The organism is Rheinheimera sp., from assembly GCF_037442525.1.
In the GTDB taxonomy this organism is placed as follows: domain Bacteria; phylum Pseudomonadota; class Gammaproteobacteria; order Enterobacterales; family Alteromonadaceae; genus Pararheinheimera.
On sequence record NZ_JBBIQD010000005.1, the window covers coordinates 1 to 56,800 of the forward strand.

The 56,800-nt window shown below is 53.1% G+C and carries 54 protein-coding genes and 1 tRNA gene (1 of these 55 cut by a window edge); 18 read left to right on the forward strand and 37 right to left on the reverse strand.

The genetic code is table 11. From position 1 onward, the window contains the following. Both infC and thrS read right to left on the reverse strand, forming a co-directional pair. Nucleotides 1-313: translation initiation factor IF-3 (infC, locus tag WKJ03_RS09430; RefSeq protein WP_337842138.1), on the reverse strand; the 313-nt coding region annotated here is incomplete at its 3' end. A gap of 72 nt (nucleotides 314-385) precedes the next feature. Then, the gene (gene thrS, locus WKJ03_RS09435) at nucleotides 386-2,296 is read right to left on the reverse strand and encodes a threonine--tRNA ligase (protein WP_337841945.1); all 1,911 of its coding nucleotides are present in this window, start codon (nucleotides 2,294-2,296) and stop codon (nucleotides 386-388) included. Between the two features lie 250 nt (nucleotides 2,297-2,546). On the opposite strand from thrS, the gene WKJ03_RS09440 reads away from it, so the two are divergent. Next, nucleotides 2,547-2,747: a CPXCG motif-containing cysteine-rich protein gene (locus WKJ03_RS09440; RefSeq protein ID WP_337841946.1), complete on the forward strand. Its 201-nt coding sequence runs from the start codon at nucleotides 2,547-2,549 to the stop codon at nucleotides 2,745-2,747. A gap of 5 nt (nucleotides 2,748-2,752) precedes the next feature. Here the strand turns inward: WKJ03_RS09440 and WKJ03_RS09445 are convergent, their stop codons facing one another. Next, nucleotides 2,753-3,427: a riboflavin synthase subunit alpha gene (locus tag WKJ03_RS09445; RefSeq protein WP_337841947.1), complete on the reverse strand. Its 675-nt coding sequence runs from the start codon at nucleotides 3,425-3,427 to the stop codon at nucleotides 2,753-2,755. On the opposite strand from WKJ03_RS09445, the gene WKJ03_RS09450 reads away from it, so the two are divergent. Next, the gene (locus WKJ03_RS09450; RefSeq protein WP_337841948.1) at nucleotides 3,426-4,829 is read left to right on the forward strand and encodes an MATE family efflux transporter; all 1,404 of its coding nucleotides are present in this window, start codon (nucleotides 3,426-3,428) and stop codon (nucleotides 4,827-4,829) included. The two genes, WKJ03_RS09445 and WKJ03_RS09450, sit on opposite strands and share 2 nt — an antisense overlap. Further along, nucleotides 4,771-5,793 (forward strand): DUF3080 family protein, encoded by a 1,023-nt coding sequence (locus WKJ03_RS09455; protein WP_337841949.1) that lies wholly within the window; start codon nucleotides 4,771-4,773, stop codon nucleotides 5,791-5,793. The genes WKJ03_RS09450 and WKJ03_RS09455 overlap by 59 nt, the downstream gene beginning before the upstream one ends. Here WKJ03_RS09455 and WKJ03_RS09460 read toward each other — a convergent pair. The 6 genes from WKJ03_RS09460 to WKJ03_RS09485 all read right to left on the reverse strand — a co-directional run bounded on the left by WKJ03_RS09460 (nucleotide 5,790) and on the right by WKJ03_RS09485 (nucleotide 10,767). Beyond that, entirely contained in the window at nucleotides 5,790-6,683 is an 894-nt protein-coding gene (locus WKJ03_RS09460) for a hypothetical protein (protein WP_337841950.1), read from the reverse strand. The two genes, WKJ03_RS09455 and WKJ03_RS09460, sit on opposite strands and share 4 nt — an antisense overlap. 14 nt (nucleotides 6,684-6,697) lie before the next feature. Beyond that, a complete protein-coding gene (locus tag WKJ03_RS09465; protein WP_337841951.1) occupies nucleotides 6,698-7,459 on the reverse strand; it encodes a hypothetical protein in 762 nt (253 codons plus the stop codon). After that, nucleotides 7,459-8,013: a hypothetical protein gene (locus WKJ03_RS09470; protein WP_337841952.1), complete on the reverse strand. Its 555-nt coding sequence runs from the start codon at nucleotides 8,011-8,013 to the stop codon at nucleotides 7,459-7,461. The genes WKJ03_RS09465 and WKJ03_RS09470 overlap by 1 nt, the downstream gene beginning before the upstream one ends. Before the next feature lie 7 nt (nucleotides 8,014-8,020). Beyond that, a complete protein-coding gene (locus WKJ03_RS09475; protein WP_337841953.1) occupies nucleotides 8,021-8,311 on the reverse strand; it encodes a DnaJ domain-containing protein in 291 nt (96 codons plus the stop codon). Between the two features lie 91 nt (nucleotides 8,312-8,402). Continuing rightward, complete coding sequence (locus tag WKJ03_RS09480) at nucleotides 8,403-9,329, reverse strand: chemotaxis protein CheV (RefSeq protein WP_337841954.1); 927 nt, start codon at nucleotides 9,327-9,329, stop codon at nucleotides 8,403-8,405. A gap of 166 nt (nucleotides 9,330-9,495) precedes the next feature. Then, complete coding sequence (locus WKJ03_RS09485; RefSeq protein ID WP_337841955.1) at nucleotides 9,496-10,767, reverse strand: protein kinase; 1,272 nt, start codon at nucleotides 10,765-10,767, stop codon at nucleotides 9,496-9,498. 116 nt (nucleotides 10,768-10,883) lie between these two features. Between WKJ03_RS09485 and yghU the strand changes: the two genes are divergently transcribed. From yghU to WKJ03_RS09505, 4 genes are all read left to right on the forward strand, one after another. Next, nucleotides 10,884-11,711 (forward strand): glutathione-dependent disulfide-bond oxidoreductase, encoded by an 828-nt coding sequence (gene yghU / locus WKJ03_RS09490; protein ID WP_337841956.1) that lies wholly within the window; start codon nucleotides 10,884-10,886, stop codon nucleotides 11,709-11,711. A 489-nt stretch (nucleotides 11,712-12,200) separates the two neighbouring features. After that, nucleotides 12,201-12,974 carry a GntR family transcriptional regulator gene (locus WKJ03_RS09495; RefSeq protein ID WP_337841957.1) on the forward strand — a complete coding sequence of 258 codons (774 nt, stop codon included), beginning with the start codon at nucleotides 12,201-12,203 and terminating at the stop codon, nucleotides 12,972-12,974. A gap of 313 nt (nucleotides 12,975-13,287) precedes the next feature. Next, a complete protein-coding gene (locus WKJ03_RS09500; protein WP_337841958.1) occupies nucleotides 13,288-13,572 on the forward strand; it encodes a helix-turn-helix domain-containing protein in 285 nt (94 codons plus the stop codon). A gap of 2 nt (nucleotides 13,573-13,574) precedes the next feature. After that, nucleotides 13,575-14,936, forward strand: coding sequence for a HipA domain-containing protein (locus WKJ03_RS09505; protein WP_337841959.1), 1,362 nt, complete (start codon nucleotides 13,575-13,577; stop codon nucleotides 14,934-14,936). Between the two features lie 128 nt (nucleotides 14,937-15,064). Here the strand turns inward: WKJ03_RS09505 and WKJ03_RS09510 are convergent, their stop codons facing one another. The 3 genes from WKJ03_RS09510 to WKJ03_RS09520 all read right to left on the reverse strand — a co-directional run bounded on the left by WKJ03_RS09510 (nucleotide 15,065) and on the right by WKJ03_RS09520 (nucleotide 18,415). Further along, on the reverse strand, nucleotides 15,065-16,219 hold the full coding sequence (locus WKJ03_RS09510; RefSeq protein WP_337841960.1) for a TIR domain-containing protein: 1,155 nt from the start codon (nucleotides 16,217-16,219) through the stop codon (nucleotides 15,065-15,067). Between the two features lie 74 nt (nucleotides 16,220-16,293). Next, nucleotides 16,294-16,656: a hypothetical protein gene (locus tag WKJ03_RS09515; protein WP_337841961.1), complete on the reverse strand. Its 363-nt coding sequence runs from the start codon at nucleotides 16,654-16,656 to the stop codon at nucleotides 16,294-16,296. A gap of 805 nt (nucleotides 16,657-17,461) precedes the next feature. After that, entirely contained in the window at nucleotides 17,462-18,415 is a 954-nt protein-coding gene (locus tag WKJ03_RS09520) for a D-2-hydroxyacid dehydrogenase (protein WP_337841962.1), read from the reverse strand. A gap of 92 nt (nucleotides 18,416-18,507) precedes the next feature. Here WKJ03_RS09520 and WKJ03_RS09525 point away from each other — a divergent pair, with 92 nt between their 5' ends. Further along, entirely contained in the window at nucleotides 18,508-18,915 is a 408-nt protein-coding gene (locus WKJ03_RS09525; RefSeq protein WP_337842139.1) for a CoA transferase, read from the forward strand. 51 nt (nucleotides 18,916-18,966) lie between these two features. Here the strand turns inward: WKJ03_RS09525 and WKJ03_RS09530 are convergent. Next, nucleotides 18,967-19,043, reverse strand: a tRNA-Val gene (locus tag WKJ03_RS09530). Between the two features lie 278 nt (nucleotides 19,044-19,321). Between WKJ03_RS09530 and WKJ03_RS09535 the strand changes: the two genes are divergently transcribed. Next, nucleotides 19,322-19,726 (forward strand): GNAT family N-acetyltransferase, encoded by a 405-nt coding sequence (locus WKJ03_RS09535; RefSeq protein ID WP_337841963.1) that lies wholly within the window; start codon nucleotides 19,322-19,324, stop codon nucleotides 19,724-19,726. A gap of 5 nt (nucleotides 19,727-19,731) precedes the next feature. On the opposite strand, the gene WKJ03_RS09540 is transcribed toward WKJ03_RS09535, so the two are convergent. Further along, complete coding sequence (locus tag WKJ03_RS09540; protein ID WP_337841964.1) at nucleotides 19,732-20,619, reverse strand: HTH domain-containing protein; 888 nt, start codon at nucleotides 20,617-20,619, stop codon at nucleotides 19,732-19,734. A 129-nt stretch (nucleotides 20,620-20,748) separates the two neighbouring features. Here WKJ03_RS09540 and WKJ03_RS09545 point away from each other — a divergent pair, with 129 nt between their 5' ends. Then, nucleotides 20,749-23,727 carry an EAL domain-containing protein gene (locus WKJ03_RS09545; protein WP_337841965.1) on the forward strand — a complete coding sequence of 993 codons (2,979 nt, stop codon included), beginning with the start codon at nucleotides 20,749-20,751 and terminating at the stop codon, nucleotides 23,725-23,727. A 14-nt stretch (nucleotides 23,728-23,741) separates the two neighbouring features. On the opposite strand, the gene WKJ03_RS09550 is transcribed toward WKJ03_RS09545, so the two are convergent. After that, a complete protein-coding gene (locus tag WKJ03_RS09550) occupies nucleotides 23,742-25,049 on the reverse strand; it encodes a 3-oxoacyl-ACP reductase (protein WP_337841966.1) in 1,308 nt (435 codons plus the stop codon). Between the two features lie 150 nt (nucleotides 25,050-25,199). Here WKJ03_RS09550 and mltA point away from each other — a divergent pair, with 150 nt between their 5' ends. Next, nucleotides 25,200-26,297 (forward strand): murein transglycosylase A, encoded by a 1,098-nt coding sequence (gene mltA / locus WKJ03_RS09555; protein WP_337841967.1) that lies wholly within the window; start codon nucleotides 25,200-25,202, stop codon nucleotides 26,295-26,297. 26 nt (nucleotides 26,298-26,323) lie between these two features. On the opposite strand, the gene WKJ03_RS09560 is transcribed toward mltA, so the two are convergent. The 5 genes from WKJ03_RS09560 to WKJ03_RS09580 form a co-directional block, all read right to left on the reverse strand. Beyond that, nucleotides 26,324-27,949 carry a methyl-accepting chemotaxis protein gene (locus WKJ03_RS09560; RefSeq protein WP_337841968.1) on the reverse strand — a complete coding sequence of 542 codons (1,626 nt, stop codon included), beginning with the start codon at nucleotides 27,947-27,949 and terminating at the stop codon, nucleotides 26,324-26,326. A gap of 74 nt (nucleotides 27,950-28,023) precedes the next feature. Beyond that, on the reverse strand, nucleotides 28,024-28,953 hold the full coding sequence (locus WKJ03_RS09565; protein ID WP_337841969.1) for a biotin-dependent carboxyltransferase family protein: 930 nt from the start codon (nucleotides 28,951-28,953) through the stop codon (nucleotides 28,024-28,026). 8 nt (nucleotides 28,954-28,961) lie between these two features. Continuing rightward, nucleotides 28,962-29,675 (reverse strand): 5-oxoprolinase subunit PxpB, encoded by a 714-nt coding sequence (gene pxpB, locus WKJ03_RS09570; protein WP_337841970.1) that lies wholly within the window; start codon nucleotides 29,673-29,675, stop codon nucleotides 28,962-28,964. Further along, nucleotides 29,668-30,402, reverse strand: coding sequence for a 5-oxoprolinase subunit PxpA (locus WKJ03_RS09575; RefSeq protein WP_337841971.1), 735 nt, complete (start codon nucleotides 30,400-30,402; stop codon nucleotides 29,668-29,670). The genes pxpB and WKJ03_RS09575 overlap by 8 nt, the downstream gene beginning before the upstream one ends. Nucleotides 30,403-30,419: 17 nt before the next feature. Further along, nucleotides 30,420-30,695: a hypothetical protein gene (locus tag WKJ03_RS09580; RefSeq protein ID WP_337841972.1), complete on the reverse strand. Its 276-nt coding sequence runs from the start codon at nucleotides 30,693-30,695 to the stop codon at nucleotides 30,420-30,422. 260 nt (nucleotides 30,696-30,955) lie between these two features. Between WKJ03_RS09580 and WKJ03_RS09585 the strand changes: the two genes are divergently transcribed. Both WKJ03_RS09585 and WKJ03_RS09590 read left to right on the forward strand, forming a co-directional pair. Next, nucleotides 30,956-31,087, forward strand: a complete 132-nt coding sequence (locus WKJ03_RS09585) for a hypothetical protein (protein WP_337841973.1) — start codon at nucleotides 30,956-30,958, stop codon at nucleotides 31,085-31,087. Between the two features lie 3 nt (nucleotides 31,088-31,090). Next, the gene (locus WKJ03_RS09590) at nucleotides 31,091-32,893 is read left to right on the forward strand and encodes an ABC transporter transmembrane domain-containing protein (RefSeq protein WP_337841974.1); all 1,803 of its coding nucleotides are present in this window, start codon (nucleotides 31,091-31,093) and stop codon (nucleotides 32,891-32,893) included. A 50-nt stretch (nucleotides 32,894-32,943) separates the two neighbouring features. Here the strand turns inward: WKJ03_RS09590 and WKJ03_RS09595 are convergent, their stop codons facing one another. Continuing rightward, complete coding sequence (locus WKJ03_RS09595) at nucleotides 32,944-36,066, reverse strand: efflux RND transporter permease subunit (protein ID WP_337841975.1); 3,123 nt, start codon at nucleotides 36,064-36,066, stop codon at nucleotides 32,944-32,946. A gap of 3 nt (nucleotides 36,067-36,069) precedes the next feature. Continuing rightward, complete coding sequence (locus WKJ03_RS09600; RefSeq protein WP_337841976.1) at nucleotides 36,070-37,209, reverse strand: efflux RND transporter periplasmic adaptor subunit; 1,140 nt, start codon at nucleotides 37,207-37,209, stop codon at nucleotides 36,070-36,072. A gap of 220 nt (nucleotides 37,210-37,429) precedes the next feature. Here WKJ03_RS09600 and WKJ03_RS09605 point away from each other — a divergent pair, with 220 nt between their 5' ends. From WKJ03_RS09605 to WKJ03_RS09615, 3 genes are all read left to right on the forward strand, one after another. After that, on the forward strand, nucleotides 37,430-38,827 hold the full coding sequence (locus WKJ03_RS09605; protein WP_337841977.1) for a Na+/H+ antiporter NhaC family protein: 1,398 nt from the start codon (nucleotides 37,430-37,432) through the stop codon (nucleotides 38,825-38,827). Between the two features lie 12 nt (nucleotides 38,828-38,839). Further along, nucleotides 38,840-40,303, forward strand: coding sequence for a D-alanyl-D-alanine carboxypeptidase/D-alanyl-D-alanine-endopeptidase (dacB, locus tag WKJ03_RS09610; RefSeq protein ID WP_337841978.1), 1,464 nt, complete (start codon nucleotides 38,840-38,842; stop codon nucleotides 40,301-40,303). Between the two features lie 136 nt (nucleotides 40,304-40,439). Continuing rightward, a complete protein-coding gene (locus WKJ03_RS09615) occupies nucleotides 40,440-41,546 on the forward strand; it encodes a DUF1343 domain-containing protein (RefSeq protein ID WP_337841979.1) in 1,107 nt (368 codons plus the stop codon). Here WKJ03_RS09615 and WKJ03_RS09620 read toward each other — a convergent pair. The 13 genes from WKJ03_RS09620 to WKJ03_RS09680 form a co-directional block, all read right to left on the reverse strand. Continuing rightward, on the reverse strand, nucleotides 41,543-42,058 hold the full coding sequence (locus WKJ03_RS09620; protein ID WP_337841980.1) for a GNAT family N-acetyltransferase: 516 nt from the start codon (nucleotides 42,056-42,058) through the stop codon (nucleotides 41,543-41,545). The two genes, WKJ03_RS09615 and WKJ03_RS09620, sit on opposite strands and share 4 nt — an antisense overlap. 87 nt (nucleotides 42,059-42,145) lie before the next feature. Further along, entirely contained in the window at nucleotides 42,146-42,703 is a 558-nt protein-coding gene (efp, locus tag WKJ03_RS09625) for an elongation factor P (RefSeq protein WP_337842140.1), read from the reverse strand. A gap of 21 nt (nucleotides 42,704-42,724) precedes the next feature. Continuing rightward, the gene (earP, locus tag WKJ03_RS09630; protein ID WP_337841981.1) at nucleotides 42,725-43,879 is read right to left on the reverse strand and encodes an elongation factor P maturation arginine rhamnosyltransferase EarP; all 1,155 of its coding nucleotides are present in this window, start codon (nucleotides 43,877-43,879) and stop codon (nucleotides 42,725-42,727) included. Nucleotides 43,880-43,900: 21 nt separating this feature from the next. After that, nucleotides 43,901-44,284: a hypothetical protein gene (locus WKJ03_RS09635; protein ID WP_337841982.1), complete on the reverse strand. Its 384-nt coding sequence runs from the start codon at nucleotides 44,282-44,284 to the stop codon at nucleotides 43,901-43,903. Then, entirely contained in the window at nucleotides 44,272-44,802 is a 531-nt protein-coding gene (locus WKJ03_RS09640) for a hypothetical protein (RefSeq protein WP_337841983.1), read from the reverse strand. Before WKJ03_RS09640 ends, WKJ03_RS09635 begins: the two co-directional genes overlap by 13 nt. Continuing rightward, nucleotides 44,792-45,124, reverse strand: coding sequence for a rhodanese-like domain-containing protein (locus tag WKJ03_RS09645; protein WP_337841984.1), 333 nt, complete (start codon nucleotides 45,122-45,124; stop codon nucleotides 44,792-44,794). The genes WKJ03_RS09640 and WKJ03_RS09645 overlap by 11 nt, the downstream gene beginning before the upstream one ends. Further along, nucleotides 45,121-45,738, reverse strand: coding sequence for a LysE family translocator (locus tag WKJ03_RS09650; RefSeq protein ID WP_337841985.1), 618 nt, complete (start codon nucleotides 45,736-45,738; stop codon nucleotides 45,121-45,123). Before WKJ03_RS09650 ends, WKJ03_RS09645 begins: the two co-directional genes overlap by 4 nt. A 5-nt stretch (nucleotides 45,739-45,743) precedes the next feature. After that, entirely contained in the window at nucleotides 45,744-46,637 is an 894-nt protein-coding gene (locus WKJ03_RS09655; protein ID WP_337841986.1) for a transporter substrate-binding domain-containing protein, read from the reverse strand. A 119-nt stretch (nucleotides 46,638-46,756) separates the two neighbouring features. Further along, nucleotides 46,757-48,418 (reverse strand): glutamine--tRNA ligase, encoded by a 1,662-nt coding sequence (gene glnS / locus WKJ03_RS09660; protein ID WP_337841987.1) that lies wholly within the window; start codon nucleotides 48,416-48,418, stop codon nucleotides 46,757-46,759. A 134-nt stretch (nucleotides 48,419-48,552) separates the two neighbouring features. Continuing rightward, on the reverse strand, nucleotides 48,553-50,136 hold the full coding sequence (locus tag WKJ03_RS09665; protein WP_337841988.1) for a hypothetical protein: 1,584 nt from the start codon (nucleotides 50,134-50,136) through the stop codon (nucleotides 48,553-48,555). A 110-nt stretch (nucleotides 50,137-50,246) separates the two neighbouring features. Continuing rightward, nucleotides 50,247-51,920: a phosphoethanolamine--lipid A transferase gene (locus WKJ03_RS09670; protein ID WP_337841989.1), complete on the reverse strand. Its 1,674-nt coding sequence runs from the start codon at nucleotides 51,918-51,920 to the stop codon at nucleotides 50,247-50,249. Next, nucleotides 51,913-52,629: a phosphatase PAP2 family protein gene (locus WKJ03_RS09675; RefSeq protein ID WP_337842141.1), complete on the reverse strand. Its 717-nt coding sequence runs from the start codon at nucleotides 52,627-52,629 to the stop codon at nucleotides 51,913-51,915. Before WKJ03_RS09675 ends, WKJ03_RS09670 begins: the two co-directional genes overlap by 8 nt. Before the next feature lie 84 nt (nucleotides 52,630-52,713). Next, nucleotides 52,714-54,714: an LTA synthase family protein gene (locus WKJ03_RS09680; RefSeq protein ID WP_337841990.1), complete on the reverse strand. Its 2,001-nt coding sequence runs from the start codon at nucleotides 54,712-54,714 to the stop codon at nucleotides 52,714-52,716. 102 nt (nucleotides 54,715-54,816) lie between these two features. Between WKJ03_RS09680 and WKJ03_RS09685 the strand changes: the two genes are divergently transcribed. Further along, complete coding sequence (locus WKJ03_RS09685; RefSeq protein ID WP_337841991.1) at nucleotides 54,817-55,185, forward strand: diacylglycerol kinase; 369 nt, start codon at nucleotides 54,817-54,819, stop codon at nucleotides 55,183-55,185. 156 nt (nucleotides 55,186-55,341) lie between these two features. Then, nucleotides 55,342-55,704 carry a nuclear transport factor 2 family protein gene (locus WKJ03_RS09690; protein ID WP_337841992.1) on the forward strand — a complete coding sequence of 121 codons (363 nt, stop codon included), beginning with the start codon at nucleotides 55,342-55,344 and terminating at the stop codon, nucleotides 55,702-55,704. A gap of 45 nt (nucleotides 55,705-55,749) precedes the next feature. Here WKJ03_RS09690 and WKJ03_RS09695 read toward each other — a convergent pair whose 3' ends face one another. Beyond that, nucleotides 55,750-56,460, reverse strand: coding sequence for a hypothetical protein (locus tag WKJ03_RS09695; protein ID WP_337841993.1), 711 nt, complete (start codon nucleotides 56,458-56,460; stop codon nucleotides 55,750-55,752). Then, nucleotides 56,450-56,800, reverse strand: the final stretch of a protein-coding gene (locus tag WKJ03_RS09700; RefSeq protein ID WP_337841994.1) for a hypothetical protein. The gene runs 378 nt beyond the window's last position; only the last 351 of its 729 coding nucleotides appear in the window; the start codon falls outside the window, past its right edge; its stop codon occupies nucleotides 56,450-56,452. The genes WKJ03_RS09695 and WKJ03_RS09700 overlap by 11 nt, the downstream gene beginning before the upstream one ends.

Below are 56,800 nucleotides of genomic sequence, written 5' to 3' on the forward strand. Positions count from 1 at the left end.
CAATGAAGCGACGCAGGTTGCGTAGTTTTACCTGGTAATCGCCTTCATCAGTTCCTGGACGGAACTTAATTTCTTTAATCTGGATCTGCTTTTGTTTCTTCTTCTGTTCTTTCAGGGCTTTGCCCTTTTCGAACAGGAACTTACCATAGTCCATCAACTTACAAACAGGTGGTTCGGCAGTTGGGCTGATTTCAACCAGATCACACCCTGCTTCTTCTGCCAGTCGAATCGCTTCGTTGGTACTGACAACACCTAATTGCTCACCTTCAAACCCGATCAGACGTACTTCTCGTACACTGATTTCTTCGTTAATCCGGTTAGGACGGTTTGTTGGTACGGGTTTCTTTCCTACTTTAATGGTATGTTCCTCCAAGAATTAAACAAATCAGACCCGGTTTTTAATTTCTTCTGTCAGCTTGGCTACAAAGGCCTCAACAGACATTTTTCCAAGGTCTTCGCCCTTACGTGTTCTTAAGGCTAAATCGCCGGATTCGACTTCTTTGTCGCCGACTACCACCAAATAAGGAACACGCTGGAGCGTGTGCTCGCGGATTTTAAAGCCAATCTTCTCATTTCTCAAGTCAGAAGTTGCTCTAATGCCATGAGATTTGAATGTTTTTACCAATTGTTGGGCGTATTCGGCCTGATTATCGGTAATATTCATCACCACAACCTGAGTTGGCGCCAACCAGGCCGGGAAGAAACCGGCGTACTCTTCAATCAGAATACCGATGAAACGCTCTAGTGAACCCAGGATAGCGCGGTGGATCATCACAGGCACCTGACGGTCATTACCTTCAGCCACAAAGCTCGCGCCTAAACGGCCAGGTAATGCAAAATCAAGCTGCACTGTGCCACACTGCCAGGCCCGGCCTAAACAGTCATGCAAGGTAAACTCGATTTTCGGGCCGTAAAAGGCGCCTTCGCCAGGCTGCAGATCATAGGCTATGCCGTTACTTTCCAATGCTTGCGCCAGGGCCTGTTCTGCTTTATGCCAGATTTCATCCGAGCCAATGCGTTTTTCCGGACGGGTCGACAGTTTCACTTTGACGTCTTTAAAGCCAAAGGTACCGTACACGTCAAAAACCATCTTGATACAGTTGGCCACTTCGGCTTGCACCTGTTCTTCGGTACAGAAGATATGCGCGTCATCCTGGGTGAAACCACGTACCCGCATCAGACCATGTAAGCCACCTGACGGCTCGTTGCGGTGACAGCACCCAAACTCCGCCATCCGCAGCGGTAAATCGCGGTAAGACTTCAGCCCCTGGTTAAAGATTTGCACGTGCCCCGGACAGTTCATTGGCTTGATGGCGTAATCGCGGTTTTCTGAACTGGTGACAAACATGTTTTCGGCATATTTTTCCCAGTGACCGGATTTCTCCCACAGCACTTTGTCCATCATAAATGGACCTTTCACTTCCTGGTACTCGTACTCCACCAGCTTTTCACGGACAAAACTTTCCAGCTCCCGGAAAATAGTCCAGCCGTCGTTGTGCCAGAACACCATACCTGGTGCTTCTTCCTGCCAGTGGAACAAACCTAACTGTTTACCGATTTTGCGGTGGTCGCGTTTTTCAGCTTCTTCCAGCTGCAGTAAATAGGCTGCCAGCTGCTTTTTGTCCGCCCAGGCGGTGCCATAAACACGCTGCAGCATTTTGTTTTTGGCATCGCCACGCCAGTAAGCACCGGCCACTTTCATAATTTTAAAGTGTTGGCAGAACCGCATATTTGGCACGTGTGGGCCACGGCACATATCGATGTATTCTTCGTGATGGTATAAACCTGGCTTGTCGTCTTTGGCGACATTCTCCGTCAGAATTTCCATCTTATAGCTTTCGCCACGGGCCGCGAAGGTGTCATAGGCCTCTTGCCAGCTGACTTTTTTCTTCACCACATCGTATTCAGTTTTCGCCAATTGCAACATACGGGCTTCCAGTGCGGCCAAGTCTTCTGCACTGATTGGACGGTCTAAATCCACGTCGTAGTAAAAGCCATTGTCAATCACAGGACCGATCGCCATTTTGACCTGTGGCCAGAGTTGTTTAATGGCATGACCCAACAAGTGCGCGCAGGAGTGGCGGATAATTTCCAGGCCTTCCTGGTCTTTGCTGGTAATAATATTCAATCTGACGTCACGGTCGATGGTTTCACAGGCATCCACCAGCACACCGTCCAGCTTGCCGGCAATAGTGGCTTTGGCTAAACCCGGGCCTATGTCTTTAGCGACATCCATCACGGATAACGGGGCATCGTACGAGCGTTGGCTGCCATCAGGCAGAGTAATAACAGGCATGTTGTTTTTCCTTACAGTGCTGGCCCATACCAAGGGTCAGTTGGAGTTGAAGGTGGTGCAGGATTGATGCGGCCGCGCGTGCCAGTTGATGACTTCTACGAAAAATCATATGGTGCACAACTTAGCCGTCAATAAAGCCCTGCGGGCCGCATAGTAGCACTGCGGCCGCCTTTCCACCAAGCAGAAAGTCTGAACTTTCGTCAGAAGCCTCTAAACTGAAAAGGTGAGTACAGTTGTGTCGGAGGCCTTTATGCACCTTATTAACAAGACCATTCTTTGCCCCTTTTGCGGTCAGCCAACCAGTGTGACTATTGACGCCAGTGGTGGCGACCAGGACGATGTGGAAGATTGCAGCAATTGCTGCAATCCAATCCATGTGCAAACCCATATCGATGAGTTAAGGCACAAAGTGCAGGTATTTGTTGACGCCGATGACGAGCAGTACTACTAAATTGTCTAACTACGGTGGTGCTGGCGCTGCGCCAGTACCCGTTCGACCGTGTCGACTATCGTGATGGTTTGCTGGTCCAGTTCAATATTCACCAAGTCTCCCGACTGGCGTTGGCCTAGTGTGGTCACGGACAAGGTCTCCGGGATCAGATGTAAGTAGAAACTCTGCTCTGTCAGGGCGCCTACTGTCAGGCTAATACCATCCACCGCAATAAAGCCCTTGCTCAACACATAAGGGCGGAATGCGTCTGGCAGCGCCAGCTCGATACGGCAGTTTAGCCCTTGTTTTTCAACCGCCAGTATGGCCACAGTGCCATGCACATGGCCTGATACCAGGTGCCCGCCTATTTCACGGCCAAAACTCAATGAACGCTCAAAGTTCACCCAACTGCCTTCCGTCAAGGTACCAAGATTAGTCTTTTGCAGCGTTTCATCTATGACATCAAATTGTACCCAGCCGGCCGAGGCATCGAAGTCCGTCACCGTCAGGCAAGTTCCGTTGACTGCGATACTGGCCCCCCGCTCTAACTGCAACAATAATTCTGTCGGCACAATTAACTTCAGCTGGCGGAATTGCCCCTGGTCGTGAACTTGTTGCACCTGAACCTGGCGCTGCACTATTCCGGTAAACATAAAGCCTCTGTTGTGGTAAGGTGGCGGCGATTTTTCTGGAGTCATCATGCTACCTTTTTCCCGCTTTGAAGCCAAAACCATTCTGAAATTATCCGGCCCTATTGTTCTGGCACAACTGACCCAAACCATGATGTATGTGATTGATACACTGATGGCAGGCCGGGTTGGCGCTCTGGATATGGCCGCTATTGCAGTCGCTTCTGCCATCTGGCTGCCCATTATTCTGACCTTTCAGGGCTTATTACTGGCGTTAACCCCGATTATTGCCCAGCACTTTGGCGCCCGTCAGCATCAGGCCATTCCGGGCACCACCCTGCAAGGGGCCTATCTGGCAGGTTTTCTTGCGACCTTGCTAATCATTGCGATGCAATTTATCGGGGCACCACTGTCATATCTGCAAATGGAAGACGAAGTGCGGCAAAAAGCGGTGGATTACCTGCACTACGTCAGTTTTGGCATTTACCCGCTGGCCGGTTACATGGTGCTGCGCAATTTATTCGAAGGCATAGGCAATACCAAAGCGACTATGTGGATTGCCTTTGTCGGCTTGCTGGTGAATATACCAGCCAACTATGTATTCATTTACGGTCATTTGGGCATGCCGGCTTTAGGTGGCGCCGGTTGTGGTCTGGCAACAGCCCTGGTTCACTGCGCCATGTTTTGCGCCATGCTGACTTATGCACTGCGCAGTCGAAGCAGCAAACGCTATATGGTTCGTCCTCCGAGTTTGCAGCCTTGCAAAAAGGAGCTCTGGCAGATTATCGCCATAGGCACCCCTATTGCCTTTTCGTTGTTTTTTGAAGTCACGCTGTTTTCCTGTATTCCGTTGTTAATCGTGCATTTGGGCGCCATAGTGGTGTCCGGGCATCAAATTGCCAATAACTACAGCGCCTTGGTATTTATGCTCCCAATGTCGATGGGGCTGGCGACCACAATTCGGGTTGGCCATTTGGTCGGTTCACGTGATGTCAAAGAACTGAAAAAGGCCGTCAGTACCGCTGTGCAACTGGCGATGCTGATGGCGGTGGGCATCGCTACCCTCACCTTCCTGGCCCGCTTTTTTGTGGCCTCGTTATACAGTACTGATCCGGCGGTGATTCATATTGCAGCCTCTATTCTGGTGCTGGCCTGTTTTTATCAGCTTTCCGATGCGGTGCAGGTGGTCTGCGCCTGTGCACTGCGCGGCCTGAAGTACACCAAGCCGGTTTTTTACATCACCTTTGTCGCCTACTGGCCTATAGGCTTTGGTTTAGGTACGCTGCTGGGCCTGACCGACATTCTGGTGCCAAAAATGGGTGCTCATGGTTTCTGGATCGGTATTATTATCGGGCTGACCGTCGCAGCAGTACTGCTGGCACTGATCCTTAAAAAACGGCTGAAGGTTCTGGAAAATGACACTATGGCGCTTGCCGCTACTGATACTGCTGGCCAGCCAATACAGCTGCACTGAGCCCACCCAGAAAATCTGGCAGGACTATCAGGCACGGCTAAGCCGGATCACTGGCGCACAGTTTCCAGAGCTGGCGACCACAGCACGGCCTGCTTTACCTGCCATCAGCACCTTACGCCACCCTGTCACTGAACAGCAACTCAGTTTACTTGATCTGCTGGCGCTGCGTTCCTGTGGCCTGGACCAGTTGGTCAGCGAGCGCAACAGCAGTTTGGGCAAAGTGCAGACGATCAGTCAGCGTTTTGCTTACGAAGTGGCGTTTATGCAGCAGGTGAAGCCCTGTCTTCTTTCTGGCTCACTGAGTGCGGAACTCACTGACAAACTCAGGCAGATCAGCCTGATCAAACAACAGGAATTACCCGCCTTGTGGCACAACCTGCTGCTGACAGACCCGACTTTACGTCAGCAATGGCAACCCGCAGCAGAAGGCCTGCCACTGAGTGGCCAGCCGGGCCTCACTGAAAGCCTGCAAGCGCTGCAGCAATTACTGGCCATTCAGCAACTGCTGCTTTCACAGGACTGGGGTCAGCTGAACCAGCGTCATGTCGAAGCCCCCCTGGCCTTGTTGTACCAATCCGGCTATTTCAGCCGCTGGTTACGCAGCCTGTACTGGCATCTGTCCGCGCTGCACACCACTCAGGCCGGTCTGAACGCGGTGCCTGTGCAGCAATTTTGCCCGGCCGGGAAAAGCCATGGCAACACAGAAAAGCTTACGAATGTGCTGAGTCAGGTTTTTATTCTGCGTATTCAACAGCCGCTGGCGGAACTGGATGGCGCTTATCAGCAATTCTGGCCTTTGCTGACGGCGTTGTATCAACAGACTGCGTTGTGGCCTGCATTGCAGCAGCGGGTTGAACAACCAATTCAGGAACTAAAACACCAGTTACGGCTGCATGTCAGCTGGTGGCAGCAGGTACAACAGCACTGTGCCGCACCTGCCGCCAGTCGAAAAGAAATCAGTTAAAGCTCAATGTACTGTGGCCAGCCAAGCAGTGGTTGTGCCAGCCCATGTTTATGTTCAAAGGCGTCCAGCTTTTCCGGTGACGCCTGCTCCAGCGCCAGTTTCTGGTACTTGCGGGCAAATTCGACAGTGCGTTTGAGGGCATCAATAAAATTTGCTCCCAGCTCAGCCCGCACCGCCTCGTCGTAACCGGTAGGTAACATCAACAGCACCTGCTCGGTCTGCAGTTGCAGCACTGTCGGCTCAGACCAGCTGTCTTTTAACTCCAGTTGACGCAGGCGTTTTTTTAAGTCCTGCCGCACTTTATCCCCCCCCGTAAACAAGCGGTACAGCACCACTTCGGCAATCATGTCTTCGACACTGAAGTGTTCAAAAGGATCGAGTTGACTCTGGGCATAGAACTGCTGTTTCACCACCGAAATGGCATTGCGGCGTAACGACTCCAGCCGGGCCTGCTGATACTGCGCTAATCCTTCCCATTCTTCAGCATCCGGCGGGCTGGATAAGTCCTGCAGCAGCTGTTCGTCCACGTCACCGTAAAGCGAGCGCCGGTTTGGCTGGGCAATAGTGGCTTGAGCCAATAAGGTCCAGCCCTTTTGGAAGGATTTCACCACACCGTCCGGACTCTGCAGTACGGCCAGCGCTTTGTCATGCTGCTGTTGAGCCAGTTCCGCCAGACCGAGGCTGGCAACCCCAATCACATCAAAGGCCGCCTGTTCCAGCAAATGCATTTTGTATTTATTGTAAAACTTGTCAGCAAATTTCAGGCTCATCAGCACCGCTTTGCTTTTGATTTGCTCCAGTTCTTCTGTTGACAACTGCCCCTGTGCCAGTCCTAGCCGGATCACCTGGGTTAAAAAAGGTCCTTGCTGATTGCGAAGTACTAACTGCATCTGAAACCCAATCCTTAGTCGAGGAAGCTGAACATATCGTCTACTTCGTCGTATTGTTCTGTCGCCTGGTTTTTCTCTTTCGCCTGCATCACCAGCTCAGCGGCAAACTTATTGATAATGTTCTCCCAGCCGGAGTTTTCATTGCGAATGAGGTTCTTAATGGCATCCCCTGTGCTGGGTGATAACTGGAAAATCAGTGCCAATAAACTGCGTGGATCATCAAAACCCAGGCCGTGCACCTGCTCGGCCGTGGTACGTTCGCTGTAGCTCAGGGCTTCTTCCAGATCCTGCTCTTCTTCGTGCAGCAGGTCCTGTACTTCATCATCCTCTTCATCCTGTTCACCGCGATACAACTCGATAAAGGGAATACAGAGATAAAACAGCCCTGCCGGATCTTCGGCAATGGCTTCAAGAATTTCGGTTTGTTTTTCTTCACTGTCCTGGGTGCGGATTAAATAGGTCAGAAAATCAAAGGTGTGTTGTTTCAGCTCATCGGCATTATTTTTAATTTTCTCTTCCCAATACAGCGGCTGCTGACTGACGATGTCACGGATTTTTTCCGGCGTCATCAGTTCAGAAATAATCGAAGGAAAAGACAAATCATGTTGGGAGTTGATCTGGGTGAGCGTCACAATATCGATCTGCTCAATAACCTCCACCAGTTGCTCATCTGACATGGTGTTGGCAATCAGATCAAATTTTTTGCTGGCCTGTTTAGGTTCCACCACAGCCAGTTCTTTAATCTCCGCGACGGTAATTTCAATTAAGTTGTTCATCAGCGCCCTTCCCGGTCAAAGCGAATTTCATCATAGGCATCGTCGTAGCCCGGTTCATCGGCGTCTTCATCGTCATCCGCATCCGGCCCATAACCACGATCATCCAGCTCATCGCCGTGCTCCTCATCCGCCATATCACGGGCGGCTTCATAGCCAGAGCCCACTTTGGCCTGAAAAGTCAGCATATAGAGTACAGCCACAGCTTCAATCAGCAGTTGCTCATTCAGCGCCCGCACTGCTTTGACCAGCGGCAGATCGGCGTTGCCAAAAGCCACTGTGGTTTTGAACTGCTCCCAGTCCGGCACTGTGCCGGCTTTCAGCCAGGCGGCCCATTGCAGTTTGGCCTGTGGGCTGAATTTCACTTTGCCATACAAAGCCACCGGCAGGTATTCAGGCACAGAGTGCAGCATCTCAGGGTCTGCCAGCAGCACCTTTTTCATCTGAGCAGTAAATTGTTCCAGCGCTTTCGGGGTTTCAGGGTCGCTGTAGGATTCAATATTTTCAAAGGCATCGGCTTTGAGCTGAGCCAAACGTTCGCTGTTAAATTTTTTCATACAAACCTCAAGGCGCCGGGTAATAACTGTCCCACAGCTCTTTCATCGCTGCGGCCGGGTCGGTCACTATCACATTGTTTAAATCTTTGATAAAAGCGGCGCGCTTTTTTGCATCCGACAGCACATCATAGGCTTCTTTTACCCGCTGTAACTGCGCAGCTGCCTGCTCAAGTTCGACTTCAGAGGCATCGCGCAGTTTATCCGGGTGGTACTTGTTTGACAGCCGTTTATAGGCTTTTTTGATTTCGTCTTCCGTGGCGTTTGCTTTCACGCCTAATACACGAAAATAGTTAATCATGCCGTCCACTTATCTGTTTCAGAGGACCCAGTCCCCTTTGGAACCTGGCATGATAGCAGAGAACAGGCGGCTGCCAATCGGCTTTTTTCTGTTATCCGGCACGCATCCATTTTTGCACCGCAGACACCAGTTCATCGGGGTGGAATTTGGCAATAAACTGGTCAGCGCCAACTTTGCGTACCATAGCCTCGTTAAAGACGCCGCTTAACGAGGAGTGCAGAATGATATGGATATGTTTGAGCTGGTCGTCCTTTTTGACTTCGGCGGTCAGCGTGTAACCGTCCATTTCCGGCATTTCAATATCCGAAATCATTAAAGGCACAGTCTGCGTAATATCGCCACCCAGTTCATTGGCTTTGGCTTTTAGCCAGTCAAGCGCCATACGGCCGTCATTCACGGTTTCAACATGAATGCCGACAGTGGACAAGGCGCGTTTTACCTGGTTACGGGCCACAGCAGAGTCATCGGCCACCAGCACGGTCAGGTTTTGCACCGCTAAATCCTTCGACTTTTCTTTCACCGACTCACTGACAGTTTCATCCACAGGCGAAATCTCGGAAAAGACTTTTTCCACATCGATGATTTGCACCAGCTTTTTGTCCACCTCAGTGACCGCAGTCAGGTAATGTGATTTACCGGCGCCATGAGGTGGCGGCAGAATTTGTTCCCAATTGACATTCACTATGCGGTCCACGCCCCCCACCAAAAAGCCCTGAGTGTTACGGTTGTATTCGGTGACCAGAATAAAAGCGTGGGATAAATCCTCAATACGTTTACCGCCAGTGGCCTGGCTTAAATCAATAACAGTCACGGGTACACCGCGTAAATGGGCGATTCCCCGCACATTGGGGTTGGCGCCGGGTAACTCGGACAGTTCAGGGCATTGAATGACTTCGCGCACCTTAAACACATTGATGCCGTAAGGTTGGCTGCCCTGTAATCTGAACATCAGCAGCTCCAGTCGGTTTTGGCCAACAATATTGGTACGTTGATCAACAGAACTCATGAAACCGGACATAGTCACCTCAAATAGAAATTAAACACCGCTCGCAGCAAACTCAGTATGGCAGCTTTCATCGCATATGCTGTTGATCCGGCGTTATAAAACGACGCAACGAGTGGGCGGACAAACTAATTTGAAAAATACGATAAAATCTGCAATTTGAAAAGCCCTGCTTGCCGAATTATTTCTGATGGACGGATAAGTGTCGTTCAATCCAGGCGAAATCAGGCCGCTGCTGAACAGCATGCTGCAGGCATGCAACTTCTAGTTGCCACAGCGGGTCACTGCCCTGCACAGGATCAGTGCAGGGCAGCCGTAAGTCCTGCAACAGATAACCAAAGGCCCGGATATCCAGCGCCTTAAACGCCTGCTGCTGCGACCTGGACAGGTTATCCAAAGCGGTCGCAGCGCCAAAATCACCCAGATACAGCTGATAGTCTGCATTAACCAGCATATTGTGGGCGTACAAATCGCCATGACAGACAGAGTGACGATGCAAATGTGCCATAGCCGACGCGACCTGCAGCACCACTTTCAGCATCTGGCTGCGGCTGAGCGTAAAACCTGCGGCATAACAATCCCGGCTGATACTGCTGAAACTTGGCACCAAACCAAGGGGTTTGAACCCTGGCGGGATCAACTGCATCACCAAAGCTTTGGTATCCTCTAACCTCACTTCAGCACGCAGCGGAATTAAGCTGGCATGGCCGGAGCAGCGCACTGAGTTCCACAATTCCTCTTCCGGACAGCCGTCCGTGGTGATATGGCCCTTAAATTGTTTCAGGGCCCACTCAGATCCATCGTGTTGGTCCCGCACCCGGTAAATCAGGCCTGAAGCACCTTGCCCCAATAAATCGAGCTGTGTATAGCGCTCCGCCAGATGGTCTGGCAGCAGGTTCTGCACAGGAGGCCTGGCAAAACAAGCCGGATTGGCTCCCACAGATAACCAGGCAAGCTTCGGCAACTGAAACAACCAGTCCGGTACTGTGGTCAGACGGTTTAATGAAAGCCGCAGCAATGCCATAGAAGTACAATCTTGCATCGATTCTGGTAAAGCCCGCAGCCGGTTAGCGGCCAGAGCCACCTTTTGCAGCTGTCGATAACGCCCCATATCGGCCGGTAACCTGGTCAGCTGGTTGTCGGTCAGGATCAGCCAGCGTATAGAATCCGGCAGCACACCTTCGGCAAAGTCAGTCAGGCCATTGCCTTTAAAGCTGATCATTTCCAGCTGCGGGCATTGGGCAAGCACAGCCGGGATCTGGCGAAATTGATTATTGGTCAGAAATAGACGTTTTAGTCTGACAAAACGGGATAGTTCATCTGGCAAGTCTGACAGCAGGTTGTCCGAGAGGTCGATATGCTCCAGCTGGTCTGCATAGCGGAATAACTGCTGAGGAAACTGCGTCAGGGCCGCACTCCATTTCACCGAACTTTTATCCGCCGACAATTGCATCTGGTTGCCTCAAAAAAACCGTCAGTCTAATAACTGCGCCTTGCCACAGCAAGGCACTTGTATCGGTCCACGCCAATACCCATAGTAAATCCATCCCCATAAACCAAGGAAAAACCATGAGCAGTTATCAACCGCCCAGAGTCTGGCTCTGGGATCAGGCCAATGGCGGCGCCTTTGCCGCCATCAACCGTCCTGTATCCGGAGCTACCCATCAAAAAGACCGCCCTAAAGGCAAACATGCTTTGCAGCTGTATTCTCTGGCGACCCCCAATGGGGTTAAAGTGACCATTATGCTGGAAGAGCTGCTGGAGCTTGGCGTCAGTGCGGCGGAGTATGATGCCTGGCTGGTGAATATCCGCAAAGGAGACCAGTTCAGCAGCGGTTTTGTTGAGGTGAACCCCAACAGCAAAATTCCAGCCCTGTTTGATGAAGACACAGGGATCCGTTTGTTTGAATCCGGCTCCATCCTGTTGTATCTGGCGCAAAAGTTTAACGCTTTTTTACCGACAGGACTGGCTGAGCGGACTGAAGTGATGAACTGGCTGTTCTGGCAAATGGGCAGCGCGCCTTTTGTCGGGGGTGGATTTGGTCATTTTTATGCCTATGCACCAGAAAAATACGAGTACCCGATCAACCGCTATGCCATGGAAACCAAACGCCAGTTGGACGTACTGGATAAGCTGCTGGCACAGCGCACTTACATAGCCGGTGAGCACTACAGTATTGCCGATATGGCCATTTGGCCCTGGTACGGAGCTCTGGTGCTGGGCCGGTTGTATAACGCAGCAGAGTTTCTTGATGTGCAGAGCTACCCCAACCTGCAACGTTGGGCCCGTCTGATTGACGAGCGCCCTGCGGTAAAGCGTGGCGTGAAAGTCAACCGCAATTGGGGCGAGCCGCATGAGCAAGTGCCAGAGCGGCACAGTGCCGCGGATTTCACCTGACAATGCCTGTTGTCATAGTAAAGACAAATGAACTGAATTTGAGAAGCTCTCTTGCCTGCGTATTGGACATTGGAGCCAACTCAACCCTGGATAAAACCGGCTTCGCGATTACTCGCAAAGCCGTTCAGCCGACTACAGACCCAGTTTATGACCAGAGTTCACCAACATCCAACCCTGCTCTTGTCTGCTTGTTGCGCCAGTATGCCAATATGAAGATAGGCACAAGCAACTTACATGGTGGTGAGCTGACTAAAGACATGAATGTCCAACTGATGGATTCCTTAAACACCCAGTTACATACCTGAAATTCGAGCTTTTTGAATCGCCACCAATGAAACCGTCCCCCTCGCATTTCCAGTTTAAATTTTTGTTATGCTTGCTCTAACCCTATAACATAGTTAATTGCATTTTTTAATTGTTTTCTCAAGACAAAGTGACTCAGACTATGCTGAGTGCAACTGAGTACCCCCCCTTAAAAGACAAGAGCTTATGACATTTGAACAACTGTTAGCAGATCCCCGTTTAAAGCACGCTTTAGTCAGCGATGTTCCAACACCGCTGTACCATCAGGTGTATTTATTCCTGAAGGAAAAAATTCACTTAGGCGAAATTCCCTACGGTGAAAAAATGCCAACAGAACATCAGTTGTCGGATGTATTTGGTGTATCCCGCATTACCGCCAAGCGGGCTATGGATGAGCTGGCAGAAGAAGGTTATATCAGCCGTCACCGTGGCAAAGGCTCGCACGTGACCTACAAACACCGCGCCGAACAGCTGAACGCGCCAATCTCCGGTTTACTGGAGAGCCTGGCCATTATGGGCCGCGAAACCCAGGTGCAATCGCTGATGTTCCGTAAAACCATTCCGCCACTGGATATTCAGGAGCGTTTTGGCATTGATGGCGAAACCCAGCTGATCCAGTCGCAACGGGTGCGTTTGTCTGACGGCATCCCTTTTGGTTATTACGGCAGCTGGACCCGCGATATAGGCGACGCCTACAGCGAAGAAAACCTGCTGAAAATGTCGCGGATGGATATTTTCCGGATGGCCGGTATTGAACTGCATTTGGGCAAAGTGAAGCAGTCCGTGACTGCCACCCTGTCGAACGTGGATACCGCCATGCATCTGGGCATTCCAACCGGTAAACCTTTGCTGGTACTGAACCGCTCTATGTACGACAAAAACGGCGAACTGTTCGACCATATGTACGCCTTATACCGCCCTGATCAATACCAGTTTGAGATGGAGTTTTCGATGAAGTAACACCGCAGCGCTGGCACTCCGCTGCGTTGCGGCCCAGGTGTCAGGCCCTGAGGCCATTAAAATGGTACTGAGAGCAGGTAAGTACTGCAATAATCAACAAAAAGGTGTACCAAACAGCGACGCGCTGACAGCAATCCAACTGCGATTGCAAGGGCCTATTTGAAACCAAATTAATCACCACTATCGGTGATTAGTTAACGAAATCCACCACCATAGCACTATATTCACCGCTATTGGTGATTATAGTGGCGCTTTGGCAAAACCAGCCTATAATCACCAGATCCAGTGATTAATTAAGCACGAGCCTCCTGTTATGGCAAAAAGAGTCACAGTTTCAGACAGGCCTGAGTCAGCTTTTATCAATAATGCAGAGACTTTGGGGCTACTGATTAAAGCGAAGCGGACAGAACTCGGCATGAAATTAGCCGACTGCGCCGCACTTTGTGGGGTTGGCATTAACACCTTGTCACGCATAGAAAATGGCAACGCCAATTGCACCTTAGCGGCCGTGCTCGCGGTAATAAACGGCTTAGGTATTAAGCTAACCTCAAAAGAGCTGACGCCAACCACCGCCTCTACTGAAGATGAGTGGGTGTGATTATGGCAACCACAGAGGCTTTTCATGGTGATGCATACCGGCTGAAGCTCAGTTATGGCGATGAGACCATAGGCCTATTGGCACTGGATAACAGCACCAACTTACTGAAACTTAGCTACACACCAGAGTGGCAACAACAGGGTTTTGCCATTTCACCTCATTTGCCACTGAATCATCAGCACAGGCCTGACGTTGCCTACAACTACCTGGATAACGCCTTACCCGAGGGGGAAGCACGAAAACTACTGGCGGAACATTTAGGGGTTTCGGAAAAAAACGTCTATTCGCAGGTGCGTGCTCTGGGTGGCGATTTAGCCGGAGCCGTGACCTTTAGACCAGTTCAAGGAAGTCAGCCCGATCATCAGCAGCCCAGCTTCAGGCCCCTTGCAGACAAAGAGCTAATCGAACGGCTGAATATCAAAGAACAGTTTGGCTTACTCACCTGGGACGACAAACCCCGGCTTAGTGTGGCGGGTGTGCAGGACAAATTGAATGTCTTTATCGATAACGCTGGCACTATTGGCTTTGGCGACGGTTCACTCTGCTCCAGCCATATCCTGAAATTTGAACGGAAAAACTGCCCTAACCTGGTGTTAAACGAATTCTTCTGCATGAAACTTTCAACTGCTATTGGCTTACCGACAGCAGAAGTTGCATTCAGACGTTTTGGCCCTCATCCGGCCCTGATCGTCAAACGCTTTGACCGCAAATACGATGCTGCGGCGCAAAAAGTACTGAGACGCCATGTGATAGACGGCTGCCAGGCCCTGAATTTAGCCAGAGACTATAAGTACGAACGCAACCTGGGCGATGGCAGAGACGTTCAGCACATTCGGGACGGCGCCAGCCTGCCAAAACTATTTCAGTTATGCCGCAGCATGACGTCACCGGCAGAAAGTATGCAATGGCTAATCCACTGGCAGTTATTTAATTTAATGATCTGCAATTACGACAGCCATGGCAAAAACGTCTCGCTGTATTTCGACAAACAAAACGCCCGCTTTACCCCAGCTTATGATCTGGTGAACATCGCCATGTTCCCCCAGTTTAAGCAGGTGTTGGCCATGGCGATGGGCGACGAGTTTGAACCGCAAAGTGTTCACGCTTATCAACTGGCCGACTTTGCCGAAACTTGCAACATCGACAAAAAGCTGGTTGCGCGGCTACTAACCTCCCTGGCAGATAAAGTGCTGCAGCAACTCACCGACCAGGGTTCTGGCAGTGCTCTTATCAATCAGCTAAAACAACAGCCTTTTATTACAGCTGACGATCTTGAGTATTTTCAGGCATTGAGTGACAACATAGTTGCCGGAACAGCTTACTTAAAAGCACAGGCTGCGGAGATGGCTTTTATTAGGGTGTAGTTATCTGATTCACTAATAAATCGGGGCGCTCACAGCCCCCATTTAATGATTGACCGCTTAAAGCAAGCAGCGGACATAACGTTTGACATGAGGGGCCCGTCGAGGCCCAAGCCGGGAAGCGTCCTCCTCTATGCGTGGGGCGATGCAGCTAAGCGATGCAACCCATCCGTTTGTAGTACGTCAAGAAGATCGTAGAAGGACACGTCAACACTCCATCGACCCATCGCATAGGAACTCACTTGGTAGGGGGCAAAAAGGAACGTAAAGTGGTCTGCACTGACAGTAAAGGCTTTGAAGTTCTCGGCATCCGGACCTGCACCATCATGAAACATCTTCAGCTGATAGTCATCAGGCTTCTCGCCCATCCGGCTCCAGTACTCTCGACCAAGAGCTCCGATGCATAGCTCGCTAATGCGTTCGATGGCTGCAGGCCCTTCTTTGAAGAAGTCCTCAAGATTAAGAAGAAGCAGACGCTCCTTCATGGCGAAGTTATATGTCTCGAAATATGAGTTTGGATGCGCGGCTCCCGCGCCGTACCAACCGACCTCGTACACTAGGCTCAAGAGTTGAGGTGTTGAATTAACAATCCCGAAGCTGTCCCACCTACCGTTGGTCGCCGTAAATCCGTCAGTCTTTGAGAAGAGATCAGGTGATTGATCCCAAGGCTTCTGGCGCGACTCTATTACCGTTCTAGCAGCTCGTCCTGCAAAGAAATATGTCAACTCTTTGGCAATCCTCGGTTGAGATGTGGACTCAAACCTTGGGTATTCAATCTTTATGTCGTGTCCAGGAGCACCTTGCCACTGCTCCTCTAGCTTGTCGGTGAACACTCGGAATGGGCCGGCATCCAGCCCCTTGGCCAGTTCAATGGATTGCTGCTCGGCAGCGATTTTTAGTGAAGCTTGCACCTGCCCCCAGGCTCCAGCAGTACTAAGATCAACGTACTGAAGCCGCCCAGCTATGTGACTAGGAACGTCGCACGGCTCAAGCAGAAGCGGTATCACATAAATGTCGGTGGGTTGCTTGTATCTGAGGCGTTCGATGGCGTCATTAGCTTCACGTTGCACGAAACCGCGCTTGTTGACGCTTTGCTTGCTCAGCAAGAGAACAACTACATTCGCATCGCTGAACGCCTTGTCGATTTCCGCTTCCCAGTTTTGACCTGGGAGCAAATGTTTCACGTCCATCCAAGGGGCAGCCCCCTCTTGGAGAAAGAGGTCATAGTACTTTAACGCGTGATCCCGATCCTCTTTCGCGTAGCTCACGAAAACCTTGAGTGACACACTCAACCCCCAAGTGAAGTGAAATTACTATTCATGACGCCTAACGCAAAGCTTTGTGGCGGCTGGATCGCAGTTTAAGCCGTCCCAGCCAAATTACTGGCGACAACAGTGCCTTGTTGTGTATTTGCTTCAACCGCCAGTTTATAGCCAGCTAACAATGCCTCTGATTCTTTTAAACTCAAAGAGCCGTATTGCTCTACAAGATATTTTGTAGCCTTTGATGAGTTAGTTGGTTCTGTATGCCCTCGCTCAGATTTAAAATTTCCAACCTTAGCCTTCAAAGTCCCGCTATCCATTTTGCACCGATTCGCTAATTTTTCGCATAAATCAGTTTGCAGTCCATATGGGAAGCCAGCATTTTCCAACTTTTTGTATATGACAAAGCACTCTAGCTCTAATTCAAGTGACCAACCTGATTCTGACTTGAAGTTAAACATTGATCTATCCTGCTAATGCATAACGCCCAAAGCAACGGCCGACTGAAAAGAGGCCCAGCCACGAAATGGCGATGCTGCGTTTGCTTGTTAGGTTTTATTCAGAGCCGTCTCCGACATACGTACCATCTGGAGCCATAATTGGCTTGCCTCCAACGTAAGTGCCATCAGGAGCTAAATGAGGGCGACCACCAACATATTTACCATTAGGGGCAAGTTGAGGGCGACCACCAACGTAAGTCCCATCTGGTGCAAGATTAGGCCTGCCGCCAACGTAAGTACCATCAGGTGCTAATTGTGGCTGCGAGCCAACATAAGTATTTATAGGGGTAAGGTATGCTCGACCCATTCTTTTTACTCCTTTTGGAAACATAACATTTGTATAATGCGCATGCGCGTCTGGCTTGTTAGACCAGCGAGAAATAGCGATTATTAATTCCCTAAATTCAACCATTTCCTAAGATTTGTCCAGCCTTTTGGTTGCAGGATAACGCGCATGCGGTTTATCTCACTCCATTGGCATGTTACCTATTCTGTGAACTTTGATAGCTCATTAATTTTTATGTAGTTACTTCTTGCAGCAATGCGCAAAGTGAGCGCAAAACAGAGTAGAGGTAAAGTGGACTTTGTAGAGTCACAACTAGACCTGCTTTTTGCACAAACCTAACGTCCAGCAAAACAGACATTGGTAACTGCGGAGTGAGCAATATAAAAGTGAGCGCGGGAGGCGCGAACGGGCGAACGCAGTAGTTGCCGGTGGCTGGTTTGCCAACCACCTTATGGGAATACAGAAAAGACCAGCTCTTCCCTACACCACTCTATTCTCCCGCTCGCCGGCTTTAAAGCTTTGGATATTGCGGCCAATAATATTGACCAAATCCTGCTGGGCTTCCTGGCAGGCCCAGGCGATATGGGCGGTGATTTTTAGATTATCCAGCTTGGCGTTTAACAGAATATGGTCGGCTGGTGGCGGTTCTTGCTCTAAAACGTCCAGCACCGCGTAGCCAATTTGTTTGGTTTCTAAGGCGTTGAGCAAAGCCTGATTGTCGACCAAAGCGCCGCGGGCTGTGTTGATTAGCATGGCGTTTGGCTTCATTTTGCTAAGAGCGGCAGCGTTGATTAAGCCGACTGTATCCGGGGTTTGTGGGCAGTGCAGGCTGATAATGTCGGCGGTTGCGAGCAGCTCGTCGAAGCTGACGCGACCGGGGCGAATTTCGGTCGCACCAGCGTGTTCGCTAATAATTACTTTCATATCAAAAGCCCGGGCGATTTTCTCCACGCCTTTGGCCAAAGCGCCGTAACCGACTAAGCCCAGGGTTTTATTCGCCAACTGAACCATCGGGTTGCCCAGCACCACAAAAGTTGGGCTTTGTGGCCACAGGCCTTTGGCGGTGTTTTGGTTGTGATGTTCGGTTTGGCTGTAGTGCGCCAGTATTTGCGCAAACACATACTGCGGCACAGTATGGCGGGCGTAACCGGCCACATTGGTCACAGCTATGCCAAGCTGCTGCGCCGCTTTTAAATCGATATTGTTGGTGCCGGTGGCGGCAATACAAACCAGTTTCAGCTGGGGTAATTGCTTTAAGGTGTCGGCGTTTAGCAGCACTTTATTGGAGATAATAACGTCGGCGTCGCGGCAGCGTTCTACCACTTCGGTTGGCTGCGTGGTGCCGTAGCAGGTCAGGCTGCTGGCTTGTTGTTCGATAGCTGAAAAGTGAATACCAGGGCTAAAAGTGTCGCGATCCAAAAATACCGTTTTCATGCAAAGTGCTCGTCTGAAGAAGGAAACAACAGGCCTTTGGCTGGTAAAGGCCTTCAGCAGTCTACTCTGACTGCCCGCTAAACGCTGAATAAATCTCGCTAACCGATTTTGCCAACGACAGCCGGCTGGACAGCAACAGTGGCCGCTTTGATCACCGCAGCACCATTATTCCGCGCCTGACCATCGCTTTTGCCCAGCTACCAACAGAGGTATTGATGCAAAAGCTCGACACCATTGGCCTGCCTTATGCGCCGGTGAACAAGCCGATGGACTTAGTCAGCGATCCACACCTGAATGACGGCGGCCTGCTGGCGGTGCAGCTGGAGAATGGCGTTGAAATTAAACTGCCGGCCCTGCCAATACAAATGGACCAACACAAGTTTGGCCTGCGGCATCACCCACCGAAAGAAAGCCAGCACGCGCCAGAGCTGCTGACCGGCCTCGGTTATTCGCATGCACAAATTCAGCAGTTCATTGCAGACAGGGTGGTCAGGGGCTGAGAAACGAAAAAACAAAAACGCCGCTCAGTGAGCGGCGTTTTTGTTGGAATATGGTGCGTTCTAGTGGACTCGAACCACCGACCCCCACCATGTCAAGGTGGTGCTCTAACCAGCTGAGCTAAGAACGCAGGTCGTTTACGGCAGGCTTTGCTGCGGCAACGGCGGCTATGTTATGCAGCAGCGCTTTGGCTTGCAAGTATTTTTTCTGAAACATGGTGCGTTTGCTGCAAAATTAAACGCCTTTGTTCACAGGCAGCATTGATTGGTCAGGCGCCGCTGCTTACAAGCGTAGCGGTCAGGTGTTTTCAGGTACGTCCGGCGTACAAAATTTAATCCCGCCATGTTATCAGGACAACAAAACTGCTTTAGTATGCTGCAGCCCTGATTTCACTCAAGAAAAAGTTGTATGTGGATTGAAGAACACAGTACCGGACTGGCCGATCTGGCCCGGCAGAAAATTGCTGAATTTAACGCCTTGCATTGGGATGCTTCACTGCGACAACCACTGGGACTGAAAAAGCTGAATGCCGAAGGTGAACTGCTGGCCGTGCTGGCTGGCCGAACCTTTGGCAACTGGTTTTATCTGGAGTCATTCTGGCTGGCAGAATCCGAACGGGGTCAGGGCCTGGGCAGTGCGATGCTGCAACGAGCCGAGCAGATAGCTGTGCAGCGGGGTTGCCGTTTTGTGGTAGTGGATACGCTGGATTTTCAGGCGCGGCCTTTTTATGAACGTCACGGCTATCAACTGCAATGGACCCAGCAGCAGTACCCCTTTACCGGGGCCAAATACTTTATGACGAAAACGCTTTGACCGTTTTAATTCTGGATCAGCCAGCGCCCGCCTTTAGCTGGCCCCACACGCTGCAGCTGGCCGCGGGCTTTCAGTTTGGCCAGTTGTTTTTCAATGGCCCTGCAGCTTAAGCCCAGTTGCAATGCCAGCTGACGGGCACTGAGTCTGTTGTCTTTTTTCAGCTGCCGCACTATCTCATCTTCGGTGTCAAACCAGTTGCGTTGTATTTTTGGCGCCGGCTCTTCTGGCAAAGCCGCACGAATTGCCAGATGCAGCTGTTGCTGCAACCAGTCAGTCCATTCCCGCGCGGCGCCATCCTGCCACAATAATTTCTGGTACTCGGCCTGCTGTTTTTTCAGTTGTTGTTCCAGCGGCAACTCATACCAGGACGGATGCAACTGCCGCAGCATCAGTTTCAGCCACAGCAACGCCAGCAGCTGATTCCCTGCGCTGAAAGGCTGCAATTGCATCCACTTCTGGTAATGGCTGGCTATGCCTGCCAGAGTGCGGGGAGCAGCCTGACCCCAACGCGCAAATAACTGGGGGATTTGTTCAGCGGCCGGCGCCTGAAACAGCAGCTTGTGATCAGAGTACAAGGCGCAGCTTTGGTTTCTGAAATCCTGGCCAGGCACCAGCTCAGTTGCCAGTGTCCGCATCAGATTGCCGCTGTTGGCTGGGTCTGTTGGGGCCTGCAGGTACAGACGGGTCAGCCGCCCTGCCAGTTGCAGTGACAGCGGCAGTTTCTCCACGGCCAGTTGCTGCCATAACTTCTTTTGCGCCATGCTGAACCGCTGTTGGTCCAGCACCAGCGCATCAGCCGCCGCATCCATTCGTAACTGTTGTTTTTGCTCTGCAGTCAAACCAGCCCAGTGCTGCTGCCATCGGTTTTGTGCCAGCTGAAACTCACTTGCCATACCGCATCCCCCCGGAGTCTGTTCTTTCTTGTGCTGAAACTTGCTTTCCTGACCTTACTCATTAAGTATTAGTTCAGCTCTATCAAGAGCTTGTCGTAATGTCAACCCGAAGTCAGCCGTGGAGTTAATGTGCCCTACACTGTTTCCGAAGCCAGCCGGGCCTTAAACCGCAGTTTTGTTGTCAGCGGTCTGTTGTTGCTCTGCTGCATCCTGTTGTTTATCTGTTATGTCTGGGCCGAAAAAAAAATAGACCAGGCGAACGAAAGCCGGGCCACGTTTCCCCGATTAATCCAGGAGTTCCGTCAGTCGTCAGATGACCTGACCCGGATGGCGCTCCTGTATATAGCCACGGCGGACCCCCGTTATAAAACCTATTACGATGAAATCCTTGCCATTCAGGATGGCTATGCCCCCCGGCCGGAGCAGCCGGTATTTTGGGAGCTGCCACAATCGACGCAGGCGTTGCAACTCAAAGGCCGTCGCCTGGCGCTGTTAACCCTGATGCAGGACGCTGGCTTTAGCGCGGACGAATTAAGCGCAGTGACACTGGCAAAAAAACGGGCCGAGGAATTGATCCGGATCGAACGTCAGCAGATGAGTCAACTGGACATGCCCGGACTCGAAGCGTCCGAGCGCCGGCAGGTGCAGAAGGACAGTTTATTCAGGCTGCTCTCTGATGAACAATTTCAGCTCAAAGCCAGTGTGATGCAACCTTTGGCCGACACCCAGACCAGGTTGGAACAACGGACCCGCCAGGCCGTCAGTGACGCCATGATGCAAGCCTTCTGGCTACGGCTGGCGTTTATTTTTGTCACATTGGTGTTGTGTATCACACTGTACCGCAGCCGGCAGCTGTACAGGCGCCTGCTGGGTGCCACTCCCTCTGAACTCAGCACCTTTTTGCAGCAATTTGGCCAACCCAAAACCAGCAAACCCTTGCGGGGGCAGCAGGTGCCACCAGGCAGTATTCTGGCCTGTCTGGTGGACGCCGAAGCTCAGCAAATCCATCAGGAAGAACAACGACAACAGCTGATTGCAGAGCTTCAGCAGCAACAGCAATACTTGCGTGCACTGTTTGACAGTCTGCCGCTGATGGTGTGGTTCAAAGATTTACAGGGGCGTTATCTGGCGGTCAACCGCAGGTTTGCCATGATGCTGCAACGGGACGTTGAGGAGATCCAGGGGAGATCAGACAGCGAATTGTTCGACCCTCAGCAGGCGCTGATGCATATCAGTCATGATAAAAATGTATTGCAGCAGGACCTGCCGGATCAGGTGTTGCGTCAGCTGATGATTGACGGCGAGCTGCGTTGGCTGGATGTCTATAAAACCCCGGTCTACCACAATGAACAAAGCCTGGGGGTAGTAGGCACAGCGCGGGACGTGACCACTGAGCACAATGCAGAAACTCAGCTGCGCCTCAGCGCCAGTGTGTTCACCCATGCCCGCGAAGGTATTATGATCACCGATCCGCAAGGGGTGATCATTGATGTCAATCAGGCCTTTTGCCAAATCACAGGGTACAGCCCTGAACAGGCGAAAAACTGCACCCCCCGCCTGTTAAAATCCGACCGGCAGGATGAACACACCTATCAGCATATGTGGCAGGTACTGCATGAACAGGGCTATTGGGCCGGTGAAGTCTGGAGCCGCAGGGCGAACAGCGAAGACTATATGCAAAGCCTGACCATGAGTGCGGTGCGGGACGAGCAGCAACAGGTGCGGCATTATGTCGGGCTGCTCAGCGATATCACTCAACAACACCAGCAGCAACAGCAACTGGAAAAAATTGCCTTATTCGACCAGCTGACCGGTTTACCCAACCGCAATGCGCTGATCCAGCAATTACAACAATTGCTGCAGATGCGGGACAAAGACGAGTGGCTGGCGATTGCCTATCTGGACCTGGACGGCTTTAAAGAAATTAATGACCGCCATGGCCATGCGACAGGCGATAAACTGCTGCTGCAGGTCGCCCAACGACTGCGTAAACAACTGGACAGCTATGAAACCCTGGCGCGTATCGGTGGGGATGAATTTGTTCTGCTGCTGCCAGCACTGACTGGCCAGCACCAGGGCTGTCAGCGAATTGAGCAGTTGTTGGCACAGATAGCCACACCAGTGCAGATAGACGACTGGATGCTGTCCGTTTCCGCCAGCATTGGCATTACCTTTGCGCCACAGCCCGAAGCCGTGGATGCGGAGCAATTGATCCGTCAGGCCGACCATGCGATGTACCAGGCTAAACAGGATGGCAAAAACCGTTATCAGTTGTTTGATGTCGACAAAGCCCGCAGCATGCGTGGTCATCAGGAAACCCTGCAGGACATCCGTCAGGCGCTGGAACTGGAGCAGTTTGAGCTGTTTTATCAGCCCAAGGTGAATATGCGCAGCGGTGAACTGATAGGCTCGGAAGCACTGATCCGTTGGCGCCACCCCGAACGGGGCCTGGTGCCGCCCGGTTTGTTTTTGCCAGCCATTGAACAGCACAGCCTGGGGGTGACGCTGGGCTATTGGGTGATGGAGCGCGCCATACGGCAACTGGCCGAATGGCAACAACAGGGCTGGGTCCTGCCGGTCAGCGTCAATATCTCGGCTTACCATTTACAGCAACCGGATTTCGTCAACCGGCTGCAGCAATTGCTACGCCGTTACCAGCAGGTCTCCCCTGCGCTGTTGCAGCTGGAAATACTGGAAACCGGCGCATTAAACGATTTGGGCCATGTGCAGGCTGTGATGCAGGCCTGCTTGCGCGCCGGTGTCAGTTTTGCACTGGACGACTTTGGTACCGGGTATTCGTCGTTGACTTACCTGAAACGTTTACCGGCTCAGGTGCTGAAAATTGACCAGAGTTTTGTCCGCGACATGCTGACCGACCCGGATGATTTGGCTATTTTACGGGGCATTCTGGTGCTGGCTGCCGAGTTTAAACGGGATATTGTGGCTGAAGGGGTGGAAACCACTGAACACGGCCAGGCGCTGCTGGCGCTTGGCTGTGAACTGGCCCAGGGCTATGGCATTGCCAGACCCATGCCAGCCGCCGATTTTGAGCACTGGCGACACCACTGGGTACCACCCGCCGAATGGCGCTGCACAGGCGCCCCCTGAACCAGGGGCGCTGTTCAGGCGCCCACTAAACTCTGGCCACAGACCCGAAGCACCTGCGCATTACAGGCCTTGTTGTCCGGGCGCACTAAAAAACAGACGGCATGAGCCACGTCCGATGGCTCGCCCGCCTGCCCCAACGAATTAAAACGCTGGCCTATTTCCCGAATAAGCCAAGGCATTTTTTCCGTCATTTCAGTACGGATAAAACCAGGCGCCACCGCATTAAACCTATGCATCGGGTAGGTGCGCGCCATGTGCTGGATATAACCACTCAGGGCTGATTTGGCACTGGCATAATTGCACTGTCCACGTTGCCCGGCCAGGCCATTAATGGACGACAGACTGACAAAAGATGCAGTTGCCGCTAACTGGGCTGATCCCAACAGCGCTTCGTTCAGGCGGATTTGCGCATTTAAATTCAATTCCAGCACCAGTTGCCAGTCGGCCAGTGCCATATTCTTCAGGGTTTTGTCACGTGTCACCCCGGCGTTATGCACCACCAGATCCAGGCTGAGATGACGCTCTTGCAGCTGCGCCAGCAGTTGGGCAGGCGCCTCAGCACCAGTCAGGTCCAATGCAATACTTTGCCCCCGCAACGATTGCATTACCGCGTCCAGCGCTGGCGCCGCTGCAGGTAAATCCAGGCCAACCACCAAAGCACCTTCAGCAGCCAGCTGGCTGGCGATGGCTTTGCCAATGCCTCTGGCAGCCCCTGTGACCAAGGCCGTTTTACCGGCCAGAGGCCGAGCTGCACACTGCATTGGTACCTGCGCTACTTCCCCCAGCTTTAGCACCTGCCCACTGATATAGGCCGACGCCGGGCTTAAAAAAAACTGCACCGACGCATGGGCTGCAGGCCAATCCGCGCCAGACAGATCCAATAGATTCACCCGGCAGGCTTTGTTACCCAGCTCTTTGGCCAGAGAGCGGACAAAACCTGTCAATGCCGACTGGCAGGCACTGTGGCTTGCACTTATGGCGGCCTGACTGTCTGACAGCAGCAGGATCGGACTCTGGTTCTGCAGGACAGGCAACAACTGCTGCACCAAAACCAGCAGCCTTTGCAATTCATCCACCTGCTGGATCTGGCGGCAATCCAGCAACACAGCAACCAGCCCTGTGGTGGACTGCAGTGCTGTGGCGTTGTCAGGCTCAAGCAACAGCCAGGTGACCGGATCCATCTGGGGTAAATCCTTCAGCGCCAGCCGCTGCTGATGGCTGTAAAAACCATAGTCACCGACCCTGAGTTCAGCCTTGGCTGAACGCTGTAATACCACAGGCGGACGCCGCCCCATCAGTTTGTACACCAAAGTTTCAAGCATGCTCAAACCCTAAGCGGAAAAATGGCTTTCAGCTTAACAGAATCCGCACAGGTCTGACGAGTGTGTGCTTCCCGATGCAGTGCTGCAGTCAAGCCCCCATTCCATCCACAGGAAAAATCCCCTAGACTGCGGGCAAAAAAAGGATAAACCATGAAAAAAGTCATTCTGTGTGCACTGGCCGCTGTGCTGGCCGGTTGTGCGGGTTCTTCCGGTATTCATCAGTCGAATCAATTTGCCAACAATGGCCTTGACCCGCGGGCTGCCCGCTTGCCTGCTACTTATCAGGCCAGCAGCATCCAAATCAACACCGACTGGCTGACGCCGGAACTGTTAGCAGGCATTGACCAACAACTGATTTACCTTGGCAAACCTTCAGTGCCGGCCGACTACCAGCTGCCGGGGCTGTCACTCAGTAAAGCTCAGCTGCAGCACAGCCTGCAGCAACTCAAGCGGCAGGCAGAGCTGGGCTCAGAGAGCCGCATGACCGCCTGGCAACTGGCAGGCGAAGATGGCCGCGGCAACGTGCAATTCACCGGTTATTATGTGCCGGTTTTCCAGGTCAGCCGCACCGCCAATGCCCGCTACAAGTACCCCATTTACCGCAAGCCTGCAGGCCTGTCGCCGCTGCCCAGTCGCGAGCAGATAGACTTTGACGGTGCCTTACAAGGCCTGGGACTGGAGCTGTTTTACAGTGAAAGCCTGGTGGATAATTTTTTTATGCAGGTGCAAGGTTCAGGCATGGTGCAGGACGAAACCGGCCGGCAGCACCTGTTGAGTTATGGAGGTGGTAACGGCCAGCCTTACCGCAGTCTGGGCAAAGTGCTGATCGAAATGGGGGAATACAGACCAGAACAGATGTCGGCCAGCGCCATTAAAGACTGGTTAAGCCGCCATCCTGAACGTCAGCGTGAGCTGATGCGGCAAAACCCCAGTTACACCTTTTTCCAACAGGGACCGAGTCAACCTGTTGGTGCCGCCAATGTGCCCTTGACGCCTTTGCATTCCATCGCAGTAGACCCGGCATATATTCCGCTCGGTTCGGTGCTGTTGGCGCAAATTCCGGTGCTGGACAACCAAGGGCAATTGCTGCGGCATCAGTATCAATTGCTGCTGGCGCAGGACAAAGGCGCCGCCATTAAAACTCCGGGCCGGATTGATTTATATCAGGGCATTGGGGAGCAGGCGCAGCAGCGTGCTGATGCCTTAAAGCACTACGGTAAAGTCTGGTTATTAACCAGCCCCAATTAAGGCTGGGCCTAAGCGAGGCCCTGCTGTCACACTTTAAACCTGGTCACCAGAGCATTGAGGTCCACCGCCAGCCGTGACAACTCATGGGCTGAGGCGCTGGTCTGATTGGCACCCGCAGCAGTCTGCGTCGCCAAATCGCTGATGTTCACTATATTGCGGTCAATCTCCCGCGCTACTTTGGCCTGTTCTTCAGCAGCCGATGCAATCACCAGATTGCTGTCACTGATTTTATTGATACGTTCGGTGATCACCGACAACGCATCACCGGCGGCCCGGGCAACCTGCAACGCCTGTGCTGCTTTTTCCGCACTGTGCTGCATGGAACTGACCGCATCATTGGTCCCTCCGCGGATCCTGGCAATCATGGCTTCAATTTCTTTGGTCGACACCTGGGTACGATGCGCCAAAGCCCGCACTTCATCGGCTACCACCGCAAAACCGCGGCCCGCTTCACCGGCCCTGGCCGCTTCAATGGCGGCATTCAGCGCCAGCAGGTTGGTTTGTTCAGCAATGGCGCGGATAACATCCAGCACCTTGCCTATATCCTGCGCCTGCACAGCAAGCTCCTTCACCAGGGCGGACGTCTGTGCAACGTCTTCATTCATCAGGCCGATGGCACTGGCTGTTTCATTGACCTGACGCTGTCCCTGCTGCGCCAACCGGGCCGACTCACTGGAGTCTTCGGCGGTCTGAGTGGCCGTCGCTGCCACTTCATCCACCGCTGAACTCATTTCAGTAATGGCGGTAGCCGCCTGCTGAATTTCATCATTTTGTTGTTGCAGCCCACGGCTCGAATCTTCAGTCACCGAGTTCAGCTCTTCCGACGCTGAGGCCAGCTGAGCCGACGATGAACTGATATGCGACAACGCATCCCGCAGGTTCTGCTGCATCTTGTGTAATGCCGCCATCAGCTGCGTGGCTTCATCTTTCCCTTCCGCCCTGATCGTTTGGGTTAAATCACCTCCAGCGACCACTGCCGCCGCCTCAACAGCCTGCAGCATGGGTTTGTTAATGCTGCCAGTCAGAGCCGTGGCAATCACTGTTGCCAACAGCAGTGCCAGAACGATCGCCACGATGATCAGCAGGCGCGCATTGCTGAAATTTGCCGCCGAGATGTGGGTTTGCTCAGTGGCATGGGTGCTGTTCAGAGTGCTCAGGGCAAGCAGTGCTTTGGTCATCCGGTCCGAGTGACCTGACAGTTCCTCATTGCTGATCCTGACCGCCTCAGTTCGGTTTCCTGACAGCACCTGTTCAATCAGCCGCTGCTGGCCGTTCATATAGGCCAGCCGGGCCTCGTGAAATTCATCGTACAGAGCTTGCTCTCCGTCCAGCGAAATCAATTGCATATAACGTTTTTCTTCGTCGGCCACTTCAGCTTTGACAGACTCCAGCATGGCCAGATTCTGTTGCTGCTGTTCAGGCGTTTCCGAGAGCATCAATCGGAAGGTAAAGATCCGCACCCGCATCATATGGGTATTCAGTCCGGACAGCGCATTCAGTGTGGGGATCACATTGCTTTCAATTTCTTCCGCTGTATGACGCATCTGGTTCATATTCACCAGTGCCAGGCTACCCTGTAACAGCACCAGTAAGCTCAGAATGGTAAAACCCCCGATCAAACGGGCCCTGATGCTGAATTGCCTTAACCACATAAGTCCTTCTCCTTCAAAACTTTTAGATGGCTATAACACTAATGCAACTTCAGGCAAGTGCAACCCTGAATGGCTTAGCAGCAGAACAGCTGCAGGCGCAATTCCTGCCATAACTGATGCTGTGAGGCGCGCAGCGCTGGCAGTTCCGTGGGTACAAGCTGGGTAAACCTGAGGGATTGTCCGCTACGTCTTTGTGACAAATGGGCAGCATCGACCGCGGCCAGGGTGCCCGCTTTGGGATAGCCCCCCAGGGTCTGGCGGTCATTCAGCAGTACAATAGGGTGGCCATCCGGCGGACACTGCACCGCACCATAGACAGTCCCTTCAGACCAGAGTGGCATGGCCGGCAACAGCAAGGGGTGCTGCGCTGTCAGCCGGTACCCCATCCGGTCAGCGGCTGCACTGATGGTATAAGGTTGTTCCATCAGTTGCTGCCATTGGCTCTGGCTGAACAGCTCGGCCTGAAAACCGGGGATCAGCCTCAGGGTTAAAGGCGCAGTGTAATCAGGCCACAGCGAACGGGGTAACCCATAGCAGCCTGGCAGAAGCCGGGCTTTGACCGGCAAAAACTGCCCGGCCTGCAGCGGCTTGCCAGCAATGCCACCCACGCTTTCGCGCAGCACCGTGCTGTTGCTGCCAAGCACCTTGGGCAGCCGGATCCCCCCTGCCACCGCCAGATAACTTCGGACACCGGTTCGTGCCATGCCAAAATGCAGCCGCTGTCCGGCTTGAATACGATGGCTACGCCACCAGCCTAAAGGCTCATCGTCACACCAAAGCGGTAATTCTGCACCTGTCACTGCGATCACCATGTTTTGCAATGCCTGAAGCTGCAAGCCACCCAAGGTGATTTCCAGCTGGCAGCTGGATTGCTGCTCCAGCAGCACATCTGCAACCTGATACGCAAAGCTGTCCGCAGCGCCACCCTGGGTCAGGCCGTAACGGGCACCGCCGACACGGCCAGTATCCTGCAAGGTGGTCAGAATGCCTGCGTGCTCTACCACAAAGCCGCTCATTTCAGCACCCAGTCAGTGGTTCCACCCAAGGCAAGAAATTCCTGCTGGCTGATGGCATAAAACCTGACTTCATCGCCATGGCTAAAAGGCATGGCTCCATCCTGACCTGCCCGCTGTGGCTGAAATAGCGGCACTGGACAAAGCCCGAGCAAATTCCAGCCTCCTGGTGATACCGCCGGATACACAGCGGTCTGCTGCTCGGCAATGGCTACAGCGCCTTTCGGAACCTGGGCTCTGGGGGTAGCCCGTCTTGGCATTCGCAGTGGTTGTGGCAATTGGCCCAGGTAAGCAAAACCCGGCGCAAAACCAATGGCGTACACCAGATAGGTCTGGCTCTGGTGCAGCGCCTTCACCTGCGGCACAGTCAGGCCGGTAAAGCGGCTCACCTCGATTAAATCGAGCGGCCCGCCATCCAGCTCGTCGCCATAACAGACCGGCAATTCAATTAACCGGCCTGTTGCCTCAGCGCTGTATTCAGGGATCGCTTTGGGCAGTTCGGCCATCAACTGCAAAGGGTCTAGCCGCTGCGGATCCAGCTGAATAAGTAAAGAATGGTAACTGGGTAGCAGTTCGATAATGGCGTCAGCGTAGCGCTGCTGCAGTTGCTGACTTAAGGCATGCAAGGTGCTCAGGCACTCAGGCCCCGGCGCTTGCTGCAGGTAAAGCATTAGGGCCGCCTCACCCGCCAGACAGGCTTTGAGTTCAATCACTGCCAAGGCTCTGCCGGATCTGCTGCAACATAGCTAAAGCAGAGGGGGTGTCGCCATGCACGCAGAGGCTATCGGCCTGCAAAGCAATTTTACTGCCATCGGCCGCTTCGACCTGGCCTTGAGTCAGCAATAACCGCACTTGCGCCAACGCCTGCGCTTCGGTCAGTACAGCGCCAGGCTGACTGCGTGGTGTCAGGCTGCCATCGGCCTGATAACGACGGTCGGCAAAGGCTTCAAAATACAACTTTAACCCCAGCTGGTCAGCACTCTGCTGATGCAGCACTCTGTTGGCGTCGCAGAGCAGCATCAGGGCCGGTTGGCTATGGTAAGCTGCGACCGCTTGCATCACAGTCTGCAGCAGCTGCGGCGAGCGCATCATATCGTTGTATAAAGCGCCATGGGGTTTGACATAACTGACTCTGCTACCGAGGCTACGGGCAACCCCGTCGACAGCCGCGATCTGGTACCAGAGCAAATCTCTGAGTTCATCCGCAGCCATCACCACGGAACGGCGACCAAAACCTGCTTTATCGTCATAACTGGGGTGCGCACCAATGTCCACCTGATGCACGACCGCCAGCTCCAGCGTTTTTCGCAGCACGGACGGGTCTCCGGCATGAAAGCCGCAGGCGATATTGGCCTGATCAATCAACGGCATGACGGCCTCATCCTGACCAAGCCGGTACAGGGAAAAACTTTCGCCCAGGTCGCAGTTCAGTTTCAGCATGCTGTATTGGTTTCGGCTTAGACAGGCTGCTGACGCAGCAGCTGATTTAACTTCACGACCGGGTAACCACAGGCCAGTGCCAGCCCGGCAATCAGCAATGCCGCCACATAGAGCAAAGGCAAGGTCAAAGGCATCTCATTCACCGGGGTATACGCCACAATGGCACCAACGGCTATACCGACCAGCACCACCAATAAGGGGATCAACACCAGCAGGATCTTCAGCGTCGTCATCTCACGGTTCCATTGAATTTTATCCAGTGCTCTGCCCGGCTTTAAATGTTTCGTTTTCATCCTAATCTCCTTATTTTTTTACACCTTAATCAAGCACTTCGCTAAAAGCAATAATCAACGGGGAATGAACATTGTCTGACTATACTCCTTCCCCGCCACATGGCCATGAGACGGCGGGCGGAACCATAAAACCCGCACCTTTTCGCAGTGCTTGTGGACACCAGCTGTGTTTGGCGCCGGGCTCCGGGGCTGTTGAATTCATCCGGCCGCAGCCCCATAACCATCAAAGGCAATCCGCCATCCCCGACTGAAGGTTTATCATGGCTTTACATCTTCCTGCACTGGTGACTGTGCTGGCACTTTTATTCTTTGTTTACAGCGCTCTGGCCTTTGGTGCGGCGCGCAAGAAGTATGGCGCAGCTGCAGTGCTGCCTATGATGGCGGGTTTATAAATCATGAGCAGCACATCCCTCGCGACTGAAGCGCAGCCTGCAGTTCAGGTTCCTGCCAGAAAAATGGGCCCACTGTTAAGCTTGCTGCCTTTTTTAACGCCTTACGCCGGCCGCTGGGCCCTGACTTTTATTGCTTTAACTGTCGCCGCCATCGCCACTCTGACCTTGCCTGTGGCGTTTCGTTATCTGATTGATGCCGGGTTTTCCAGTGATCAGGCAGGCCATATCGACCAGTACTTTCTGGCCTTGTTTGGCCTTTCTGTGGTGCTGGCTGTCGCGACGGCGCTGCGGTTTTATTATGTGTCCTGGCTGGGTGAACGGGTCACGGCGGATGTGCGCAGCGCTGTGTATGCCCATGTGGTGAAAATGAGCCCGCAGTTTTTTGAACTGACCAAAACCGGCGAAGTCTTGTCACGCCTGACCACAGACACTACCTTAATTCAGGCTGTGGTCGGCACCAGTCTGTCGATGGGTTTGCGCAATAGCTTTTTGTTACTCGGCGGCTTGGTGATGCTTTTTGTCACCAGTGCCAAATTAGCTGCTTATATTCTGCTGACCTTAGTGCTGGTGATTTTGCCGATTTTCTTAGTGGGCCGCAAAGTACGTAAGTTATCGCGCGACAGTCAGGACCGTATTGCCGATGCCAGTGCAGTGGCCGGTGAAGTGTTAAACGCTATTCCCACAGTGCAGTCGTACCGGCAGGAACAGCGTGAAACGGAGCGTTTTACCGCTGCGGTCGAAACGGCTTTTAGCACCGCTTTATCCCGTATTCGCGCCCGCTCCGTGCTGACGCTGGTCGCTATCATACTGGTATTTGGTGCCATCTCTTTTGTGCTGTGGTTAGGGGCCCAGGCGGTGCTGGCCAATGAGATGACAGGCGGCGAGTTATCGCAGTTTATTCTGTATGCGGTATTAACAGCAGGAGCTATTGGCGCTATTGCCGAGGTTTGGGGCGATTTACAACGGGCCGCCGGTGCGGCCGAGCGCTTAATGCAACTGCTGAATGTACAGTCCCCTGTGGTGGAAAGAGCCGCCCCTCTGCCGTTGATTGTGCCTGAACATAATCTGGCCGGCAGCGGCATTGAGTTTAACGCGGTGAATTTCAGCTATCCATCAAGGCCTGATACCTTGGCCTTAAAGGACTTTTCGCTGCAAATCAGACCCGGTGAACATATCGCTTTGGTCGGGCCTTCGGGCGCTGGCAAAACCACCTTGTTCCAGTTACTGCTGCGTTTTTACGACCCACAAAGTGGCCAGGTGAAATTTAACGGCACCGACTTAAAAGACGTGCGTTTAACGGATGCCCGTCAGCCTTTTGGCATCGTACTGCAGGATACTGTGATTTTTGCAGGCTCTGTGCTGGAGAATATCCGCTACGCCCGCCCCGAAGCCTCTGAGCACGAAGTGCAGCAAGCCGCCAAAATGGCGGCAGCCCATGACTTTATTCTGGCTTTGCCTGAAGGCTATAACACCTATTTGGGTGAACGGGGTGTGCGTTTATCCGGCGGTCAGCGCCAGCGTATTTCCATAGCACGCGCCATCTTAAGTAACCCGTCGGTGTTATTGCTGGATGAAGCCACCAGTGCTTTGGACGCTGAAAGTGAACGCCAGGTGCAGCTGGCGCTGGATAACGCGGCGCAAAACCGCACGACTTTGGTGATCGCGCACCGGCTGGCGACAGTACTCGCAGCCGACCGCATAGTGGTGCTGGACGCCGGTCGTATAGTGGCGCAGGGAACTCACACAGAACTTTTGCAAAGCAGTGAGTTGTATGCCCGTTTGGCCGCTTTGCAGTTTAGCCACTAGCTGTAATGCCAGTCAGCTTCACTGACTGGCATCTGGCCAGATGGCGCTGGTTAATACCCCAGCGCGCTACTGTGACTGGCTTGTGGTGTGGCCGGCTTCCTGCTGAAACGGGCTGTCAACTTACGCTTGGCCGTTTCCAGGCTGTCGTAGAAAGTTGGCACCACCAGCAAGGTCAGTATGGTGGATGTAATAACACCCCCAATAACGGCGATCCCCAAAGGTTTGTAAAAGGCGGAACCTTCACCAAAGCCGATAGCAACCGGCAGCATACCTGCCACCAGTGCAAAGGTGGTCATCAGTATGGGGCGCAGGCGCTCGCGGCCCGCCATCACCAGGGACTCGTCCAGACTGTAGCCTTCGGCTTCCTTTTTACGGGCGCAGTCAATCAGCAGAATGGCGTTTTTCACCACTATGCCCATCAGCATCACCACACCAATTAAGCTCATCAGGTTCAGGGTGGAACCGGCAATCAACAGCGCCAGCACCACGCCGATCAAGGACAATGGCAACGACATCATAATAGAGACAGGTGCCAGGAAGCTGTGGAACTGCACTACTAAAATCAGGTACATCAGCAACACCGCCAAACCCAGAGCCGACAGAATACCGCCAAAGACTTCTTCCTGATCCCGGCTCTGACCGCCACGAATGACGTCATAACCCGGTGGAAACGGAATTTGTTTCAGCAGTTTACGTGCATCGGCGTCCACTTCACCAAAACTGCGGCCCTGCACGTTTGCACTGACCGCCATCATACTTTCGCGGTCTAAGTGTTCAATCACGGCCGGACCTTTGCCCACAGTCACTGTGGCCACCTGCTCCAGTGGGATCATGGCCCCTGTTCGGCTGGACAGCAGCGGCAACCGTTCCAGATCCTGCACTGTCATACGCTCTTCCGGCCGGATGCGCACATACACATTACGGGTTTCACCGGTTGGATCTATCCAATCGCCAATTTCAGCACCGGCAAAGGCCAGACGTAATGCATTGGTGGCGTCCCCCATCGACAGGCCCAAACTGGATGCCAGGCCACGGTTAAATTCAATTTGCAGTTCAGGCTTTGGATCCTGGGCAGACAAACCGACGTCCACTGCACCGGGCACAGTTTTTAATTTGCCGACAAAATCCATCACCAGCGCTTCCAGCACTTTGCTGTCCGGGCCACGGAACTGGATTTGCAATGGCTTGCCATCCCCGCCCCCCCCGTTCAGATCAGCCGACACTGAATATTCAGCACCCACCAGGGTTTTTATTTTGCTGCGCAGTTCAGCCGCAATTTCACGCGACGAACGGTCTCGCTGGTATTCTTTTTTCAGCCGGACAAAAATCTGCGCTCTGGTGATATTGCCAGAAGTGCCCACTGTGGTCTGAGTGTACTGAGTTTCCGGCAAGGCTCTGGCCATAGCCGCTGCTTGTTCGGCCTTAATGCTGGTGTAATCCAGGCTGGCTTCAGACGGTGCCCGCACCGAAATCATCACGCCGCCATCATCGGTTTCCGGCATAAAACCAAAACCACCAAATTTGCCCTGCACCACTAAGGCTCCAAAGAAGGCAACAAACGCCAGCAGCCACATGGATTTGCGATGCCCCAGGGCCCAGCGGATCACCCGGGAATAGCCTTCGGCCTGGCGGTCAAACCAAAGATTAAACTTTTGCAGCACAGCGCCCATACCGCGGCGTCTGGCGTGTTTATCGTGATCCGGGTCATGCCAGTAAGCCGACATCATCGGGTCCAGTGTAAAAGAGATAAACAACGAAACCAGCACCGAGCAGGCGACAGTCAGCGCAAAAGGTTTAAACCACTGGCCGGTAATGCCGTCGATAAAAGCAATAGGAATAAACACCGCAATAATGGACATGGTTGTGGCGATGACCGCCATGCCAATTTCTTTGGTGCCGTCACGCGCTGCGGTCATATTGTCTTTGCCCATTTCCATATGGCGCACAATGTTTTCCCGCACGACGATGGCATCGTCAATCAGAATACCTATAGCCAGAGACAACCCCAGCAAGGTCATAAAATTCAGCGTAAAACCGCAAGCCCAGACCGCAATAAAAGACGCCAGTACCGAGGTGGGCAGCGCCAGTGAAGTGATCAGGGTGGAACGCCAGCTGTTTAAAAACACAAACACCGTCACTATGGTCAGCAAGGCCCCAACCGACAAAGCTTCGGTAACATTACGCATACTGGCAGACACATCTTCGCCTGAGTCACGCACCACCACCAGCTCAAAGTCGGCCGGTAAGGTTTTTTTCAGCTCTTCCAGTTTGGCTTTAATTTCGTTGGTCACGGCAATGGTCGAGGCATCCCGGGCTTTCACCACATTAATGCCAAGCGAAGCCACCCCATTAAAAATAGAGATGCGGCGCTGTTCAGCGGCCCCATCCACTACATCGGCGACCTGGGCTAAACGAATGGCCTGATCGCCATTGCGTTTGACCACCATCTGTTCAAATTCACGCACGTCACGCAGCCGGCCCTGAATACGAATGCCCTGCTCCTGCATGCCATTGACCACCCGGCCCACGGGCGCTGCAATATTCTGTGCCCTTAATGCATTCACCACTTCCATCGCCGAGACGTTCGCTTCGCGCATGGCGTTGGAGTTGAGGAAAATGGTCATTTCCCGCTCTTTTTCACCTTCCAGGTTGACCAGCGCCACCCCTGGTACAGCCCGGATTTCCCGGGCTATCTGATGTTCAGCAATTTGCGACAGTTCAATGGCATCAATGGAAGTCGCCGACAGTGCCAGGGATAAAATGGGCATCGCATTCGGGTCTTCACGCCGCAAAAACGGCTCTTTCATTTCGGTTGGCAATTTATCCCGCACCACCGCCACGGCGTCGCGCAGTTCCTGCGACGCTTCAATCAGATCTTTATCAAACTCAAAAATGGCGACAATCACCGCGTTGGAATCGCGTGCATAGGAGCGCAGCTCCCGCATGCCGGTAATAGTCGCCATCGAGTCTTCGACCCGGTTGAGAATTTCCCGTTCCACTGTTTCAGGCGACGCGCCAGGGTATGGAATGGTCATCACCAGCACAGGTGGCTGCACATCCGGAAACTGGTTGGTTTTTAAGTTGGTCATTGCAAAGTAACCAAACAGCATCATGGCCAGCGTCACCGCCACCACCACCATAGGGCGTTTTATACTGAAATCGGATAAAAACATGGCTTATACCCCTGAACCAGATTGAGCCGCAGTTTGGCTGGCGGCACCGGACGCTGGCACCAGTTCAGCTTTAGCCCCTTCTTTTAACGCCCCCTGAGGATGACGCAGCACAGTGGCACCAGCGCTGATACCGGACAGAATTTGTTGAGTGCCCAGACGCATGTCCTGTTCCCCAAGCTCTACCGGCACTTTATTCAGCAGGTTGTCTTTCAGTTGCCACAGATAGGCATGGTCACCTTCTTTCACCAAAGCCGACTGCGGCACCATCAGTGCCTGGCGATTATCCGACTCGATATGGCCTTCGGCATACAGACCAGCCACCAGAGGTTCGGCGGTTTTTTCCATCTGCACCAGAATTTGCACCTGCCGGGTGTTTTCATTGGCCAGCGGATTAATACGTTCGACTGTGCCGCTGAAAAATTTGCCCTGATAGCCATTCACTTTAAAGCGGACCTGCTGACCCATCTTCACCTGGCCTACCCGGTCGGCAGCAATAAAGCCCTCAAAACGGATACTGGCCGGGTCAATCAACAGCATCAGGCTTTTCCCCACCTGCGCTGTATCACCGGCTGAGGCATAACGCTGCGCCACCACTCCAGAAAATGGTGCACGCACCTCTGTTTTTTCCAGCTGCTGACGGGCTTCGACCAGCCGCGCTTTGGCGGACGCCAGGTCTGACTGCGACTGATTGGCTTTGTTTTCAGCCGATTCCAGCCCTTCCTGAGTCACCAGATTCTGTTTGGACAGGGACTGCATACGTTTGAGCTGACGATTGGCCTGCGCCAGGCTGACTTCAGCGGAGCGTACCGCTTCCTGGGCAGACAGCAATTTGTCGCGATAAATGGTGGGGTCCAATTTCACCAGCACATCGCCGGCCTGCACTGCATCGCCATTGTCTTTCAGCACTTGCATGACGATGCCTGACACTTCGGCGTTTAACGCCGCTTTGGTCACCGGCTGCAACGAGCCGGAAATGACCGGGCCTAAGGCCAGCTGTGCCTGTGTCAGTTGCAATAAGTCCTGACTGACCAGCTGCAGTGGCAGTTCTGCTTCGGTCGCCACCGGTGACGCTGTGGGCTTGGAGCACGCCGCCAGGGTGCAGGTTAACGCCAGTGTCAGCGCAGAGAGTGTTAATTTTTTCATTATCAGTACCCAACCCGAATTTAAAACCTTTTTTATTGCCTGCACTATAAATCAGTGGCCCATTACAAACCTCGGAAATAAGTTACAAGTTGTAACCGGGAGAACCGCTGTGATTGCTGAATAAATACTCAACAGATCAGTCAGATAGACTGATTATGGCTGGCAACCTCCGGCGGCTTCAGGCAAACTGCTGGCAAAACAAAAAATCAAGGAGCAACAGATGGCCGACTGGACCAGCCTGTTACCTGCCATTCTGGCTATTGCCGTGGTGTTGTGGCGCAAAGAAGTGATTCTGGCCCTGTTATTGGCTATCGCCTGCGCGGAGAGCCTGTTATTTATTCATCAGCCAGAGCACAGCCTGCTGGGTTTGCTGCTGCATACACCAGTCAATACGCTGGAGCGACTGATTGCGGTAACCAGTTCGGCAGACAACAGCCGGATACTGCTGTTTTCCCTGCTGATTGGCGCGCTGATGCTGTATATGCGTGCTTATGGTGGCGTGTCGGCGCTGGTGCAGTATCTGGTGCAAAAAGGCGTGGCCCGCAGTAAACGTCAGGCGGGTCTGATCAGCTATCTGATTGGTATCGCAGTCTTTATTGAATCTAACCTGTCGGTGCTGACCGCCGGTATTGTGTCGCGTGGTTTGTACGACAAATTTAAAATGAGCCGGGCCCGGCTGGCCTATGTGATTGACAGCACCAGTGCTCCGGTTTGTATTCTTATTCTGCTCAACGGCTGGGGGGCCTATATTCTGGGCCTGCTGGGGACTTATCAGTTGCCGGAACCTGCTGTTTCTGTGCTGATTGGCAGTATCCCGTTGAACTTTTACGCCATTTTCACCCTGCTGATGGTGCTGTACACCATTTGGACGGACACCACCCATGGCCCTATGCGTCAGAGCGAACTGGCGCTGCAACAGCAGCAGAATGATCACAGCGAAATCGAAGAGCCGGCCGGGAAAAAACGTTATATGTTGCTGCCGCTGCTGACCTTAGTGGGCGGCATGGTTGGTTTTATGCTGTGGACAGGCAATGGCAGCCTGACGGATGGTTCTGGCGCCAAAGCCGCGCTGTATGCCACCACCCTGGCCTGTCTGGTCGCTTACGCCCTGCTGCTGTGGGACAAAAAAGCCGGTCATACCGAATTAGTCAGCCAGGGCTTTAAAGGCATGAGCGAGCTGCTGCCACTGGTCACTATAGTGCTGTTGTCAATGGCCTTGGGCCAGGCCATGAAACAGCTGGGCACAGGGGTTTATGTCGCCTCTTTTGTGCAGGACAGCCTGCCTCTGATGTGGATCCCGGCCATGCTCTTTGTCGCAGGCGCCATTATCTCCTTTACCACTGGCACGTCCTGGGGAACTTTTGCCATTCTGATCCCTATTGGCATGCCATTGGTGGAAATGTTGGGTCTGCCGCCATCCCTGCTGCTGGCTGCTATTTTAAGCGGTGGAATTTGGGGCGATCACTGCTCACCTATTTCCGACACCACGGCCGTCAGTGCCGTTGCCTCGGGGTGCGATTTGCTGGAACACGTGCGAACCCAGTTGCCTTACGCGCTGTTTTGCGGCGTTTTGGCCTGGTTGGCTTTTATCCTTTGTGGTTGGTGGATGATTGGTTAACAGGAGTTTCTGATGCAGTTGAAGTGGCTGTCGGCCCTATTGGTGGTTGCCCCGCTGTACGCGGCTGAACCTACGCCGTCAGCCACGGCTCAGCTTCCGCTTAAGGTCAGTGAGCTTCTGCAACAACAGGGATTTCCCCCCGATGCCCTGGCCTTTATTGCCTACCCAGTGGACAACCCGTCCGCCGCCATCAGTTTTCAGCCAGACCGCGCCATGCAACCGGCGTCCACCCTAAAGCTGCTGACCAGTGTGGCGGCACTGGAACTGCTGGGCACCGATTATCGTGCAAAAACCGAACTGCGTGCGGCCAGCCCTCCTGCTACCACGCCAAATCAGCCGCTGGTGCTCAAAGGTTATGGTGCGACCGAACTCTCTTATGCCGAAGCCTGGTGGCTGTTACAGCAGGCCTATCAGGCTGGCCTGCGTCAAATGCCAGCACTCTGGCTGGACCGCAGCTGGGCAGCGCCCGCCCGGCTGGATTTAGCCGCCCCTTATTTTGATGAAAGCCCGGAGGCCTATTACAACCTGATCCCGGATGCGCTGTTTTTAGAACGGGCCATGTCGCTGCTGGAATTGAGCAGCAATGCCGACCAGTTTCTGGCCAGTCTGCAACCGGCGATGACTGGTGTCACTATTATCAGCGATGTCAGGCTCACTCCACAGGCCTGCAGCTTATGGCACCCGTCACATCTGAAACTGCAGCTTCAACGCCAGCCAGAAGGTTTTGTGCTCAAGCTCAGCGGCGAATTCCCACAGCATTGTCAGCGCCAGTGGTACCGGCAGTTGTTTAACAGAGCCGACCAAAGCCGTCTGATGCTGCAGCAACTCTGGCAACAGATCAGTGGCCAGGCCAACCTTGCCGTACTGGAAGCCTCAAGCCCACCAGAAGGCACTGCAATGCCGGATACGCCGGTGCTGCTGGCCAGCCAGCAAGACCCGCCTTTGGCCGAACGGCTGCGCAGCATCAATAAAAACTCCGACAATGCGCTGACCCGCTTGTTATTTCTGGCGCTGGCGCAACAAGCCAATGGCAATCACCAGGCTCAGGCTGAACAGCAGGTTCGCCACTGGCTGCACTCACTGCAACTGAATACGGACAGCCTGGTGCTGGACAATGGCTCCGGTTTGTCCCGCACTGAGCGTATCAGCCCACGCTTGTTAGCCAGTGTGCTGCAGCATGCCTGGCAGGCACCTTATGCGCCGGAATTCATCAGCAGCCTGCCACTGGCTGGTGTGGATGGCACCCTGAAAAACCGCTTTAAAACGCCGGGGCTGAAACAACAGGCCCGACTGAAAACCGGCACTTTACGCAATGTGGTGGCGCTCGCTGGTTACCTGAAAGTACCGGGTCAAGGCGACTGGGTGCTGGTGGCAATGCTGAATCATCCTTATGCTTCCTATAAAGGCCGGCCCATACTGGATGCGCTGGTCGAAGTACTGATGGAGCAGAAATCCGATGACTGGCAGCAGGATTGACAGGGTTACACATAACCAAATTAACGCAAAATCATTACGCGTAACCTGCCTAAAATCTTTAAAAACCATTGTTTTTATTTGTTTTTTTAGCGTTTCATTGCCAGTATTCGCTTGTCAGCCGACGGCTGAAACTGTGGTGACTGGTTTGGGCCAATACCAGCATTGGGCCACTGAACTGAAAGGCAAAAAGCTTGGAGTGGTGGTCAATCCCAGTTCACAGTGGGGCGGCTGCCACCTGCTCGATTTGCTGAGCACCGCAGGACTTCGCATCAGCGCCATTTTTGCGCCCGAGCATGGCGTGCGCGGTAATGAAGACGCCGGAGCTTTTATCAACCACAGCCAGGATGCACGACTGGGTATTCCTGTCTGGTCTTTATACGGCCAACACAAAATGCCCAGCTCAGAACAACTGGCGGGTGTTGATCTGCTGCTGTTTGATTTACAGGACGTTGGCGTACGCTACTACACCTACCTGAGCAGCCTGCACTATGTGATGCAAGCAGCGGCCCAGGCTGGTATTCCGCTTTGGGTATTAGACAGACCCAACCCCAATGGCGCTTATCTGGACGGCCCCGTATTAAAGCCACAGTTCAGTTCATTTGTTGGTATTTACCCTGTGCCTTTGCTGCATGGCATGACATTGGGCGAGCTGGCCCTGATGGCCAAAGGTGAAGGCTGGCTGGAACAGGCGTCGCAGCTGCAACTCAAGGTAATTCCGGTGAAAAACTACCGCCGTGAACACAGCTATCTGTTACCGGTCAAACCCAGCCCGAATCTGCCCAATGCGCAGGCTGTGGCTTTATATCCGTCTTTAGGTTTTTTTGAAGCAACGCAAATTAGCGTGGGCCGGGGTACCGCAACACCTTTTCAACTGATAGGCCATCCATCGGTGAAGTTAGGCGACTTCCGCTTTACCCCTGTGGCAACCCCAGGCGCAGCCAGCAAACCTTTGGGGCAGGATCAACCCCATGACGGTCTGAACCTGCAACAGGCTAAGGTGAATGGCTTTAGCCTGCAGTATCTGCTGTTGGCCCTTCAGGCCTTCGCCGGTGCTGATCAGCCACTGATCACCAGCCCTCAGTTTTTTGACCGCCTCGCAGGCACGGATCAGTTCAGAAAACAGCTAGTACAGGGACTGAGCGAACAGCAAATCCGCCAAAGCTGGCAGGCTGAGCTGGACCAGTTCCGCCTGCGTCGCCGCCCTTACCTGTTGTATCCGGACTATCCGCCTGTGACCCCTTAGCCTTCAGGAAACAGCGCCGCCATCTGCAACAGGCTGTCGCCCGTCACTCTGTTAATCCGCCAGTCCTCTAACATGCTGGCGCCCAGTGACTGGTAAAAGTCGATGGCAGGCTGGTTCCAGTCCAGCACAGACCATTCCATCCGGCCACAACCACGCTCAACCGCCAGGCCCGCCAGATAAGTGATCAGCGCTTTGCCCAGGCCAAGACCGCGTTTATCCGGTGACACAAACAAGTCTTCCAGATAAAGCCCAGGTTTGGCCAGAAAGGTGGAATAGTTATGAAAAAACAAGGCAAAACCGGCCGGCTCGCCCTGATGTTCAGCAATCACCACCTCGGCAAAGGCTTTGGCACCAAACAAGGTGTCGGTCAGGCTCTGTTCGGTCGCGATCACCTGATGGGATAACTGTTCATAGTCAGCCAGCTGGCGGATAAAACTTAAAATCACCGGCACATCCGCCACTTCGGCCAGACGTAATTGCACATCAGGTAAGGAGGTTGGGATCAGGTTCATCGCTGTGTTCTTCCTTTGTAAAAAGCTGCTGCAAAACAAAAGGGCCAGTTTAAACAACTGGCCCTTTTGCAGAGTAACGCTGCCCAATTACTTGGCGCGGCTACGGTACTCGTCAGTACGGGTATCGATTTCAATTTTGTCGCCGATTTCAACGAAAGCAGGAACCTGCAGTTCGAAACCAGTTTCAATTTTAGCCAGCTTGGTTACTTTACCTGAGGTGTCGCCACGGGCGGCTGGTTCAGTGTAAGTCACTTCACGCACAACGATAGTTGGCAGGTCAACAGAGATAGCGCGTTCGCCATAGAATACGACTGAACATGGCATTTCCGGCACCAGATATTTCAGTGCGTCGGTCATGTTGTCCGCTTCGATTTCGTACTGGTTGTATTCAGCGTCCATGAACACGTACATCGGATCAGCGAAGTAAGAGTAAGTCACTTCTTTAGTGTCCAGCATCACTTGTTCAAACTTGTCGTCAGCACGGTACACAGTTTCTGCGCCCTGACCAGACAACAGGCCTTTCATTTTCATTTTCACAACAGCAGCGTTACGGCCAGATTTGTTGAATTCAGCCTTCTGAACCACCATTGGCTCGTTGTCGACCATGATCACGTTGCCAGCACGTACTTCTTGAGCAGTCTTCATCATAATTGAAATATCTTCTTGTTAGGAAAAATTGCGCGGTATTATAAGTTGATTTTCCACAAAACGCACGAGGTTGCTGGCAAGATCTTGCTGGCCTGTTAAAAATTGCTGCCATTTAAGGCTATGCAGCTGAATCTGTTCAAGTTGTTGCATGTAAACCTGCCAGGCAGCACTGATATCCTGTTCCAGCTCCCAGGCCTGGTACAGTGCCTGTATCGCCTGTGCTGTGGCAGGTGCGGCACCTTCAAGAAACTTCTGCAAAAAGGCCTGTAATTTTTCCTGGTGGGCATTGTCCTGCTGGCGATAAATTTGCCAGATAAAAGGTTTACCGGCCCAATGCGCCCGGATAATGGAATCCTCACCGCGGACAAAATTGATATCGCAACAGGCCAATAATAAGTCGTAATCCGGCTGGGGCACAAAAGGCAAAATCCGCAACGACAGCGCGCCGCTGTCCAGCCGGCCTGTGGCAAGCTTTGGGTAGTGCTGCTGCAGCTCACGTGCCAGTACCCCTTCAGGCACCAGCACCAGATGCGACTGTTCAGAGGTGGCAAGTTGCTCCAGCCAGTGGTGAATTTCGGGCTGAGAATACGCAAAAACCGAAATTTTGCGCTGATACTGCATCGCATCCGTCAGGCCTATGCGGTGCCAGAACTCCCCCTGTTGCTGCGGATCTGAAGCCAGCACACTCAGTTGCGGGACTTTGTGTTGTTCACGAATAAGCCCACCTGTGTTGCCGGAAAAACCAGGGAAAAAGAAATACTTTTTCAGCGCCAGCGTCGGATGCAAGGAGGGCAAGCCATGGCAGCCCGCCACCCAGTCTTCTGCCGACAAATACTCCAGATTCAGCCATAAGGGTTTCTTTTCGCCTGCAGCCAACCAGTGCAGATAACTCTCTGGCGCAACACAGGCCAGCGCATCCAATAACAAATCCGGTCTGTCTTGCTCTGACAGGGGCGGCAAGGGGCTGCTCCACAGCCGGATACGCACCCCCGCCACCTGCTGATCCGTCAATCTGCTGTCCACATCCGGGCAAATTTTCTGAAAGCTGACCAAGTCGTCCACCCACAGACACAGCTGCCACTGATGCTCTGCCACCAACTGGCGCGACAAACGCCAGCAAATACCAATGTCACCGAAGTTATCCACCACGGCACAAAACAAATCACAACGCAAAAACCACCCAGCCTATTCTGTTCAGGTTAAATAAAACGCCAGTACACTTTTCGCCGTTTTGGCGCACAAATACAGACAGATCAGTAACACCAGCCACCAGAGCAGCACCAGAGCGCGGTACCAGCTTTGCTGGCACCATTGCTTCAGACGCGGCCAGAAGCCATTGACTGGTGCCCAGACCGGCAACTGCGACATTAAAAAATGAGTAAACAACAAAAACAACAGGCCAACTTCCAGCGTCACAACCACCTGCAAGCCCAACTCCTGCTCCGGACTGTACGGCTGCACTAACAGCACCACCAGAGCCACAGGCACAAGGAATGCCAGCCCAATCAACAGATGCCGCCAGGGCTGCAACCAGAGCGCCAGGCGGTGAATACGGTGCAGCTGAGTTATTGAGGCCATAAACGCACTAAGCCTGATTCTGCAGTCAAATCCGGCAATAACCAGATCTGCTCAAAGGGGTGACCGGCCGGAACAGTCACTTTGGCCGGGCAAAACGTCAGTTCATCGGCCTGCCAGTCCGGATGGGTATTGCGGATCACCAGCCAGACCCGCGCACTGTCGTAGCTTTTATTGGCCTTGCTTCGGATCAAACGGCGCAGTGCGGTCAGCAGACGGTCGGCCACTTCGGTCTGTTGCAGTAGCGCCAGTTCATGCAAGGTGGCTGGCGATAGAGCCCGGCCAAGAAACTGCATCGCTTCAGCTTCACTGCCATACAGATGGGCAATTTCCAGATCCAGTTTTTGCCCTGCCAGATAACAGGACACATCAGGTTTGGACGGTTCGTTATGCCAGATATGCTGCATTTTTACCGCAAAACGGCGTTGGTAAGCCCTCATAAAATACCGGGCTGCCTGATGCTCCAGCACCAGTTTTTCATCATTCCCGTTGCGTACCGGTTTGGTCGAATCAAATTCCATCCGGCTTTTCCTGCTGCACCTTCTGTTGCGCTTTCAGTTGCTGGTAAGCACCGGCGTTTTCCAGCTGGGTGTAGCCCAGCTGCTTCATGGCTTGCAAGGCTAAACCAGAACGACGGCCACTACGGCAATAGAGTTTCACCCTGGTGTTTTTATCCGGAATCAGCCGGGTGACCTGCTCAATCTGGTCATGGGGCAAATGCAGCGCCCCGTCCAAATGGCCGGCGTTAAACTCTTCCACTGTGCGCACATCCAGCCAGACAGCATCTGCCGCTGCTGCTGTACCTGCAAACAACACGAAGAAAGCTGCGATCAACATTTTCATGACAGAAGCTCCTGCACCAGTTCCTGGATCACTGGCAGTACAGACCCAACCAGTAACAGCGCCATCAGGATATTAAATAGACGACGGTACAGCGGCTGATTTAAATACTGTTTAAGCCAGGCACCAAAGCCCAGCCACAACCCGACACATGGAAAGGCAACCAGTAAAAAAGCCGCACAAATTTGCAATAAATCGCCCAGCGGCTGCTGGGTCTGTAACGAAATAAAGGCCGCTACGGCGCCTGATGCCATAATCCAGGCCTTGCCATTCACCCATTGAAAGGCAGCGGCCTGCCAAAAGCCAAAGGGTCTGGCATGACCACTTTCAATGCGGGTTGGGCTGGCACTGCCAATTTTCCAGGCCAGATACAGCAGGTACAACACCCCGGCCAGTTTGATCCAATAATGCAACGCAGGCCAGCGTTCAAACACCAGACCAAAGCCCAGCCCGACCAGCAACACCATCAGCGGAAAACCTAAACAAATACCAAACAGATGCGGCAGGCTGGCTCTTACGCCGTAATTTAAGCCGGACGATAAAATCATAATATTGTTGGGGCCTGGGGTGATGGTGGCGGAAAACGCGAAAAACAGCACAGCCTGAAATACATCCATAGGGGTTAATTCTGTGGTTTATCCAAGGTAAGCTCAGTGTAACGCTTTGACTTTGGCTTGTACCAGAGCTCTTTGCGTTCAAGCGGTGTGGCTTGTGGCAAGAACGGGTTTTCCAGCTCTATTACATGCCGCTGCGCTAACTGCAGTTGCTGAATATCCGCAGCAAAGTGCTGCTCAAATAACTGATCAAAACTGCCGTCGGCAATGGCTTTTTCCAGTCCCTGCTCAATCAGTGCGGCCAGTGCCGTTTGTGAGGGCGCGACAAAAAAATACACAGCACCAGGGTAATGCAGCAGCCAGTTCGGCTCTACCGCTATGGCGGCCCCTTGCTGCTGGTAACGCTTCAGCTCAGGCATGATCTCAGTCACAGCCCTGGGCACTGCATCTACCCGGCCTTTGTCCAGCATCTGAAACAAAGTCGGGTAATCGGACGCGCCTTGCACTGTGAATCGGTGAGCACGCAGAATTTGGGTATCCACCCAGTCGTGGCCTTGCGCCAGAATGCGTTGTTTAAAGCCTTTAAGTGATAAGTCTGCTTCAAACAGATGCTGTGTTCCCTGGCGGATCAACAAGGCTCTGTAGGCACCCAGGCCTTTCATCAGCGGGATCCGAACCGGCAACAAACTGGCTTCTTTTTCTTTGGAGGTCATGGTCCAGATCACGTCCAGCTCACGCTCCTGCTGCAATAAAGCAATAGCCCGGCTTTTGGACAACGGCTGTTCTGTTGGCGCCAATACGGCCTTTAGATCCATTTTTTTCAACGCTAATGTGAGCAAAGCCAGCGGGTACTCAGAACGTTGATCCGACACCTCCGCCAATTGCGGATAACGCAAGATCAAAGGCTCTGCGGCAAACAAAGGCAAAGCACAGAGCACCAATAAAACAGCAATTCTGAACATAATGACCGTCGCAGAACAAAACTTGTCTGTTCAGTCTATCCGCAGAATTCAGGGCTTGGAAATAAAAAAACCGGAGTCAGTGCCCTGCTCCGGTTTTTTTTATCCACAGCGTACAGGCCTTAGTCTTCGATAAAACCATCACGCAGCGCTACAGTGCGGTTAAACACCAGTTTGTCGGCACTGTGGTCTTTGTTATCAGCACAGTAATAACCTTCGCGCTCAAACTGATAGGCCAGCTCAGGTTTGGCGTCTTTTAAGGACGGCTCCACCAGACCCTGCTTCACCACCAGAGAGTTCGGGTTAATCACGCTCAGGAAGTCGTCTTCAGCAGCCGGGTTGGCCACACTGAACAGCCGGTCGTACACACGGAACTCGGCTGGCAATGCCTGAGTGGCTTCGACCCAGTGGATCACGCCACGCACTTTGCGGCCGTCGGCCGGGTTTACGCCTAAAGTCTCAGGGTCGTAGGAACAAATCAGCTCAACAATGTTGCCGTCAGCGTCTTTGATCACTTCGTCAGCACGCATCACATAAGCGCCACGTAAACGCACTTCGCCGCCACTGACCAGACGTTTGTATTTCTTGTTGGCTTCTTCACGGAAATCTGCCCGGTCAATAAACAGGGTTTTGCCGAAGGGTACTTTACGGCTACCCATGCTTTCTTCTTTCGGGTGATTGTGCACCTCTAACCACTCCAACTGGTCGGCCTGGTAGTTGCTGATCGTCACTTTCAGCGGATTGATCACCGCCATAGCCCGTGGCGCATTGGCGTCTAAGTCTTCACGGATACAGGATTCCAGCGCACTGATTTCAATGGTGTTGTCTTGTTTGGTTACCCCAATGCGTTTGGCAAACTCACGCAGCGAGGCCGGCGTGTAACCACGGCGGCGTAAACCGGCAATGGTGGGCATGCGTGGGTCGTCCCAGCCAGATACATGGCCGCCTTCCACCAAAAACAACAGCTTACGCTTACTCATCACCTGGTACTCCAGGTTCAGACGCGAAAACTCAATTTGCTGTGGGTGGCAGTCAATCGTAATGTTGTCCAGGATCCAGTCATATAAACGGCGGTTGTCCTGGAACTCCAGTGTGCATAAAGAGTGCGTAATGCCTTCCAGCGCGTCGGAAATACAGTGGGTAAAGTCGTACATGGGGTAAATGCACCATTTATCCCCAGTCTGGTGGTGGTGGGCAAATTTCACCCGGTAAATCACCGGATCGCGCATGCACATAAAAGGCGAAGCCATATCAATTTTGGCACGCAGTGAACAGACGCCTTCGGCAAAACCACCAGCGCGCATTTTTTCAAACAGCGCCAGGTTTTCTGCCGGGCTGGTGTCACGGTACGGACTATGACGACCGGGCTGAGTCAGGCTGCCGCGATACTCGCGCATTTCTTCCGCGTTTAAGAAGCAGACATAAGCCAGACCTTTGTTGATCAGCTCGACCGCATAGCTGTACAGCGTATCAAAGTAGTCGGAGGAATAACGCACAGCGCCATCCCAGTTGAAGCCGAGCCACTGCACGTCCTGCTGAATGGAATTGACGTAATCGATGTCTTCTTTTTCCGGGTTGGTGTCATCAAAACGCAGGTTGCACTTGCCCTGGTAATCCACCGCAATACCGAAGTTCAGGCAAATAGATTTGGCATGGCCAATATGCAGGTAGCCGTTGGGCTCAGGCGGAAAACGGGTTTGTACGGCACTGTGTTTGCCTGAAGCTAAATCGGCATCAATAATTTGACGAATAAAATTAGTGGGGCGATGTTCAACGTCCGCCATAGAAAAAATCCTTGTGAATGCGGTAATAACCAAGCGACAGATGGGCCGCATTATAACAGCGAAAATGCGCGGCGCTAGGGCTGAAGCGGCTGAACCCCAAAAAGCAGCGGCCCAGTCCGCTGGCGTCGTTCAGATTAGAATCGGTCGGACACCATCAGCTGCACTTCCCAGGAATCCACGCCAGGCACTGAACTGATTGGGGTGGATAAATCCAGGTGCACCACATGGTGGTTACTCGACTTGCTGGAGAAAATCCGCAGCCCTGCCCCTATGCTGCCAAGCCACTTGTCGCTGATATTGGCGGACTGCAAGTCGGCGTTGCCGTCAAGCGGGTCCGACGCCACCCGGCCACCCCAGGCCCGGCCATAATCGACAAAACCAACAAAACCAAAATCCAGCATCTGACGCCAGCTCCAGCGCGGGTACCAGCGTAGCTCAGAGCTGGCTACTGCGCTGTTCAGGCCATGCTGAAACTGCACAGGGTAGCCGCGTAAACCGGTTTCCCCACCCAGCTCCAACGGCTGTTCCGGGTAATTGCGGTTACGGGAAATCAGGTCGGTTTTGTTCATCCAGGTCCAGTTTTGGCCAAGACGCCAATAGTCTTCCAGTTGAAATGACCATTGATGAAAGTCACCATCGCTGACCCCAGCAACCCAATCTAGTTTGCTTTGTGCCAGAGTGACATGCTCCTTCCAGGCCCAGCCTTTGGACACTTCAGCCAGCAGCCGGCTGCCACTGTCACCGGTCAGCACCCCCAGTTTTACCTGGGCGCGCCAGCCCAGGTTAATGTCTTCCGGCCGGCCGATAAAATACAAATCCTGCAGCACCTGATAGGCGAACTCTTTGTATTCCACGCCTGTCCAGATGAAATTGCGACTTCTGTCGGCAGGTGCGGCCATCGGGTCCAGCCCCTCTGGCATCTCAAATTGCCAGTCTTCCTGCGTCACACCCGCCAATAAACGCCAGCTGGTGGTGTCGACAAAACGCCATAAGTAACCGCCCGACACTTCGGCCAGCTGATGCTGACTAAAGAAGCTACGTTCCAGCTCACCATTGTGATACACCTGCTCCAGCTTGCTGTCGTCCAGCCACTCGGTGTGGGCCATCCACAGGCTGTCATCCAGATAAAAAGGTTTATCGAGCGCAATATGGTAGGTGTTGCCGTCATCATTGTCGGTCAGCTCCAATAACAAATAACTGTGATCCGGGCTGGCGTCCGACAACAGTTGCAGCGGCGCTTCAACTTTTAATTCATAGCCGGAACGCAGGTAATCGGATTGGTACTTTAATGAAGTCCGGACACCATAACCAAGCAGGTTATCTTCTTTAAAACCAAAGGAATATTTATTGTGTCCACTGCTGCGGCCAAAGCCAACTGTGGGTAACAGGCTCCAGTTATCCCAGGTATCCACCTGCACTTCGACGCCATGATCACAGTCGCCGACCCGCTGCACTCTGGCATCATTGATATAAGACTTGTCCCGCAGCAGGCGCTCGGCTTCGGCTAAATCGCTGGCTTGAATCTCATCCCCTTCTTTAAAGGGCAACTCACGGCGAATCGCTGAGACTTTGGTTTCTATATGCAACCAGTTGGCAAACTCGTGCAGCCAGAATGGGTCCTTTGCAGATCCGGCAAAAATCGGGTGGCTTTGAACTGTCAGCTTTTTAATTCGCACTGGCGGCTGTGCATCTGCCACTGCCGCCTTCTGCTCTTGCATCAGCTGCTCTGGCTTTTGCCGAACCAATCGGCAGACCTCAAGCAGGTCAACTTCCTGTTGAGCTGCCATCGCCGCCCAGGGTAAACACAGACAACTAACTACCCCTATTTTCATAGATCACCTCTGCGGCACGGTGCCAGAAAATCGAGCTTTTGTTGATACAACGAAGTACTGACGTTAAAAAAGCCTAACAAGGTGTGAAATAAGTAGTCCTGGCTGAGTGGTTGCTGCTGTTGCTGCTTCAGGCATCCTTTGTCTAACCGAGCCGCATCCGCTTCGTCGGCAGACATCCACCAGATCATTGGAATATGGGTTTGTGCCTCTGGCGCCATCCAATACGGCAAGCCATGCAGATAAACGCCGTTTTCACCCAGTGATTCGCCGTGATCCGACAGATACAACATGGCGCTGTCGTAGTCTGTCTGCTGACCCAGCTCGGCAATCACCGACGCCAGCAAGTGATCTGTCGCGACAATGCTGTTGTCATAGGCATTAATGATCTGCTCAGGTGCACAGAGCTGAATTTGTTTGTCAGTGCACTCGGGTAAAAAATGTTTGTCGGCGTCTGCGCTGCGGCGGAAATATTCCGGGCCATGGCTGCCCAGCTGATGCAGCACAATAATGCGGTCGCCCTTTGTATTGGCCCGCGCGTCAGATAGTTGCCGCTTTAGCGCATCCAGCAACACCGAGTCCAAGCATTGGCCGTCTGTACAGCGTGGGTCTGGCCGTTCGAAAAGAAGCTCCGAAGGCAGCCGGTCGCACACGCCCTTACAGCCAGAGTTGTTGTCCAGCCAGCTGGCATCCACGCCGGTCGCCGCCAGAATATCCAGCACATTACTGCTGTTTTTCGCCACCGCTTCGTCGTAGTTGTCACGGTTTTGCACTGAAAACATACAAGGCACTGAATGCGCCGTCGCGGTACCACAGGACGACACGGTCGCAAAGCTGTAGACCGGCAACTGGTTCAGCAATGGCGTGGTGTTACGCGGATAGCCATTGAGCGCAAAGTGATCGGCTCGCGCCGTCTCCCCCAGCACCAGCACCAACAAACGCGGTTTCTGACCGGCAGCCAGCGGCGTGCGGACTGCATCCTGCCCCAGCACGGTAAAAGAGGCCGGCACCGCGGCCTTTAGCTGCTTAGCCATCAGAGAACTTGCCGCTACTATCGGACTAACCGGCAATGCCAGATGTTTGACGTCGCGGTAATTGCGGAAAAATGGTGCCAGCTCGCTGAACTGGGTTGCGCCCAACGCCACGATACTGAGCAACACCACGGCTGTCGCGGCGACTGAATGCAGCATCTGCTGCCGCCAGGTCTGTACCTGAATGCGGGCGACCACAGAAAGCAATACGGGAAAAGCCATCCACTGGGCCAGATGCCAGATTAAATCCAGACTCAACAAACCACTGGCTTCCGCACTGTCGGTTTCCAGTGCGTTTTGCAGCATGCCTTTATCGAGCACCACCCCAAAACTGTGCTGAAAATATGCTGCGACAGCACCAGTCAAAAACAGCAATAGCACCACAGGTTTTAGTGCCCGTCCCTGACCCAGGATCAGAACCAACAACAAATTCAGTAAAAACACCAGGGCCAGCAAACTCAGCTGCAACGCAAACTGACCGGGAATATGCTGTTGCAATGCCCGGAAAAACGCTTCATTAAACATCAGCGTCATGGCACTGGTGGCGACCACCGCAAACAACAGTGGATGCCAGCTCTGACAAGGTGTGGTTTCTTTTTTAAGCCATAGTAGTGCAGGCCAACGCATCAGTGAATCAGACATAACTTTTCTTCAAAACAGTTTGCGCCGCATGCTGCTCTGTCAGATCCGGCGTCAATGCGTAGATTAAGGAACAACAGCACCAACACAGCCAGGCTGTTGTGATGTCGTGGGAGATAAAATGAGCCCCTCGCAGTTGTTGCACCAACCCCAGACCTGTGCCCACCATCAGGGCCCCAATAAGCGCGGTTCGGGCCAGTGCAGGTGAACTGTCACGCCAGTAGAAATACAGCGCCATCCAGCCAAATCCCACACTGGCATGGCCTGCAGGAAAACATTGACCAGGTACGGCACCCGCCGGGCTATCCCAGAGCCGGGTAAAAACCTGAGTACCACCAAATTGCTGTAAATCCCATGGGCAAGCGGCAGGCAGCAGTTTCTTCACCAGCGCGACCAGACCAAAGCAACAGAGCAACGACAGCAACAGACGAAAGCCCGCTTTGCGTTTAACAAAGGACACCCGCTGCCAGACCCGCCAGATGCAAGTCACCAGCACCGCCAGCACCATCAGGCTATTAAGCTGGCGCGCACCGGAATGCAACAGGTCCTGCAGCACCCAATGCTGTTGCAGCGCCCAGTGCTGGCCTTCCAGCCGGTAATAAAAACCGGCCAAGGCAAAGTCATAGCCCGCAACGTAAAACAGGCTGAATGCCAGCATAAACAGCAAGGTTGGCAGTGCTATCAGCTGACCAAACAGCCGGGGGCGGTTCACCAAAGACAAAGCATTACTCCGGACACCAGATCATTTGCTTCACACTAATCAGCCAGACTTAAGAAATGCTTAAGGGGGAATTTTTTATTTAGCCTTTACGACCAGGGCTTCAGGCTCACACTGTGCATTCGCCGGATAACGCTGTTCGCGGTAAAGGAATGAAGGCAGCTGTACCTGCGCCAGCGCCTTTTGCTGCACCTCTGGCGACACCGGCTGCGTGGACAACTTGAGGGTACGATTGGGTTCGTCGTAGTGGGCGGCCACGGCGGAACCATCGGGTTTTAAAATGGTCAGTTGCTGCTCTGTCATCAGCGCAAACAGGGTATCGAACTGCAGCAAAGCGCGGCCCGGACTGCTGGGGTCAGCAATAAAATCCCGCCCTGTCATCGGGTGACAGGCCGACACGCCAGCCAGGCTTAATAAGGTGGGCGCCAGGTCTATTTGGCTGGCCAGTGGAGTGATGTGCTTGGGTTCAATACCAGCGCCAAGGATCAGGCCCGGAATACGGAACTTCTCCACCGGCACCAGGTTACTGCCGTACACTCTGTTGTCGTGGTCAGCCACAATTAAAAACACTGTGTCTTGCCAGTACGAGCTCTGTTTGGCTTTGGCGATAAACTGCCCCATGGCCCAATCAGCATATTTGACGGCGTTGTATGCGGTCGCTTTCGGCTCTTGGTACAGACTGATGCGGCCATCCGGGAATTCGAACGGCTCGTGATTGCTGGAGGTAAAAATCAGGCTGAAAAACGGCTGGCCTTGCTGCTGCAACTGAGTGAGTTGCTGGTGAGCGGTGTTAAACAAATCCTCATCACTGGCGCCCCAGCTGCCGACCAGCACGGGGTTTTTAATTTGCGGTAAATCGACAATCTGCTTAACACCATTGCCGGTAAAAAAGCTGCGCATATTGTCAAAATGCGCTTCGCCACCATAAATAAACTGGGTTTGGTAGCCCTGCTGTTGCAGCACAGACGCCAGGGTGGCAAAACCACGCTGACTGTTCGACAGCTTGACCACAGACTGCGCCGGGGTCGGCATAAAACCGGCCACCACAGCTTCAATGCCGCGCACCGAGCGGGTGCCGGTGGCGTAGAGGTTATCAAACCAGATGCCATCTGATTTCAGCTTTTCAAGCTCTGGGGTGACCGCGGCACCACCCAGCGACTGCACAAAAGTCGCGCCCAGGCTTTCCTGCAAAATAATCACTATATTCTTTGGTTTTTCGCGTTTAACGGCCGCTTGCTGCCAATGCAGGGTTGGCAATTCCGGGTTGGGAAAACTGTATTTTTGTAACCAGGGCCAGTCGAGACTCAGCTCCAGCATGGTTTTGCTGTCGAGCTTGCCGTACAGATCCGTGCTGCGCTCTTCATGGCGTAACGAATAAAGCGCATAGAGCACCGAATAGCCCGAGTTAATCACCAGAGAATTCACCATGGAGTCACTGGTAATGGCAAAAAACGCCGGGTTGGCCGGTCTGTGATCTGTGGTGGAACGAATACCGGCGAATACCAGCAACAGCATCAATGGCCATAACAGCAGCCTGCGTTTTAATGAACCCAGCTGCTGTTCAGCCGGCGCTGCCTTTAACAGGCGTGCCAAGCCATACCCCAGCGCCAAAGTGGCAGCAACACCTGCGATCAGCACAGAGCGAAAGCCCTGCCATAAAGTTGAAAACACTTCTTTGGGGTACTTCAGGTATTCAATGTACAAGCGGTTGGGCCGGATATCGTATTGCTGTATAAAGGCTGGGGTCGACAGCTCAAGAAACACCACAGCCACCAGCGCCAGCAAGCTCCAGAGGTAAGTGGCTTTAAACCACAGCTGCTGCCAGCGCGGCTGAGCCAAAGGCAAAGCCAGCAGCACAGGCACGGCCGCCAGCAGGCAGAGCAGAATCAGGTCAGCCCTTACCCCCTGTACAAACAATTGAGGCAAATCAGCCACGGCGAGCACCCGGTCCGCCTGCCACAACAACAGACCCATACGGCTTAAGCTCAGCAGAGCCAAGCCCAGCAGCACCATTTTAATCAGGTAAAGGTAAGGCCCGCACAGCAGCGAGAAGGTGTTTTCTGGTTTTATTTGAGTCATCTGAAGTCAGTTCGTTAATTACTACAGCACCAAGGTAAAACCCGAGCCTTAAGAAATCCTTAAGGCTGACTGGTTAGGCTCTGCGCAACTAAAGGAGTCCTTATGAAACCGAACCAACAAGGCCTGCGCCGGGTGCTGAACGCTTCTGTCTATTCCTGGCAAGGCTTAAAAAGCAGCTGGCAGTCGGAAGCGGCGATCCGTCAGGAAATAGTGTTGATTGCCCTGCTCACCCCAGTGGCGTTTCTGCTGCATGTCAGCGCGCTGGAACGGGCGGTATTGCTGCTCAGTTTGTATCTGATTTTGGTGGCGGAGCTGATCAACACCGCCATCGAAGCTGTGGTGGACCGGGTCGGCGCTGATTTCCACCCGCTGAGCGGTAAAGCCAAAGACGTTGGCTCCGCCACTGTGCTGGTGATGATGCTGTGCACCGCACTGACCTGGGTCTGCATTTTACTGCCCTTAGCAAACTAGCTGACTCATAGGCCACTCTTGAACTTTAACAAAGAGCAACTACAAAGGCGGTTTGTAGTCGCTGAGTTGACACAGAGTTTTCTTTTTCTGACTGCTCGTTCTCCTTCAGGCAAGATATGCTTTCTGTCATCAATTCGATAACATGAAGTCAACCACATGGATAACCCTGCAGCGCTGATCCAGCGCCAGCTGGAGGCGTATAACGCCAAAGATATTGACGCCTGGCTCGCCACCTACGCCAAAGACGCCAGACAATTCCATTTGCATGGGGAGTGCTTTGCCGCGGGCCATGAACAAATGCGCCAACGCATGCAAATTCGCTTTCAGGAACCGGACCTGCATGCCCGGCTCGTCAGCCGGTTGGTGATGGGCAACCTGGTGGTGGATCAGGAGCGGATCACGCGAAATGTCGCCGAAGGCAAAGCCGAAGTGGATATGATCTGCATTTATGAAATCAAAGACGGTTTGATCCAGACCGCCTCTTTTGCCATGACGGAGCCCAGGCTGATGGAAAGCTGAGGCCTTGCTTCAGTCTTCCATTCGCCAATGCGCTTAGCCTTTCAGTTAAAACTCAAACTCCAAAGCAAAACGGATGGTTTTGTCCACAGTTTGGTTGTCGATGGCAAACACCACTGCAGCTTCCCATTTCAGCTGCTGCACTGTGCTGAATTTATGCACGCCCATAATGCCAGGGCCCGCGCCTTTATACTGCTCACCGCTGTACAGCTCAATGGATGGTTGCAGTGCCGGTAAATAACGGTAACGGTACTGAGCCCGAAACTCAGATTCAAGTTCGTCTTTTAAGGTCTGGCCCCACTCATACACCACCAGCGCATTCACCGTCAGGCTGGTGGGCCCGAATTCCTTTTCTACCAGCAATCCGCTGGTAAATTCATAGTTATCGTCATTATTTTGCCGCTCCAGTTCAAATAACAGCCCCCAGTCGGCACTGTACTGGCCCTGCTCTGTCAGCATCCAGCGCAGCTCCGCTTCATAACCCGTCAGGCGGTAATCCTCCGGATGAATACGCTCCGCATTTAAATACAGTTCCAACGCCATGCGGTCGCTGACCGAAAAGCCATAACCCAACTTCTGGCCCATCGCATTGTTATTGGGGTGATCCGTCTGACGCTGGTAAAAGTAACGGTACTCAAATTCACGTTCCAGCGCGTTGACATAAGGGTGATACACCTTGTCCACCACCCGGCCATCAGCCTGCACCAGCTTCGGACTCAACGCCAGCAGCACCAACACCAGCATCGGATTAGCTTTCATCAGACCCCTCCTGCATCCACAGCATTACAGCTGAGGCTGCCATCAAAAAAACCAAAAGCTGCGCCAGACTTGGGGTTGCTTCATACCCCAGCAATGCCTGCAGCAAGTAACCAAGCTCCGACGACTCATTCAGCCAGGGTTCTGTATCCCACAGCAAAGGCCCTGGGTTAATGACGTCTAACTGGGTCGCAAAGGTCACCGCCATCACCGCCTGGCGGGCACAGAGCAGCGCCAGCACCAGGCGCCACAGCCAGTGCAATTTCACCGACAGTTCCAGCAGCAGGTAATACCAAAGCACAGCAATACTGGCACTAATGCCCAGTGCCAGTGCCGTGCCGGT

Excerpts from the sequence above, each read along its gene's own strand:
- WKJ03_RS09640 (WP_337841983.1), bottom strand. The coding sequence starts at position 44,802 with ATGGAATTTGATTCGACCAAACCGGTACGCAACGGGAATGATGAAAAA.
- WKJ03_RS09590 (WP_337841974.1), top strand. The coding sequence starts at position 31,091 with ATGAGCAGCACATCCCTCGCGACTGAAGCGCAGCCTGCAGTTCAGGTT.
- WKJ03_RS09680 (WP_337841990.1), bottom strand. The coding sequence starts at position 54,714 with ATGACTCAAATAAAACCAGAAAACACCTTCTCGCTGCTGTGCGGGCCT.
- WKJ03_RS09440 (WP_337841946.1), top strand. The coding sequence starts at position 2,547 with ATGCACCTTATTAACAAGACCATTCTTTGCCCCTTTTGCGGTCAGCCA.
- WKJ03_RS09560 (WP_337841968.1), bottom strand. The coding sequence starts at position 27,949 with ATGTGGTTAAGGCAATTCAGCATCAGGGCCCGTTTGATCGGGGGTTTT.
- mltA (WP_337841967.1), top strand. The coding sequence starts at position 25,200 with ATGAAAAAAGTCATTCTGTGTGCACTGGCCGCTGTGCTGGCCGGTTGT.
- WKJ03_RS09665 (WP_337841988.1), bottom strand. The coding sequence starts at position 50,136 with ATGCAAGAGCAGAAGGCGGCAGTGGCAGATGCACAGCCGCCAGTGCGA.
- WKJ03_RS09605 (WP_337841977.1), top strand. The coding sequence starts at position 37,430 with ATGGCCGACTGGACCAGCCTGTTACCTGCCATTCTGGCTATTGCCGTG.
- WKJ03_RS09480 (WP_337841954.1), bottom strand. The coding sequence starts at position 9,329 with ATGTCCGGTTTCATGAGTTCTGTTGATCAACGTACCAATATTGTTGGC.
- WKJ03_RS09690 (WP_337841992.1), top strand. The coding sequence starts at position 55,342 with ATGGATAACCCTGCAGCGCTGATCCAGCGCCAGCTGGAGGCGTATAAC.
- WKJ03_RS09635 (WP_337841982.1), bottom strand. The coding sequence starts at position 44,284 with ATGGCCTCAATAACTCAGCTGCACCGTATTCACCGCCTGGCGCTCTGG.
- WKJ03_RS09515 (WP_337841961.1), bottom strand. The coding sequence starts at position 16,656 with ATGTTTAACTTCAAGTCAGAATCAGGTTGGTCACTTGAATTAGAGCTA.
- WKJ03_RS09535 (WP_337841963.1), top strand. The coding sequence starts at position 19,322 with ATGTGGATTGAAGAACACAGTACCGGACTGGCCGATCTGGCCCGGCAG.
- thrS (WP_337841945.1), bottom strand. The coding sequence starts at position 2,296 with ATGCCTGTTATTACTCTGCCTGATGGCAGCCAACGCTCGTACGATGCC.
- WKJ03_RS09620 (WP_337841980.1), bottom strand. The coding sequence starts at position 42,058 with ATGAACCTGATCCCAACCTCCTTACCTGATGTGCAATTACGTCTGGCC.
- WKJ03_RS09685 (WP_337841991.1), top strand. The coding sequence starts at position 54,817 with ATGAAACCGAACCAACAAGGCCTGCGCCGGGTGCTGAACGCTTCTGTC.
- WKJ03_RS09575 (WP_337841971.1), bottom strand. The coding sequence starts at position 30,402 with ATGCTGAAACTGAACTGCGACCTGGGCGAAAGTTTTTCCCTGTACCGG.
- WKJ03_RS09470 (WP_337841952.1), bottom strand. The coding sequence starts at position 8,013 with ATGAAAAAATTTAACAGCGAACGTTTGGCTCAGCTCAAAGCCGATGCC.
- WKJ03_RS09460 (WP_337841950.1), bottom strand. The coding sequence starts at position 6,683 with ATGCAGTTAGTACTTCGCAATCAGCAAGGACCTTTTTTAACCCAGGTG.
- WKJ03_RS09475 (WP_337841953.1), bottom strand. The coding sequence starts at position 8,311 with ATGATTAACTATTTTCGTGTATTAGGCGTGAAAGCAAACGCCACGGAA.
- efp (WP_337842140.1), bottom strand. The coding sequence starts at position 42,703 with ATGAAGACTGCTCAAGAAGTACGTGCTGGCAACGTGATCATGGTCGAC.
- WKJ03_RS09585 (WP_337841973.1), top strand. The coding sequence starts at position 30,956 with ATGGCTTTACATCTTCCTGCACTGGTGACTGTGCTGGCACTTTTATTC.
- glnS (WP_337841987.1), bottom strand. The coding sequence starts at position 48,418 with ATGGCGGACGTTGAACATCGCCCCACTAATTTTATTCGTCAAATTATT.
- WKJ03_RS09595 (WP_337841975.1), bottom strand. The coding sequence starts at position 36,066 with ATGTTTTTATCCGATTTCAGTATAAAACGCCCTATGGTGGTGGTGGCG.
- WKJ03_RS09465 (WP_337841951.1), bottom strand. The coding sequence starts at position 7,459 with ATGAACAACTTAATTGAAATTACCGTCGCGGAGATTAAAGAACTGGCT.
- WKJ03_RS09485 (WP_337841955.1), bottom strand. The coding sequence starts at position 10,767 with ATGCAATTGTCGGCGGATAAAAGTTCGGTGAAATGGAGTGCGGCCCTG.
- WKJ03_RS09695 (WP_337841993.1), bottom strand. The coding sequence starts at position 56,460 with ATGAAAGCTAATCCGATGCTGGTGTTGGTGCTGCTGGCGTTGAGTCCG.
- WKJ03_RS09540 (WP_337841964.1), bottom strand. The coding sequence starts at position 20,619 with ATGGCAAGTGAGTTTCAGCTGGCACAAAACCGATGGCAGCAGCACTGG.
- WKJ03_RS09670 (WP_337841989.1), bottom strand. The coding sequence starts at position 51,920 with ATGTCTGATTCACTGATGCGTTGGCCTGCACTACTATGGCTTAAAAAA.
- WKJ03_RS09505 (WP_337841959.1), top strand. The coding sequence starts at position 13,575 with ATGGCAACCACAGAGGCTTTTCATGGTGATGCATACCGGCTGAAGCTC.
- yghU (WP_337841956.1), top strand. The coding sequence starts at position 10,884 with ATGAGCAGTTATCAACCGCCCAGAGTCTGGCTCTGGGATCAGGCCAAT.
- WKJ03_RS09455 (WP_337841949.1), top strand. The coding sequence starts at position 4,771 with ATGACACTATGGCGCTTGCCGCTACTGATACTGCTGGCCAGCCAATAC.
- dacB (WP_337841978.1), top strand. The coding sequence starts at position 38,840 with ATGCAGTTGAAGTGGCTGTCGGCCCTATTGGTGGTTGCCCCGCTGTAC.
- WKJ03_RS09445 (WP_337841947.1), bottom strand. The coding sequence starts at position 3,427 with ATGATGACTCCAGAAAAATCGCCGCCACCTTACCACAACAGAGGCTTT.
- WKJ03_RS09655 (WP_337841986.1), bottom strand. The coding sequence starts at position 46,637 with ATGTTCAGAATTGCTGTTTTATTGGTGCTCTGTGCTTTGCCTTTGTTT.
- WKJ03_RS09580 (WP_337841972.1), bottom strand. The coding sequence starts at position 30,695 with ATGAAAACGAAACATTTAAAGCCGGGCAGAGCACTGGATAAAATTCAA.
- WKJ03_RS09600 (WP_337841976.1), bottom strand. The coding sequence starts at position 37,209 with ATGAAAAAATTAACACTCTCTGCGCTGACACTGGCGTTAACCTGCACC.
- WKJ03_RS09495 (WP_337841957.1), top strand. The coding sequence starts at position 12,201 with ATGACATTTGAACAACTGTTAGCAGATCCCCGTTTAAAGCACGCTTTA.
- WKJ03_RS09650 (WP_337841985.1), bottom strand. The coding sequence starts at position 45,738 with ATGGATGTATTTCAGGCTGTGCTGTTTTTCGCGTTTTCCGCCACCATC.
- WKJ03_RS09645 (WP_337841984.1), bottom strand. The coding sequence starts at position 45,124 with ATGAAAATGTTGATCGCAGCTTTCTTCGTGTTGTTTGCAGGTACAGCA.
- WKJ03_RS09500 (WP_337841958.1), top strand. The coding sequence starts at position 13,288 with ATGGCAAAAAGAGTCACAGTTTCAGACAGGCCTGAGTCAGCTTTTATC.
- WKJ03_RS09520 (WP_337841962.1), bottom strand. The coding sequence starts at position 18,415 with ATGAAAACGGTATTTTTGGATCGCGACACTTTTAGCCCTGGTATTCAC.
- WKJ03_RS09550 (WP_337841966.1), bottom strand. The coding sequence starts at position 25,049 with ATGCTTGAAACTTTGGTGTACAAACTGATGGGGCGGCGTCCGCCTGTG.
- WKJ03_RS09450 (WP_337841948.1), top strand. The coding sequence starts at position 3,426 with ATGCTACCTTTTTCCCGCTTTGAAGCCAAAACCATTCTGAAATTATCC.